Source organism: Vibrio lamellibrachiae (genome assembly GCF_050337265.1).
Taxonomy (GTDB): Bacteria; Pseudomonadota; Gammaproteobacteria; order Enterobacterales; family Vibrionaceae; genus Vibrio; species Vibrio kyushuensis.
Window position 1 is genome coordinate 288358 of sequence record NZ_JAKJSU010000006.1, and the last position, 57671, is coordinate 346028.

The window sequence follows — 57671 nt, forward strand, 5'->3', positions numbered from 1 at the left end:
CGCAGTTTTTCCAGAGAAAAAAGGTCACCAGTCTTGACCATTAGCGTGTGTTGTAGCAAAAAGTCGCGTGGTGATTGCTTCTGCAGTAATGTGCTAATCGGGACGATAGTTATCCCTGAGTGTTGTGAAGGCAACTGATAAAGACGTGCTATACGATCTGAAATAATCTCTTGGTGAGGCGAGAAGTTATCGTAAGGCAACGTTTCCCAATCAGGAAACAACGCAACATCTTGATCGGTAAACTGCTCTATTTCTTGATGTAATTTTAAGGCGGTTTGCGGATCGGCGACGGCCAATAAAGTATGGCTTGGGTGTAAATCTGCAAGCTCGGCAATCGCCAATGAAAGGCTTGAGCCCTTGAGGTTACCGATGAATTTTTTATCTCCAGCACCACGTGGTGTCGATAGAGAAAGAATGTTTGAAGTCGTCATGGTGTGTTACTTATTTATCTCTATTAAGGGAACGTTGGCGTAGGAGTTTCTGTTGCTGGTGGAGTGCTGCACGAATGAGTAGATCTTCATCTATATCTCTTAACAAACTGTATCTAACGGTGGTTTCCCAGCCTTGTTCATTCTCTTCAATACTGTCGACAGTGCCATAGCAATAAATAGCCGCAGGAGGGTGATCCAAGAATAATTTTACTCTTACTTTGGTTTCAGCGGGCAGTGGCGTTGCACTGCAGTAAGAGAACTGACTAGCACCGAAAGAGAGAGTCTTGTTTCGATATTGTTCATCATCTTGCTGAGAGAGCATGAATGTCAGTAGTAAATTGAGTTTAGAGTTCTGAGTATCCAACAGCTGAACAACGTGTTTAAAGTCACTGTTTTTTAATTCAACTCGAGCGGATTCACTGAGCTGATCAAGCTGACTAAATTCACTGGCTACGATAAAGGGTGTCGGGATTTCTGACTCAAAAACTTGAGTTGAAGGAAAGACAAAATCAGCCGCTAATGGTTCGATATTTACCGTCATTTGATGGTGGACGGAAAAAAACTCTTGTTTTGACATGATTGAGTTCCTTTTATTGTTGTTGATTCACCCTTTTATTATTGCCAATAGAAGGAAGTTTGTATCGTGACTTTTTGTCGCAAGTAATGAGATTATCGTCATAGCTACAAACATATCAAGGTATGTCTCTGTTATTAAGTGTATTTGACCGATATTTAGCAAAATAGGGCTATAACCTTAGTTCGTAAATCGTTACAGTAGACAGATCATTTTAGTTTGGTTTTCACTATGCATCTTCCCATTTCGTTCTATATCGGCTTACGTTACCTTCGGGGACGATCCGGTGATAGATTTAGTCGATTTGTCTCTTATATGTCGACAGCGGGTATTACCATTGGAGTGATGTCTCTTATTACAGTTCTTTCTGTTATGAATGGCTTTGAAGCTCAGCTTAAGAGTAGAATTCTAGGGGTTTTGCCACAGGCTGTTATTTCTCAAGAAAATAACAAGACTCAAATCACAGAAGAGATCCCACAATTCATTACTCAGATGTCGAGTCAAAAAACGCCTGAGCCGATTGTTCGTAGCGAAGCTGTCATTCAAAGTCCATCACAACTCACGGCAGGTATGATGCTCGGTATTTTACCTGAAGAGCATGATCCAATCGAACATCACTTAATCGCTGGCCAGTTGTCGGATTTAACCGCAGGCGAGTACAAAGTATTCCTAGGTCATAGCTTGGCGCGTTCGCTCAATGTGTCTACGGGCGATAAAGTAAGGTTGATGGTAACAAGTGCTAGCCAGTATACGCCATTTGGCCGTATGCCAAGCCAACGTAATTTTACGGTTGCTGGATTATTTAATACAGGTTCAGATGTTGATGCTCAGTTGATGGTTACGCACATGACTGACGCAACAAGGTTACTTCGTTACTCTTCTGAGACTATTTCGGGTTGGCGTCTGTTTTTTGATGACCCATTTGAGGTTGCGGAACTATCTAATCAAGAGCTTCCTGAAGGCTGGTTCTGGAGCGATTGGCGTGAACAACGCGGCGAGTTATTCCAAGCGGTTCGAATGGAAAAGAACATGATGGGCTTAATGCTTGGCTTGATAGTCGGTGTGGCCGCTTTTAATATTATCTCAGCGCTTATTATGGTGGTGATGGAGAAGCAGTCAGAAGTGGCGATTTTAAAAACTCAAGGCATGACAGATCATCAAATCCTTGCCATTTTTATGGTTCAGGGTGCAAGTAGCGGTGTTATTGGCGCAATAACAGGTGGCACGTTAGGCGTGTTGCTTGCTACCAATCTTAATTCAATTTTAGAGAGTATGGGCGTTGCTCTGTTCTCTGTTGGTGGGACCTTACCAGTGCTAATCAACCCATCTCAAATTGTTATTGTTGTAATTCTAGCGGTAGTGCTTAGCTTATTGGCAACGCTCTTTCCTTCTTACCGCGCATCTTCAGTAAAACCAGCCGAGGCTTTAAGGTATGAATAATCTTCTTCAGTGTCACAACGTGTGCAAAACTTATCATGATGGCTCTTTAGATACTCAAGTTCTTAAAGGCGTTAGCTTCGATCTGGAAAAGGGAGAATTGGTATCGATCATCGGTACGTCGGGTTCAGGTAAAAGTACGTTACTGCATGTCCTTGGCGCTTTGGATGATTGTACGGAAGGGCATGTTACTTTCCTTGGTCAAAACCTTGCCGAGCTTAGTTCAAATAAACAGGCAAAGATACGCAATCGACACTTGGGCTTTGTCTATCAATTTCATCATCTCTTAGCGGACTTTTCTGCTTTAGAGAACGTAGCCATGCCGCTTCTAATTGGTGGCACTAAACGCAGTGAAGCGAACGAAGCTGCTAGGGCGCTACTTGAGAAAGTAGGTCTTTCACATCGTATTGACCACCGGCCTTCAGAACTTTCTGGTGGCGAACGTCAACGAGTAGCGATTGCACGTGCGTTGGTTAATAAACCGGACCTTGTTTTAGCCGATGAACCAACTGGAAACCTCGATCATGCCACTGCGCTCGCCATTTATGATTTGATGCGACAGCTTAATCAAGAGTCTGGAACGGCATTTTTAGTGGTGACGCACGATGGAGAGTTAGCTGGAAAAATGGATCGTCAGTTGAAAATGCAAGATGGCTTACTTATACAAGATGACGCTTCTCTTAGTGAGGAATCGTAATGTTCTCATCACTTTCACTGTTTATCGGTGGGCGATTTAGTAGAGCCAAACAACGAAATAAAATGGTTTCATTTATATCTCTTTCATCCACCATCGGCATTGCTGTTGGTGTGGCGGTGATCATCATTGGTTTGTCAGCGATGAACGGCTTTGAACGAGAGTTACGAGACCGCGTCCTTTCAGTTGTTTCCCATGGGGAGTTTGAAGGGGTGAGAAAACCTATTCAAGATTGGCCTAAGATGGTCAAACAAGCGAACGCTGATGAACAGGTACTTGCAGCTGCACCATTTGTTAAATTGACAGCACTGGCGGAAAAAGGCTCACAGCTAAAAGCGATCGAAGTTCGAGGCATTGAGCCTGAGCTAGAAAGTGGTGTCTCAAGCTTAATGGAGTTTGTTGATAAGAGCGTCTGGAATGACTTTCATGCAGGCTCCGGACAAATCATTCTTGGTAAAGGGGTAGCTGAAGCGATTGGGGTTGATGTCGGTGAATCATTGACCTTGATGCTACCTGTTATTAATGGCTCAACTAAAGTGCAGGCACCTAAACGAGTTAGAGTAAAGGTAGCAGGCCTACTGACGCTTAACGGTCAGATCGATCACAACCTAGCCATTATTCCACTGCAGGATGCGCAAAAGTACGCGCAGTTAGGGGACAAAGTCACAGGCGTTTCAATCAAAGTTGATGACGTTCTCAATGCGACTTACATTGTTCGAAATGTAGGTAATCAATTTGAAGAGTATGTGTACCTGCGCAGTTGGCAACAGAAGTTTGGTTTCTTATACCGAGATATCCAACTGGTTAGAACGATTATGTATTTAGTCATGGTGCTTGTCATTGGGGTCGCTAGCTTCAATATTATTTCGACACTTATGATGGCCGTTAAAGATCGTGCAGGTGAGATAGCTATTTTACGCACCATGGGCGCGACAGATGGACTGATTAAACGCATCTTTGTATGGCAAGGTGTATTTTCTGGAGTACTTGGGAGTATTGTCGGCAGTATTGTTGGTGTGTTGGTGGCTTTTAATTTAACGACCCTCATTAAGGGGCTCGAAACGGTACTTGACCATCAATTCTTATCTGGTGATATCTATTTCGTTGATTTCCTGCCTTCTCAAGTCATGTTAGATGATGTTTTATTGGTCTCGATGACGGCAATTACTTTAAGTTTTCTTGCGACTTGGTATCCAGCTTCTAGGGCTAGCAAATTAAACCCAGCTGAAGTGTTGAGTGCTAAATAAATTATTCCCGGTTCAATAATTAGAAAGCCACCCTAGCCATACACAACGTTTGGCTAGGGTGGCAGTTGTTAGTCTCAACTTGTGTTTTGCATATTCTACTAAGAACTAATTGAGGACCGATTGAATATCGTCAATCATTTTTTGATTAGCTTGTATTCCACTTGCTGAGATATACCAAGCGTGAGAATCAAGGTAACTGATCTTATCGTTCCTATATACGGGTAACTTATTGACTAATGGATTATCAAACTGCTCTTTTGCCGTTGCTTTCGATTGACCAATAGCCGCATCTCTATCTAACACCAACATATATTGAGGATTAACCTTAGTTATATATTCGTAACTAATAGCATCACCGTGTTGGTACGTTTCACTGTTTCCGTATGATTCAGAAAACCCAAACAGAGAGTAGATAGCACCGTATCGAGACTTCGCTCCAAACGTTGTTAGATTACCGCCACTTACCATGACAACTAACGCATCGGCTTTGTCTGCTGTAACTTTAGCGTGTATCGCATCGATTTGCTCTTGCTGATCGCGGATAATAGACTCGACTTGTTCTTGCTTTTCGAATATGTCTCCAATCATTCTCCAAGCTTGCTGAGTTGTTTCCCAATAATGCTTAGAGTCAGCCATGAAAAGAACGGTAGGCGCTATTTTCTCGAGCTCGGATATAGACCCAGAGCTTCTATTGCTGACGATGATCAAATCTGGATTTAATGTAAAGATCGTTTCAAAGTCGGGCTCAAATAAAGAACCGACAGTTTTAAAGCGTTCGTCCTGAAATTTAGTTAGGTAAGGAGGCATCGGTGACTTTACGACTCCGATAGGTTCAATCCCTAATTTATCAAGTACATCAAGGCTATCCATCCCAAGCACAACAACGCGTTCAGGTTTAGTTTCAACTTGAGTTTCGCCCATAAGGTGTTTTACTGTGATGGTTTCAGCAGCAGTAAATTGGCTCAGAAGTAATGTTGCACTTGCGACAATTGAAACCGTATATCTATTCAACATTAGCTGCCTCCCTAGAAACCATAAGAAACGTTGAAACGCACATCTCGGCCTGCAGCATAAACACCTGCAACAGATTCCCATCCAGTACCAAACTTAGAGTAATCACCAATACTTGAGTGATCACGGTAGTATTCGTTGAATAAGTTAGTCACAGTAAGGTTAACATTCAGATCTTGGTTGTTTAATGGGTACCATTGAACATAAATGTCATGGACTTGATATCCAGGTTTGTCGATGTATGAACTGTCAGGCACCCAGTCGTTAGCGACTTCAACGCCATTTAGGTCAGCCACAAAGATGTAGTTCCAGCCTAGTTCAATATCCGTATTTACATTGTAGGTAAGGTTAAGACCAAAGGTATCGCCTCGAGAATTGCCTATACCAACATGGTCATAGCCATTGAGGTCTTGGCCATTTAGTTCTGCATCGACACTACTAAAGCTTGCTATTGCCGTTAGGTCATCAAACCAGTAGGTTGCTTTAAGCTCATAACCTTTAGTTTTTAGCTTGCCCACATTTTCATATTGACGGCTCTGTACGTCGATAACGTCATCGATGGTGCTTTGGAAAACAGTAGCAGATGCTAACCAGCTCGCTTGTCGGTATTCAAGGCCCACTTCAGTATTTTCAGCCGTTTCTTCTTTTAAATCAGGATTGATTGAATAAGAGTCTAGAGTGAATGTGTCACCAACTTGTTTACCACGCAGTGCTTGTGCATAGCCTGCGTTAAGCTTTAGGCCATCAATAATTTGGTAGTTAAAGCCAATGTTAGAGCTCACGCCATCGCTGTCTATTTTTGTACCCGTAGACAATTGTTCCATTTGGTAATTGTCATAACGAGCCCCAAAACTTAATAGGAGAGCTTGTGTTGCTTGCCAGTGGTCTTGAACGTATAAACCAAAGATATCTCCTTCTTCTTTTATTGCGGGGTCTGCGCCTGGTTCAAGTGATTTAGCGGCTGCCTCATCTGTACGGTATTCAAGGCCGTATGTAATAGCATGTTGTTGTATGTGGCTGGTGTTACGGATATCAAACCCAAGTGTGTTCACTTCGCCGTTGTATAGTCCCCAGCGGCCATCTTGAGTGATATCAGCTTGGGTGTAATATAGTGAGTTTTCCATATTGACAAAATCACTAAAATTCAGAGTATGATTTGCCGCGAAGGTGTGTCTCTGAGTTTCCACTGGATATAAAGGAGCATCGGCTATTACATGCCAGTTTGGGCGTTGACCGAATTCGCCGTCTTCATTACGATTCTCGTAACTTAACGTTAATGTTTGATTATCAGTTAAATTGCCATCAATTTTAATAAATCCGAGCGCTTTATCAGATGAAGTACCGGTGATCTCATCGCCGTTACCATCTTCCATGTTGTCATTACTAGTGGTAACAAATGAGCCAAGCAGTCCCCAGTTTTCATTGATTTCGCCGTATAAACTGGCGCTCGTTTTATGTCCATCATTGCTAAAGTAGCTAGCACTGACGGTACCACCGAAGCTTTCTCCTGGTGCTAGTAGATCATGAGCACTTTTTGTCTTGAACCGAATAGCACCGCCTAGTGCGCCGAAACCACTTGTAGCTTCACCTGCACCCGCTTGAACTTCAACAGTCTTTAAAAGATATGGGTCAATTGATAAGCGGCCCGTATGGTGAAATAGAGTACTTGTTTGTGGTGCTCCATCGACAGTCACGTTTAAGTAGGTATCTTCCAACCCTCTCACGTAGACTTTTTGCGCCATTCCTACAGAACCACCTACTGATACCGATGGGTCAGTACGGAATATGTCTTCAAGATCTTGAGCTTGATAGCTTTCAAGCTCGGTATCTGTCACCGAAAAGTTAGTCAGTTCACCAACAACAACGATCACTTCGGGTTTTTGGCTGTCCACTTCTGGCGTTTTTTCAGGGCTTTCTGCAAGGGCGATGGGGGAAGCAAGAGTACCTGCAATAGCCATTGCAAGTAACGAGACTTTGAATTCCATATATACTATTCCGTTATTTATTTTTATTTGGTTTTCTTAAGCTGGACGATATATTCGTCAGCTCACCACTGAATGATAATGAGATTTCTTATCATTTGCGCGTGATAATCGCTCTTTACGCCTTACAGGTAAATAAGTTTTACAATTGTTACAAATCAAAGAGATTGCATAGTTGATATTTTTGTTGATAGCTTCATTTATACGGGCAGAAGAATAGTGAATCTTAATCCCTTATCGAGATGATTTTTTGCCGATATAGCGCCTTTTACTGCCTCAATGTGGCGCTTAGCCAAAGCGAGCCCGACCCCAAAGCCTTTACGAGAACCTACTTGTTCTTCTGCCTTGAAAAATGGTTTAAATATCTCACTATAAAGTTTGGGGTCGATACCCGGACCGCTATCAGTAATGGTTAGGCAGACTTGATTTTTTTCGATCGTGGCGTGTACATTCAGGGATTGGGCTGGTGGTGTATAGCGGAGACCGTTTCGGATAATATTTTCAAGAGCATGACCAACGGCCCTTTGATTTGATTGAGACAGTGGAAGAGAGTTAGGGATGTTTAGCTCAAGCTGACGGTCGGGGTACTCGAATCTTGCATCTTCAATAATGGCATCCAAGAGTTCACTTAAGTCAAAAGACTCTATACGTAAATCGGGTCTTTCGTTTTCAATCCATGCGAGTGTTAATGTATCTTCGGCCAATTGCCGCATTTGCAAAACCTCAGCCCTTATTCGTTCCACCATCACATCTGGGCTAATATCTTGTTCTACGCAATCTACGGCCATTTCTATTCTAGCTATCGGTGTGCGTATCTCATGAGACATGTCCGCGATCAGGTTTCGATTATGCTCGATCACCGTAGATGTTCTTTCTGCCATTATGTCAAATGTTCGCGCAACTTGACCAAACTCATCTTCACCTAAAGAGACACTATCTGCTATTCGAGCTTGATAATTACCACGGCTGAACTCCACCGCCGCTGAGTGAAAATGTTTTAATGGCGTCATCACCTTACTATAGATATATAGGGTTAATGCGAATAGAGCGACAAAAGGAATCACCACTCGATATAGCCAGAATACGTGAGATTGATAAGCGCCAGGGCGCATTCGGTCGGGAAGAATGATTAGAAAATGATAATTAGAGGGGGTAAGAGCGACCTCCATGATTGGATTGTCGGGAAAATAGAGGTGTATTTTCCATGTTTCAGAACGCCCTATACCATAGCCTCGCCAAAAACGTTCGTTGAGGGGGTTGCCTGCGACATTATCAATTTGAGAGCGAATAACGGTTACCCAAGTATTTTCTTGAATAGCGAGTTCTTTTAACCATTTATCCAATTTCGACGGGTCTCCTTCATCGAGAAGAGATTGAGCTTTTGATCCCCAAGTGCGAATTTGTGCCTGATGTAACTCGTCGATATAACTCATTTTTTCGTCCGATAATATGGCGGCACTATGTAGTAGAGAAAAGAAAATAACCACACCGAGAGACAATATGACGAACAGCCGCCAAAACAGATATTTTTTCATTGGAATAAGTATCCTTTTCCGTGAACGGTCTGGATTCGATTTGCTAGCATGCCTGCTTCTACCAACCTTTTTCTAACTCTACTTAAGTGCATATCGAGACTTCGATCGTAGGGACTGAACTCTCTTTCCAGAACGGTTTGGTACAAGTAGGGCTTGGTTTGCAAGGAGCCTCGGTTATGAACAAGCGTCCACAGTAATTTGAATTGGATAGGCGTTAAGTCTATACGTCTGGATTGGTTTGATACGGTCACTAAAACAGAATGTTCAGTTCGATTGAGTACTAACTCCTGAGCAATGAGCTCAACGGATTGTGGGGGAGGGGATGACTGCTTTTGGGTTCGCCTTAATACGGCTTCAACTCGAAGGCTTAACTCGGTGAAGTTGCAAGGCTTAGATATATAGTCGTCGGCTCCTGATTGGAATCCACGAATTCTATGTTCTTCTGCGGCATATGCAGTAAGAAGGATTACTGGGGTCTCACTGTGTTCTCGGATGAAATGCAAGAGGCTTAAACCGTCAACACTAGGGAGCTCAATATCGAGAATCGCCAAGTCGAACTCGTGATTTTTTAATACAACCAATGCCTTTTCGCCACACTGTATGCCTGTTACCGAGTATCCTTTTGTCTTCAGCAGAGATGTGAGCTGCTGATTGAGAATTGCGTCATCTTCAACTAATAGAATGGAGGTAGTTACGGGATCACTATAAGTGATTGTGTCTTCTACGAAGCTTGCATTGGCGTGTTCGCTGAACATAATAAATCTCATTTTTAGTAATGAGATTTATTATCATTTACTTGGAGTGGGAAATCAAAGCATAAGTCGTCGAATTATAGCGGGATTAGAGCTTGTAAGAGTGGCAGATACAAAGTTTGTCTAACGAAGGGCAACTGGCATAGGTAGCTTTTAATCATATCGACATAACTTTGGGTTACATCGGTAATTTTAAGTGTGTGCTAATTCTATATCCGTTGTCTTTATCTTTAAGGTGTATTTGGCTAGCGTAGTCGACGTTGTTGCCAGCTTCGAACAACAGAATAGCGCCATAGTCCTTTAATACCAAAGTAGCCGATCATCGCCGCGATGATACCGCAGATTAAGCAACCGAGTAGGAATGGGGGACCAATGGTGTGCATTTGACTAAACAAGAATTCCCAGGTGAGTTCAAAGTGAAAACTCTGAGCAGGAACATTCATAACAAGTGCACCAACTTTATAAGCGCAGTAGAACAAAACAGGCATAGTAACAGGGTTGCTTATCCAGACTAAAGCGACCGAAAGAGGAAGGTTTACACCACAAGAAATTGCCAAACCAGCAGCCATGATCATTTGGCTTGGAAGAGGAACAAAAGCCATGAATAGACCAACCGCAAATGCTCCAGCAGCGGATCGACGATTCAAACACCAAAGGTTAGGGTTATATAAAACATTGCCAAAAATTTTTAATGCCTTCTGACGCTTAATCACGCTGTGGTCAGGCATAAAACGTTTGATGAATTTTCTTGGCATAGGGAAATATGACTCTCTTATTTAATTACTGGACGTTGTTTTCGTTCTCTATAACTGTATTAAGCGCTCCATTCTGGCCATTCTTGCCGGACTGGAAGTGGTCTATTCTCTCCATTACGTGCACATTACTTTCAATCAAGTATAGAAGGCTACGTAGATTATTTGGCATTTCCCTTGCGATATTCATCGTGTTAATAAATGGCAATCAGTTACAACATCAGCAGAATATGATTTTTAGAACCGCTGCGGATATTACCATAAATGCTCGAATTGACAGCTTTTTTAAGCAAATCAGTCATGGTTATGAGGGCACTGTTTTACTTAGATCAATCAATGGTCAAAGTTTGCCCTATTTACTCCAGCCGAAGATCCGACTTGTCAGTGACAGACCTTTTAGACTTGGTGATATTATCAATGCGACAGTCTCGGTTAAACCTATTTATGGTCGGTTAAATGAAGTTGGGTTTGATATCGAATCCTATTATATATCGCAAAGGTGGGTTGCACGAGCCTCAGTGAATAGAGCAAAGTCTTATGTAGTGAAAAGTAGTCTTTCATATCGACAGGTTCTTTATCAGCGAATACTAGGATATCTAGAACAAAGCACAGTGAAAGGCCCAATCATTGCGCTAGTCTTTGGCGAGCGTAGTTTCATTACAAAACAGCAGTGGAAAAACTATCGAAATAGCGGATTAATTCATCTTATTGCTATCTCGGGCTTACATATCGGGGCAATGTTTTTTGTTGGTTTCTGGTTGGGTAAGTTAATCAGTCGATGTTCAATGTGGCTACTTTGGGCTCCTTGGTTATGGGGAGTAACATTCGCTTTAGGTTACGCTTGGCTTGCCGGTTTTAGTTTGCCGACTCAACGAGCTTTGGCTATGTGTGTTTTAGGCTCACTATTTATTCTCTCTAGCACCCAACAGCCTCTTCCTAAAAAGCTACTAGCGACACTCGCATTAGTATTATTGATCTCTCCGTTTTCATCTTTCTCTAGTAGCTTTTGGCTCTCTTTTTATGCTGTATCCATGGTGTTTTATATTTTAGGCCAAACTGAGACGAATAAGGGAAAGTTATTGGTTGCATTAAAAGTGCAGGTATTAATTGTCTTTTGGATGGTACCAATAACGGTTTTAATATTCAGTGGTACGAGTATTAGCAGCCTGATATATAACGCAATATTTGTCCCTTGGTTTAGCTTTGTCATTATTCCCACTATATTAATCTCATTACTGATGACAGCTATTAACGTTGATTTTTCCTCCCTGTGTTGGGGAATCGTCGGGTATTTAATGCAGCCAATACAGTGGAGTACAAATTACGCCTCGAATAGCTGGGTGACATTAACGCAAAGTCAAATAACATTTATCGCTTCCATGTCGGTTCTGCTTTTTATCGGTTATTACTTAAATAAACGAGCACGGGTAATGTTGGTGGTTCTGTTTACTACGTTCTGGTGGCATAAATGGAGCATGCCAACAGATTCAAGTAAATGGCGAGTAGACGTATTGGATGTAGGGCATGGTCTTGCAATATTAATTGAGAAAAATGGTAAGGCGATAGTGTATGACACCGGAAACAAGTGGGATACGGGGTCTATTGCTGAGTCAACAATCATCCCAATAATGGCTAAACGAGGTATTAACACGCTCGACGGTCTTATATTGAGCCATTTAGATTCAGACCATGCTGCGGGTAGAACTACATTGGAGGAACGTTTTGCTCCACGTATAAAGCTTACTCCGCAGAGACTTCCGAACTATATGCCTTGCACTGTCGGTGAGACTTTAGATTGGGAAGGGCTAAAATTTGAAGTGCTATGGCCTCCTAAGTCTGTTGATAGAGCGTATAACCCTCACTCTTGTGTCATTCGAGTAGTTGATAAGCAATCAAGCTTTAGCCTCTTATTAACAGGGGATATTGAGGTATTAGTTGAATGGATGCTCGTGCGTAACCCAACACAATTAGTAAGTGATGTATTAATCGTGCCTCATCATGGTAGTGCTACGTCTTCAACATCTAGATTTATTCAAGCAGTGAACCCCACAGTGGTTATCGCATCTCTAGCAAAAGGTGGCAGGTGGCAATTGCCAGACCCGCGAGTGGTTGACCGATATACTCGGCAAGGGGCTGACTGGTTAGATACTGGTCAGCATGGGCAAATTACCATACATGTTAGCCAAGATATGTGGCAGGTTTCTAGTATTCGTCAAAGAGAAGGTGCTCGTTGGTATAGGCAGATGCTACGGAACGGAGTAGAATAACCGCAATATTGCATTCAAAATAAAGCACTTTTATGTCTACCACTACAGATGAAACAACGCTGCAAACGTTTAAACGATTATGGACTTATATTCGACGTTATAAGGCAGGTTTAGCGGTTGCAGTGGTTGCACTGATTATCAATGCCGTTGCCGATACTTATATGCTTTCTCTGTTAAAGCCTCTTTTAGATGAAGGCTTTGGCGAGACTGAATCAAGTTTTCTTCGTATTTTGCCATTGATCATTTTTGGTATGATGTTTTTACGGGGCTTGAGTGGCTTTGTTTCTACTTACTGCTTAAGTTGGGTCTCAGGAAATGTCGTGATGCTCATGCGTCGTAAGATATTTCACCAATTTATGCACATGCCGGTCACCTTTTTTGATAAAGAATCAACAGGTGGTTTACTGTCGCGTATTACCTATGATTCAGAGCAAGTAGCCGGTTCAACAAGTGGTGCGTTGGTTAGTATTGTACGAGAAGGCGCGAGTATCATTGGGTTACTGACGTTGATGTTTTGGAACAGTTGGAAGCTTTCGTTGGTTTTAATTCTTGTGGCTCCAATTGTTGCTTGGGGTATTACTATTATTTCGAAGCGATTTCGAAAAATTTCGAAGAATATGCAAACCAGTATGGGAAATGTGAGCTCTTCTGCTGAGCAGATGCTGAAAGGTCATAAAGTCGTTTTAAGCTATGGCGGACAAGAAGTAGAACGCGAACGTTTTGATAAAGTAAGTAATCAAATGCGTCAGCAAACGATGAAGCTAGTGGCAGCACAAGCAGTCGCAAACCCGGTAATACAGTTAATTGCTTCAATTGCTTTGGTAACGGTTCTGTTTCTAGCCAGTGTTGATTCAATTAAAGCGGAGTTAACCCCAGGTACTTTTACCGTAATTTTCTCGGCGATGTTTGCTCTGCTTCGTCCATTAAAAGCTTTGACCAATGTTACATCTCAATTCCAACGTGGTATGGCTGCGTGTCAAACTCTGTTCTCTCTTATGGATTTAGAAACTGAAAGTGATAATGGCAAACTTAAAGTAGAAAAAGCAACCGGCTCTGTTACCGTTGATAATGTGACGTTCTCGTACGAGGGTAAAGATACCCCTGCTTTATCTAACGTCAGCTTTACTATTCCTCAAGGCAAGACAGTTGCTCTAGTTGGTCGTTCAGGCTCTGGTAAAAGTACCATCGCTAATTTATTCACACGTTTTTATGACGTTGATTCAGGCACGATTAAACTCGATGGCCACGATGTGCGTGATTATGAGCTAACCAATTTACGAACTCATTTTGCATTAGTTTCTCAGAACGTTCACTTATTTAACGATACGATTGCCAATAACATATCTTACGCAGCAAACGAGCAATATAGCCGTGAAGAGATAGAACATGCAGCTAAACTTGCACATGCAATGGATTTTATTGATAACCTTGAAGACGGGTTAGACACGATTATCGGTGAAAATGGCTCAAGCCTATCTGGTGGACAACGTCAACGTATCGCAATAGCTCGAGCACTGCTACGAGATGCGCCTGTTCTTATTCTTGATGAAGCAACATCCGCACTTGATACTGAATCAGAAAGAGCAATACAAGCTGCCCTTGAAGAATTGCAGAAAGATAAAACAGTACTGGTAATTGCACACCGCCTATCTACGATTGAAGATGCTGATGAGATCTTGGTTGTAGATGAAGGTAAAGTGATTGAACGTGGCCCGCATGAAGAGCTGTTAGGTCAAAATGGCGCTTATGCTCAGTTACATCGTATTCAATTTGGTGATTAACTGGTGATTGAAAAAATCTGGTTTCAGAATCATCCATTAAAATATCTGCTTTGGCCATTTTTGTGGCCATTAAGCCAGTTATTCTTATATATAAGTACAAAGCGCCGAAGTGCTTATAAGTTAGGCAATAAAACGAGTTACCGAGCGCCGATTCCAATTGTCGTGGTAGGAAACATAACCGCTGGTGGTAATGGTAAGACGCCAGTCGTAATTTGGCTTGTTGAGCAGTTAAAAAAACAAGGCTATAAGCCTGGTGTGGTCTCTAGAGGATATGGTGCTAAAGCGCCAAGTTATCCACTTGTTGTTGAATACTCGACTTCTGCGGACCATTGCGGAGATGAACCCAAGCTCATTAAGCAGAGAACGGGTGTTCCAGTTGCCGTTTCACCAACCCGTTCAGAAGCGGTTCAAGCGTTACTGGTAGAAGATGTAGATATCATCATCACTGACGATGGACTTCAACACTATGCGCTACAGCGTGATATTGAGTTTGCTATAGTTGATGGTGCAAGACGCTTTGGTAATGAGTGTTTACTACCCCTAGGGCCACTGAGAGAGGGACTCTCGCGCCTTGAAGAAGTGGATTTTGTTATTACTAACGGCGGAAAGCCTGAAAGTGGTGAGATGGCAATGACGTTATCGCCAGATGAAGCGGTTAATTTAGTTACTGGCGAGCGAGTCTCGGTCAAAACATTACAACGAGTAGTCGCATTTGCCGGAATAGGGCATCCTCCTAGATTTTTTAACACATTGAGTCAGCTTGATGCACAGCTAGTTGAAACCAAAGGCTTTGCAGATCATCAAGCGTATCAAGAGCAAGAGTTAGATGCGTTAAGCCAGTTGGGTTCAAACATCATCATGACAGAAAAAGACGCGGTGAAATGCCGAGAATTTGCGAAGGAGACATGGTGGTATTTACCTGTTTCTGCTGAATTTGAGTCGGTCAATGAACAGCGCATTTTAGATAAAATAAAAGAGGTTATGGAACAATATGGATCATCGTCTATTTGAAATCGTCGCTTGCCCTGTATGTAAGGGTAAACTGACATTTGATAAAGAAAACCAAGAACTTATTTGTAAAATTGACAGGCTTGCATACCCAGTTAAAGAGGGTATCCCTGTTCTAATTGAACCTGAAGCTCGTACGATTACGGCAGAAGAGGGACGTTAATGTCATTTACTGTTGTTATTCCTGCACGCTTTCAGTCGACGCGTCTTCCGGGTAAACCTTTAGCTGATATTGCAGGGAAACCTATGATTCAGTGGGTTTACGAGCAAGCCATTCAAGCTGGAGCTGAACAGGTTATCATAGCGACAGATGATAAACGGGTAGCACAAGCTGTAACATCATTTGGTGGGCAAGTATGCATGACCTCGGCAGACCATGAGTCTGGCACTGAGCGTTTAGCGGAAGTTGCTAAAGTGATGAACATACCTGATGATCATATTATCGTTAATGTTCAAGGAGATGAGCCGCTCGTGCCACCTTCTATCATTAAACAGGTTGCAGAAAACTTGGCTGGCAGCGTTGCTCCTATGGCAACATTGGGTGTTGAAATTTCTGATGAGAGTGAAGTCTTTAACCCTAACTCGGTTAAGGTAGTGACCGATAAAGAGGGTTACGCTCTGTACTTTAGTCGTGCCACTATACCGTGGGATAGAGATGCTTTTAATAAAGAGAACCCTAGTGTTTCTCAACCTCTACTGCGTCACATTGGAATATACGCTTATCGTGCCGGCTTTATTAATACCTACATTAATTGGCAACCGACAGCGTTAGAAAAGATTGAGTGCTTAGAGCAATTGCGTGTCCTTTGGCATGGTGAAAAAATCCATGTTGATATCGCAAAAGAAGCGCCCGCTGCTGGCGTTGATACTCCAGAAGACTTAGAGATAGTGAGAGCTATTTTATCTCATTGATTACTGATTTTTAACAACAAATAGATAATGCTTTCCTACTGCTAACGGTAAGTTAAGTAACAAGTTTAGCTTGAGTATCTAAGTTGTATTTCACAGCCATAAAAAAGGAGCGAATATCGCTCCTTTTTATATTTGAGATTTTTAACTTCAATTTGATCTGCTAGCTTCAAGTCTTAGAATCATATTCCTTTCGCGGTGGGCATGTGGCAAGAATCTCCCGTCTCCCTGTCTCTTTACGCTCTTCTAAAATGACGTCAAAACCCCAGATTCGATGAAGGTGTTTGAGAACTTCTTCATAGTTGTCGTCCAAGGGGACTCTATCTTGTGGGACATATTGCAAGGTCAGAGAACGATCGCCACGAACATCAACATTAAAGACTTGGATATTAGGCTCTAAGTTACTCAAGTTATATTGAGCCGCAAGCTTTTCACGAATTTCGCGATACCCAGAGTCATTATGAATGGCACTTACTTCAATGTAGTTCTTTCTGTCATCATCATTGATAGCAAATAGCTTAAAATCGCGCATCAATTTTGGTGACAAGTACTGACTAATAAAACTCTCATCTTTAAAGTTATGCATGGCAAAATGAAGAGAATCAAGCCAATCAGAACCTGCTAAATCGGGAAACCACTCCTTGTCTTCATCTGTGGGATCTTCACAGATCCGTTTTATGTCTTGGAACATCGCAAATCCAAGTGCGTATGGGTTTATCCCACTAAACTGAGGGCTGTTGTAAGCAGGCTGAGCGACGACACTTGTGTGACTGTGTAGGAACTCCAAGATGAACTTATCTGACACTAGCTCTTCGTCATAAAGGTGATTTAATATGGTGTAGTGCCAGAACGTTGCCCAACCTTCGTTCATGACCTGAGTCTGTTTTTGTGGATAGAAATATTGGCTGATTTTTCGAACAATCCGGACAATTTCTCGTTGCCAAGGCTCTAGTAGAGGAGCATGTTTTTCTATGAAATATAAGATGTTCTCTTGGGGTTCGGTCGGAAACCTAACCTTCATATCTTCTTCTTCCGTTTTTGCCTTTGGCACGGTACGCCAAAGTTCATTTACTTGTGATTGAAGATAGGATTCTCTTTCTTGCTGACGAGCAGTCTCTTCCGCAATGGATATTTTTTCCGGACGTTTATAACGGTCCACACCGTAATTCATTAGGGCATGGCAGGAGTCGACTAACTCCTCAACTTCAGCTACGCCATATTTCTCCTCACATTCCGTTATATAGTTTTTAGCAAACAACAGGTAGTCGATGATTGAACTGGCATCTGTCCAAGTTTGAAATAGATAATTGCCTTTGAAGAAAGAATTGTGTCCATAGCAGGCATGCGCCATCACAAGTGCTTGCATCGTGACTGTGTTTTCTTCCATTAAATAGGCGATACAAGGGTCAGAGTTAATTACTATTTCGTAAGCTAACCCCATTTGACCATGCTTATAGCCTTGCTCTGTTTGAATGAATTTTTTGCCAAAAGACCAGTGATTATAATTGATCGGCATTCCAATACTGGAATACGCATCCATCATCTGTTCAGACGTAATAACTTCAATTTGATTAGGGTAGGTATCGAGTCGATAATGTTGAGCAACCCGCTTTATTTCAACGTGATACTGTTCAAGTAAACTGAATGTCCAGTCAGGTCCATCTGGAAGCATCTTATTCTTTGCTTTATCTGCCTTAGATTTCGTTGTTTTTGATTTTGTAGTCATGGGCACATTTCCCTAAGCTGTTTCTTTTTGAAAAAGTTCGCTGTTTGCAATAAAGGAAGATATCTTCATGATGTCTGCCCCTCCTTGGCAAAAAGTTCCCTAAAGACTGGGAATATGTCATCAACAGTACGGATGTTTTTCATGGCGAAATTATCAAACTGTTGCTCCAATTTTTCATACTCATGCCACAGTGTTTGATGGGAGCGACGGGTAATTTCTATGTAAGAATAATACTGACAGGTCGGCAGCAGTTTATTAACCAGTAACTCTTTGCATCGTGGTGAATCATCTGCCCAGTTGTCTCCGTCAGACGCTTGCGCTGCGTAGATGTTCCATTCAGCGGCAGGGTAACGTTCAGCGACGATTTCATTCATTAGCTTTAATGCGCTAGATACTATGGTTCCACCTGTTTCTTGTGAGTAGAAGAACTCGTGTTCATCCACCTCTTTTGCTTGAGTATGGTGGCGAATAAATACCACGTCGACATTCTCGTAAGTTCGATTTAAGAATAGATACAGCAAGACATAGAAGCGTTTAGCGATATCTTTAGTCGCTTGATCCATAGAGCCAGAGACATCCATTAGACAAAACATGACGGCTTGGCTAGAGGGCACAGGGCGCCTTTCATAGTTTTTAAAACGCAGATCAAAGGTATCGATAAATGGTACGGCTTTGAGTTTATTTCTTAATTCTTCGATTTCCTCCTTGATGCGTTTCTCTTCAAGCATTTGGGCAGGCTCAGTGTTTCTGATTTGTTCCAGCTCTTGTTCTAATTCAGCTAGCAAACGTTTTTTCCCGGCGGTCATTGCCGTCCGACGTGCCAGTGATTGTTGCAATGAACGAACAATAGCGATATTGGATGGAATACCGGCTGTTTGAAATCCGGCTCGGTGAATTTTCCATTCGGTTACTTTGTTAACTTGATTTTTTTCGAGGTTGGGGAGTTCAAGATCTTCGAAAAGAAGGTCTAAGTATTCATCTTTTGAGATCTGGAATACAAACTCATCTTCGCCTTCACCATCAGGACTTGCATCACCTTCTCCAGCCCCTTTCCCTTGACCACCTCCTTTAGGGCGCTCAATTTTGTCGCCTTTAATGAACTGGTCATTGCCAGGATGTACACGTTCGCGCTTGCCACCTTTGCCTTGATGGAAGCTAGGCTCTTTGATGTCACGATGGGGAATAGAAACATCTTCACCGGAATCTGTGTTTGTGATTGAGCGGCGGTTTACAGCATCTGCAACCGATTCTTTAATCTGTTCTTTATGGCGACGCAAAAATCGTTGGCGATTGACCGCACTTTTGTTTTTTCCGTTTAGCCTTCTGTCGATAAATTGTGCCATAAGCAATTCCTCTATAAACATCACACCACTGAGCCTTTAGCCATCAATACAGTTTGTAGTGATGGCTAAGACCTACGGGTTTAGCGTTGCCTGCAGTTAAGAAGATTTACGTACGCGTAAATACCACTCAGATAGCAATCTTACTTGTTTCTCGGTATAGCCTTTTTCCATCATACGAGCGACAAAATCATCATGTTTTTTCTGATCTTCCGACGATGTTTTTGCGTTGAATGAGATAACGGGTAATAGCTCTTCCGTGTTAGAGAACATTTTCTTCTCGATAACAGTGCGCAGTTTTTCATAGCTCGTCCAAACTGGGTTTTTACCATTGTTATGAGCTTTTGCACGAAGAACGAAGTTAACAATCTCGTTTCGGAAGTCTTTAGGGTTACTGATCCCGGCGGTTTTCTCAATTTTCTCAAGTTCGCTGTTTAGTGAGCCTCGATCGAACAGCTGCCCTGTTTCTGGATCGCGATATTCTTGATCTTGAATCCAAAAATCAGCGTAGGTTACGTATCGATCAAAAATATTCTGACCGTATTCTGAGTAAGATTCCAGATAGGCGGTTTGGATCTCTTTTCCGATAAATTCGACGTATCTTGGTACTAGGTAACCTTTAAGATATTCGAGATATTTCTCAGCTTGCTCTTGTGGGAACTGCTCTCTTTCAACTTGTTGTTCGATGACATAGAACAGATGAACCGGGTTAGCCGCCACCTCTGTTTGGTCAAAGTTAAACACTCTAGATAAAATCTTGAACGCAAAACGGGTTGATAGACCTGACATGCCCTCATCAACGCCTGCATAGTCTCGATACTCTTGATAACTCTTCGCTTTAGGATCTGTATCTTTTAGGGTTTCTCCGTCATAGACTCGCATTTTAGAGAATAGAGATGAATTCTCTGGCTCTTTTAGGCGAGATAGAATACTAAATTGAGCTAACAATCCTAACGTACTAGGGGAGCATGGCGCTTTTGAAAGCTCAGAATGTTCAAGTAACTTCTGATAAATCTTAACTTCTTCAGAAACACGTAGGCAGTAAGGTACTTTCACAATGTACACACGGTCTAAGAAAGCCTCGTTGTTTTTATTGTTTCTAAACGTCTGCCACTCTGATTCATTCGAGTGAGCGAGGATCATGCCGTCAAATGGCAGGGCAGATAGCCCTTCTGTACCATTGAAATTCCCTTCTTGTGTTGCGGTTAATAGTGGATGTAGCACCTTAATTGGCGCTTTAAACATTTCGACAAACTCCATCAACCCTTGGTTTGCCTTACAAAGAGAACCTGAATAGCTGTATGCGTCAGGATCATCTTGAGAGAAGTGCTCTAATTGGCGAATATCAACTTTACCAACCAAAGAGGATATATCTTGGTTGTTTTCATCTCCGGGCTCTGTTTTAGCAATGGCGACCTGTTCAAGAATAGAGGGACGTATTTTGACGACTTTGAATTTAGATAGATCACCACCAAACTCGTTTAAACGTTTGGCTGCCCAAGGAGACATGATGGAGCGTACGTATCGCTTCTCTATGCCATAATCTTGTTTCAGTACTTCCCCGTCTTCATTAACATCGAATAGACAGAATGGGTGATCGTTAACTGGGCTTCGCTCACCATTAGCTGAAAGCACATAAATCGGCATTTGTTGCATCAAGGCCTTTAGTTTTTCAGCTAAAGACGATTTACCACCACCAACCGGACCTAACAAATAGAGTATCTGTTTACGTTCTTCTAGCCCTTGAGCTGCATGTTTTAAATAAGAAACGATCTGCTCTATGGCATCTTCCATCCCATAGAAATCTTTAAATGTCTTATACCTTGAGATCACACGATTGGAGAAAATACGGCTCAATGTGGGGTCTAGTGCCGTGTCAATGACTTCTGGCTCACCAATAGCGAGCAGAAGTCGCTCGGCTGCGTTAGCGTAGGCACTTTTGTCATCCTTACAAAGAGTCAGAAACTCTTGAAGTGACAACTCTTCATCCTTGGCTGCCTCGTAGCGTGCTTGGAAGTGGTCGAAAATACTCATACTGAAATCCCCTCTGAACCGATCAAACTGTCAAACAACCCGCATAGAAAATACAAATCCTTTCATATTTAAGATTAGTTTAGTTTCAGAATTATGCTTAACAATTATGCGTTTAATTACAAAAGAGTGATGTAGAGAAAGTTTTAACCAATGAATAGCTTAGGTGGGAATTTTGAATAAAAAAAGGGCTAGTAATGACTACTAACCCTTTTGATATTATTGTTACTAGACAGAGAGCCTAAGCATTGAAAATTTGATTCAATTCAGTTGCACATAAATGGTACTGACGTGGGCAAGCGCGCCATGTCACTAGCATGCGGCGGTACTTGTCTAGCATTGGCATCTGACTGTTGAAGTGATGATCGGCTTTATCAAATTGCGGATATAGACCTTCAGAATCAACAAGGAAACGAACGTAGTTAACCAATTGAGATTCACGAGCGATATCGAAACCTAAAAACTGAAGGCGTCTTTGATCAACATCTTTCCGCTCATCTTCTTTAAGCATCTTATTTGACTCTTGCATCGCATGATACATCTCCAAAATATCGATAATTTGACGACATTCCGCTTCGACAATACAGCCAAAATCTTTGTTGAGCTCTTGCATCTGTAGTTCATAGCCGCGCTCTACAATAGTTTGAAAACGCTTATATTTTTCAGCATTCTCAGGAGCCATTTGTGACATTAGGTAATACTGGTTTGATAGGATCAAACGTTGAGCATTTGTCATTTCCATCGTGATTCTCTGTTAGTTTTAATTTGTTAGAATTAGTTTTTACGGCAATAGCCGTCGAGTTTAAATCAGTATTTTACGTTTGAATTATACTGACTCAAGATAGACTGAATATTGTCCATTGTTTCTGTTGATGGCGGATCGATATCTTCAAGTGCGTAATCAAACCCTAGTGCTTCCCATTTGTGTGCACCAAGTCTGTGATAAGGCAAAAGCTCTACTTTTTCGATGTTATCCATATCTTTGATAAACTCGCCAAGCATATGCGCAGCTTCTTCATCATCAGTATAACCAGGAACAACAACGTAACGAATCCAAGTCTTCTGGCCGATTTTTTGTAAATATCGGGCAAAGTCCAATGTACGGTTGTTAGATACACCAATGAAATCTTGATGGATCTCATCTTTCATGTGCTTGAGATCGAGCATAACAAGATCAGTAGACTCTAATACATCATCGACAACTTCAGTATGCTTACGAACATGTCCATTGGTGTCTAGGCAGGTATGAATGCCTTCGGCTTTAGCAGCACGAAAGAAGTCTCGAACGAATTCAGGTTGAAGCATCGCTTCTCCACCGGAACAGGTGATGCCACCGCCGGAAGCTTTCATAAAGTGGCGATATGATTTCGCTTCATTAATAATTTCTTCAACGGTGATTTCTTTGCCACCATGGGTATCCCAAGTATCGCGATTATGGCAATACTTACAACGCATTAGGCAGCCTTGCATAAAGACGATAAAACGAATGCCGGGGCCATCGACAGTACCACAAGACTCAAAGGAATGAATGCGACCAGTTGTTGACATGAACTCATCTCATAAAAGGAATAATTGCAGACTATTTTATTATAAATAGCCCCGTATAAACAGGACTTGTGACAGTAACTATATCTTTATAAAACAGTGAGGAAAAAACATCGCATATCACGGGCGATATGTTATAGAGTTGTTATAATTAATAAAACTATAAATAAGAACTCAGTTGCTCATTTTTTGCTTAATCTATTTATCTGAATGATAAATAAGGGTATGTCATGGAAGTATTTGCTCTATCTCAACGACAAAAGATTACTCTTTTTTTAGTCGTTTTATCCATAGGCTTCATTTGCCTTGGAATTTTCACATCAAACCGCCTGTCTATCATGGGGACACAATATCAAAGCAGTGGCGATGTTGCTGCTGGTTCAATTTCAATCCATAAAACACAAAGTGAGCTATTAGCTTTAGCCGCTGATCTTGATTCATTAACGGCGACTCAAGTTGGAGAAGTAAAAAGCAAAATTGAAGAGATCAAGCAAATGGTGGCTCAAGATAGCGTCTTTCTTAAAGAGCTAGAATTATCACTGGAAGCCGATAATTTATCCGGCAGTGTTGAGCAGTTCTCCCAAACGCTTCTACCATGGTTAGATGTTAAGTCTGAGCTTGGTTTTAATGTAGACGAAGGTAAGTTAGGTCAGTTAAAGCAGCTGGCAGTCACGATAGAAATGAAGATTGAAGAAACCGGAATGGTCACCCTGAATTCTGATTTTCAAGCAATGATAAAAGCGCAACAAAACTATCTTCTACAGCCGAACGAACAGAATCTAAAATTGTTTAATCGAGCGATGGCTGGATTCGTCAATATGTCGAACACCTATGCGATGCTCGATTTGTACGAAGAAGAGATTGAGGTAATGAAGACGACCTTTATGAGGGTCGCAGAGCTGTCTCAACAAATGGGTACAATTGAACAAAGCCTGTTCCAAAGTGAATCTCGCTTGACGACCGTCATTAAAGATGTCACCAGCATACTCGCTGGAATCACCACACAATATGAAGATAATGCAGAGCATAGTGCGATGCAAACTCAGTGGTCAGTGTTGATTGCTTGCGCGGTATTAGCCGTGTTTACCATTGCCATATTTATTAAGGTAAGCATGACGTTAACGCGTTCGATTAATCAGACCAGTGCCGTGTTGTCAGGTGTTGCGAAAGGGGATTTGTCACAAAGAATGGAAATTGGAGATAACTCTAATGACGAGTTTAATCAGCTTGCGATGACGATAAATGAGAGTTGTGAAAATTTAGGAGAGCTTGTTCATGGCGTACAGCAGAGTAGTAATGCTCTGTCGGAAAATGCAGCAGAGCTTAATAATGGAATCGATACCTTGGTTCATAACCAATCTAAAGTACTTGGTCAGACAGAGCTATTAGCTTCTGCGACAGAAGAGGTGAGTGTCACCACACAAGAGGTTTCAAATTCGTTAGAGTTTGTTGCTGATATAAGTAAGTCATCGACGAAGGCCGCAGAAGAGGGCGCGACAGTCATTAAAGCAGCGATTGATTCCTTGGAAGATGTGAACGGCATTTTACAATCTGCGGCAGGACATATTCAGCAGCTAGAAACTGCATCATCAAAAGTCGACTCTGTCATGGAGATCATCAATGGCATAGCCGAGCAAACGAATTTACTTGCACTAAATGCGGCGATTGAAGCGGCAAGGGCGGGTGAACAAGGCCGTGGATTTGCCGTAGTGGCTGATGAAGTTCGAAATCTGGCAGTGAGAACAGTTGACGCTGTGGGAGAAATTTCTGGAACGATTGAAACCATGAAAAAAGAGAGTGCCGAGGTTATTCAGTACATTGGCCAATCTGAATCTTCTATTCATGCAGGGCAGGATAAAGGTCATGAAGCAATGACTGCACTAAGCCAAATCACTGAAAAAGCAGACGATGCTGCGCACCAAACCGAAGTCATCTTCGCGTCGATTCGAGAGCTTGCGACGACCAGTCAGTCAATGGCCAATAATATGATAGAAATCTCTTCTGCTATGAAAGAGCTAGAAGATAACAATGAGCAACTGCGTCAAACCAGCCAGCTAGTAGATCAACGATCAAGCAGCCTGAATTCAGACTGCGATCGCTTTAATATATAATTGTAAAATTGTTAGTTTGAGTTAGCAGAAAAAAGAGAAAACTGGTTAGAAGAATGCGAATAGAGATAGGGCACCCGTTCCATATATGGATTCTGGTGCCTCTTTATAATCGGGAGTTTTCGCTGTTAGCGTAAAGCTCGCCCCTACATATTGGTTATACCAAACCGCCCCCCAAACAGCACTAGATTGCCAGTTTTCTAAGGTGGATGGGTACTCTTCAGGGTTTGAAAGATTTGGTCGCTCGCCTTCGATAGTAATGTCATTAAATCGATAACGTCCTTCAATACCAGTGAACAAAAACCACGCCGCTTTTGAAGCGCCAATCATTCCGGGCCTAAATGGGTTTTCTGTTGAAATGTTGGCTGCCCCCATATTTCCACTAAGATCTGTGCCCCAGCGAAACATCATCCCTGTAGATAGGTCACTTCGAAATCCACCGATATTGCCTTCGCTAATATTTGAGAATTCCAGCTCTGTAGAACCAAATGAGTTGTGTCGACCTAGATTGAAGTGAGACAAGTAACCTGCATTGGCAACAAATCCCTCATCCACTTGATATTCCCAACCATTAGGGTCATCGGATCCTGTGATGCTATGAACCAGTTTTTGAGCTTGACTAGCAAATGAATTCTCGCCAACAGTACCTAGAGTGAGGTTAAAACGTTGCGCCTGTTGAGGATGAAGACTTATAAAGTTGAACTCACCGTGAAAGTAGCCAGCATAGGGGCGGTCATAGGCTACGGGATCAAAAGATTCGATATCATTTGGCGTCCACATTTTATGTCCAAGCGTAAACTCAAATTTGTCGAGTGATGTTGCACCCCATGCGGACAAACTAAGGGGGGTGAGTATCCATGGTGTATTTATTGCACCGGAAGTATATGAGAGAAAAAGACCATTGGTGTAGTCTTGGTCAACACCAAAAATACCATCATTATCTAATGCAAAAGTGACGGTCGAGCGCTCAGAAGCGGCAACACTTGAAGAGGCGATGATTAAAGCTAGGAGAAAACGTGACTTCATTCTAGTACTACGAGTAATGATTGACTCTTGATAGTACAGCAAAAAATAGGCCAAAGTGAGCGGCAATAATACTGAAAACTAAAACTGTGCGCATCCTCAAATTACTATGATTATGAGTCGGTTGTCTTTTATTCAGATAACAAAAAGCCCCGCAGAAGCGAGGCTTTATCAATCATTGACGGTCTATAAACTATAGAGAGTCAGTGAAAGTACGTGCGATTACGTCAGCTTGTTGCTCTGAAGTTAGAGAGTTAAAGCGTACAGCGTAACCAGAAACACGGATTGTTAACTGAGGGTATTTCTCAGGGTGCTTAACTGCGTCTTCTAGAGTTCCGCGGTTAAGAACGTTCACGTTAAGGTGTTGACCACCTTCAATGCCAGTTTCGTGGTGGAAGTAACCATCCATTAGACCAGCAAGGTTAGAACGTTGGCTATCTTCTTCTTTACCTAGTGCGTTTGGCACGATAGAGAAAGTGTAAGAGATACCATCTTGAGCGTCAGCAAACGGTAGTTTACCTACAGATGTTAGAGATGCTACAGCACCTTTCTCATCACGACCGTGCATTGGGTTCGCACCAGGAGCAAAAGGAGCACCTGCACGACGACCATCTGGTGTGTTACCAGTCTTCTTACCGTAAACAACGTTAGACGTGATAGTAAGGATAGACTGAGTAGGGATAGCGTTACGGTACATTGTAAGCTTACGGATTTTGCCCATAAATGTAGAAACAAGTTCACAAGCGATGTCATCAACGCGTGCGTCATTGTTACCAAATTTAGGATAATCGCCTTCGATTGCAAAATCAGTTGCGATGCCGTCTTCGTCACGGATAGGTTTAACTGTCGCGTGCTTGATTGCAGACAGTGAGTCAGCTGCAACAGACAGGCCAGCGATACCACAAGCCATTGTACGACGAACGTCACGGTCATGAAGAGCCATTAGAGACGCTTCGTAGCTGTACTTGTCGTGCATGAAGTGAATGCTGTTTAGAGCAGTCACGTATTGCTTAGCTAACCAATCCATGAATGTGTCTAGGCGACCCATTACGTCATCGTAGTTAAGTACTTCGTCAGTGATCTTATCGCCTACTGGGCCAACTTGCATTTTCAGCTTCTCATCAACGCCGCCGTTGATTGCGTAAAGCATCGTTTTAGCAAGGTTTGCACGAGCGCCGAAGAACTGCATTTGCTTACCAACAATCATTGGAGATACACAACAAGCGATTGCGTAATCATCAGATTCTAGGTCAGGACGCATTAGGTCATCGTTTTCGTACTGGATAGAAGAAGTATCGATAGATACCTTCGCACAGAAACGTTTGAAGCCGTCAGGCAGTTGCTCAGACCAAAGAACAGTGATGTTTGGCTCTGGAGAAGGACCCATAGTGTATAGGCTGTTTAGGAAACGGAAGTTCGTACGTGAAACTAGAGTACGACCATCAACACCCATACCACCCATAGATTCTGTTGCCCAGATTGGGTCACCAGAGAATAGCTCATCGTATTCAGGTGTACGTAGGAAACGAACCATACGTAGCTTCATTACGAAGTGGTCAATCATTTCTTGAGCTTGAATTTCAGTGATGTTGCCAGCAGCGATATCACGTTCGATGTACACGTCTAGGAAAGTCGAAGTACGACCTAGAGACATTGCAGCACCGTTTTGAGATTTAACAGCAGCTAGGTAAGCGAAGTAAGTCCACTGAATAGCTTCTTGAGCAGTTTGAGCTGGCTCAGAAATGTCGTAGCCGTATTTCTCAGCCATAACTTTCATTTGGCCTAGAGCGCGGTGTTGCTCAGAGATTTCTTCACGAAGTTGCATTGTTGCCGCAAGATCTTCACCGTTTTCGAAACGCTCTTGAAGAGAAGCAAACTGTGCTTGCTTATCTTTCATTAGGTAGTTTACACCGTATAGTGCTACACGACGGTAATCACCAATGATACGACCACGGCCGTAAGCATCAGGAAGACCAGTTAGAACACCAGACTTACGACATTTTAGGATATCAGGAGTGTAGATATCGAAAACGCCAGCATTGTGTGTTTTACGGTATTCTGAATAGATTTTTGAAACCATTGGGTCAAGAGTTTCACCGTATGCTTTACAAGAACCTTCAACCATACGTACACCACCGTTAGGGATGATTGCACGTTTTAGTGGCTTCTCTGTTTGTAGACCAACGATAGTTTCTAAATCTTTGTTGATATAGCCAGCATCATGAGAAGTGATGGTAGAGATAACAGACGTATCAAAATCAACAGGTGCTTTAGTAGCATTTTCCTGTTTGATACCTTCCATTACTTTGTCCCAAAGCGAATTAGTTGCTTCAGTACCTTCAGAAACTAGGAAAGATTCGTCGCCTTCATACGGCGTGTAGTTCTTTTGAATAAAATCACGAACGTTTACTTCGCTTTGCCACTCACCTGCAGCAAAACCTTCCCAAGCTTTAGCAAATTGCTCTGCCATGACATACCTACCTTTTTAGTAGAAAAAATACATACTGTTTTCACTGTTTTATCAGCTATCTTCACAAGAAGACCAGTACTCACATTAATAACAATATCTATAATAATAGAAACTTCTATCTCGAAAACTATACATATTGTCATTTACATTAAAACGATATGGAAACACTGTCTAAAACGGCAACAGTAATATAACCATTTAGGGTTACTATACACTAAAATTTTTTTGCAAACCTTAAACTAAATCAATAAAAGTAAAAAAAAGTTGAAAAAAAGGGTGATGATAAAACCATCACCCAAACTATTTTTTAATCTATAACCAAGCTTTCAGGCCGTATTGAGTCTCTAGCATGCCTACCGCTAACATCGCGATTAGACAGATAACCAATACACCGCCAGGAATTACGATCTTATCAACGAAAGATAGCTTAGAAGCACGCTCTTTATCACCAATAAGGCCGTTGTTATCCAGAAGCATTGTTAGAGCCCATGCAAGCACTGGGTTCACAACAGCAGAGCCGAAGATACAGATACCAGCCGCTTGTGAGTCTTTAGTATCCTTAACCATCTGCATACCAGCTTCAAGAAGTGGTAAGAATACACCAACAAGAAGAGCAACACGCATTACTGGTGGCCATACTGCAACATCCATCGGGAAACCAAGGATTGCAACAATGATACACATAGAACCAAGCAAGATTGCGCCAGCAGGGATAGGACGCTTAGCAATCGCCGCAGGGATCATGTAAGTACCCCAAGATGAAGTGATGTTACCACCACCAACTGCAGTACCAACCATTTGACGGAATGAACACATAGTCATAGTGTCATCAACGTCCATAAGAACTTTATTTGTTTTGCGTGGGTAGTTCAGCTCTTGGAAAATACGGTGACCAAGGAAGTCGGGAGACCACATAGCAACCGCAAGAATAGCAAACGGTAGTGATGCAATGAAGTGCTCAAGATTCGGAAGACCTAACTGCCAACCTTGTTCAGTGCTTCCCCACCAGTAAACAGGGTTTAGGTTTGGAATGCCCATTTCAGTTTCAAATGTAAGGTCAAAACCTGCACCAAGGCCCAGTGCGATAATAAGGCCAGTAAAGGCACACACAGGAATCGCTAACCAACGTTTGTTGATTTTTGCCAAAATGGCGTAAACAACAATGTTTAAACCAAGAACAACAAGACCGATATAGCCAAGGCTACCTGCTTCAACCGTCGCAGACTGCAAACCTGTTGCCCAAGCTTGAATTGAACCTATTTGACTCATGACCCCAGTAAAACCGAGGAATATTAATAAGCCCCCGGCTGTACCTTGAGAGGTGAGGTTAACGAGCTTTGAACCACCTTTAAAGTAGCTGAGTAGAAGTCCGAAAATACCTAGCAAGATTGCAAGTGCAAGAGGGTGCGCCCCCGCTAATGCAATACTACCGATCAATGGAATCATTGGTCCGTGGTTACCGGCTAAGTTTGCTCTAGGGTTAAAAATACCAGACGCTAGGATACAGAATAGTAAAGCAGGGATAAGCATCTCAACACGAGCAACCTCGATGGCGAAATCTTTACCTAACTCAACGTGATCCCATGCTGCGGTTAGACCGTCAGCCCAAGACATCATTACCGCAGAATACATCGCGATAATGCCAATTGTACCAGCAAGTGCAGGCACTAAGTCTTCTAATTCAAATCGGAAGTCACGACCTGGTAAGTTAAGGCCAAAGCGGCGTGGCTTCATAATTTGCAGTTCATGATCTAGATAATCTGAACGGTTAGCAAACTCAGATGCTGGACGGTGGAGCTCTTGGTAGCTCTTGTTCTCAATATCCGAATCAGAGTGAGGGTTATTCACTGCGTCTGACATAGATTCCCCATATTAAAAGTAGTTATTTATTCAATCCGAATCCAGCGCTATGAATAGACCGCTAGAGTGGCACGAGATATGTGCTAAATCTTAACAAAAGAGAGAGCATGTATCGTTTTTTTAAATATTCAAAAATTTTTGCAAGTTTAGCCTGCTTGCTATTAGGCGTGATTGATCTTGATCAGGTTACAAAACAATGTGAAATAAAGCTACGTAATCGAAGTTATTGTTTATTAAAGAAAAATTGATGGTCAGCTCTGTTGTCATCAATTTTATTGATACATGAGTTAATTACATGTTGTCTTTATTTTAGATGTTTAATCAATAAGGGAAAGTGACGTCAATAAATATTGAACTATATCTAGTTTTTATAAATTCATTAACATCTGCAAAGTTGGCTTAATGATTTCATTTGTTTGTTTTATGCGAGTCTACTAGTTTTATTGGCTAATGTTTGAATTAATACTCATATAAAGTGGCTATATATCCTAAAAACACAGGTTAATAATTTGTTGCATCTATTTCTTAGTGGTGCTAATTTGAATCGCAATGTGGGGGGGAGCCCAGCAGTCATAGTTAACAGGGAGTACGAGCGCATGAAAGATGTACCAGCGCTAGATATAAAAGAACTGCACAAAACATTTGGTCAAAATGAAGTGCTGAAAGGCATTTCATTAGAAGCTCATAAAGGTGATGTAATTTCTATCATAGGCTCTTCTGGGTCAGGTAAAAGTACCTTTTTACGCTGTATCAACTTATTAGAAACACCAACAGCTGGTGATATATGGGTCAATGGTGAATTGATCGAGATGAAAAACAACCGTCAAGGTGAAGCTGTACCCGTCAATGAGAAACAAGTTCAACGTATCCGTTCACGTCTTGCAATGGTATTTCAAGGTTTCAATCTATGGTCACACATGACCGTCTTAGAAAATGTAGTTGAAGCCCCAATCCATGTACTTGGTGTACCGAAAGCACAAGCTATTGAAAATGCAGAGCTACTGCTTAAAAAAGTAGGGCTGTACGAGCGCAAAGACTATTACCCAGGTCACCTATCCGGTGGACAACAACAACGTGCTGCTATTGCACGTGCATTAGCGGTTGATCCTGAGGTTATGTTATTTGACGAGCCGACATCAGCACTTGATCCCGAGTTAGTTGGTGAAGTTCTTGGGGTTATGCGTGATCTTGCCGAAGAAGGCCGCACAATGTTAGTAGTTACCCACGAGATGGCGTTTGCTCGTGATGTTTCAAATCATGTGATGTTTTTGCATCAAGGTAAGGTGGAAGAGCAGGGTGATCCAAAGCTACTGTTCAAAAACCCTGAGTCGGAGCGACTGCAACAATTTATATCTTCTATCTACTAGAGCAATTTAATCGGTCTAATAGATCTGTAAGCACAACACCGCTGTTCAATAACTAACGTTCAAGTAACGAACAGCTTAATAATAATGTTTAATAAAAACCGTTAAATAAAAAATAGAAGTTTAATAATAAATTTCAATCACAGGAGTATGGAAATGAAAAAGTGGTTACTAGTAGCAGCACTTGCTGCAACAGCAGCATCAGGTATTGCCCAAGCGAAAGAATGGAAAACTGTCCGCTTTGGTATTGAAGGTGCTTATCCTCCATTTAGCTGGACTGAAGCAGACGGTTCACTGAAGGGCTTTGACGTTGATATGGCGAACGCACTTTGTGAAGAGATGAAAGTGAAGTGTCAAATCGTACCTCAAGATTGGGATGGTATTATTCCATCACTACTAGCGCGTAAATACGATGCAATCATTGCGGCTATGTCTATTACAGAAGAGCGTAAAAAACGTATCGACTTCACAGGAAAATACGCTCTGATTCCAAACAAATTCATCGCTAAAAAAGGCGCAGATTTAAACTTCGATAAACTTGAAGGCGTTAAAATTGGTGTTCAACGCGCAACAACGCACGACAAATACCTAACTGATAACTACGGTAGCTCAGTAGAAGTTGTACGTTACGGTTCATTTGATGAAGCTTACCTTGATCTAGCAAACGGTCGTATCGTTTCAGTGTTGGGTGATGCATCAGCACTTGAAGAAGGCGTTCTAAATAAAGCAGGTGGTGAAGCATACGAATTCGTTGGTCCTTCATTAACTGATCCAAAATGGTTTGGTGAAGGCTTTGGTATTGCGGTTCGTAAGCAAGATAAAGGTCTAACTAAAACTCTAGATGCTGCAATTCTTTCTCTAAGAGAGAAGGGTGTGTATCAAGAGATTGCAGCTAAATACTTCAACTACGATGTATATGGTCAGTAATATCTAAATAACAGTGTCTTAATCGATATCTGGTTGTTGGTTCCTAGTAATTGATGTACCCAATGACCAGATATTCTTTTTTATAACCTAGGGACTAGGAACTAACACATGTTAGATTTACAGGGATATGAAGCCTCAATATTAAAAGGGGCAGTTTTGACCATCGAGGTCGCGATACTGTCGCTTATACTGGCCATGATACTTGGCATGCTCGGTGCATTAGCTAAGCTCGCTCCATACCGCTGGGCTAGAGCGATTGCTACACTCTACACAACCGTTATTCGTGGAATTCCCGATTTAGTGCTGATGATGCTTATCTTTTTTGGCGGACAGATCTTACTAAATAATAGTCTTTACTCGATGAACGAGTGGCTTAATGAATGGTTTGCTTCCTCTGATCCTAGTCATGAATGGACAGCTTACCTACCTGACTATATCGATGTTAGCCCGTTTATTGCTGGCGTACTTACAATAGGTTTTATCTTTGGTGCTTACATGGCGGAAACATTCCGTGGTGCGATCATGGCCGTAGATAAAGGTGAATTGGAAGCAGCGAAAGCGTATGGCATGAGTGCGACGTTAGCATTCAGACGAATATTACTTCCTCAAATGATCCGACATGCATTACCTGGATTTGGCAACAATTGGTTAGTGCTATTGAAAACGACTGCGCTCGTGTCAATCATTGGTCTTGAAGACATGGTACGTGTTAGCTCGCTAGCGGCGGGTTCGACCAAAATGCCATTCACTTTTTATATGACAGTCGCAATTATTTTCTTATTTTTTACCAGCGTATCAACCGGGTTATTGAAATTGGTTGAACGTAAATTTAGTATTCATGCGAGGTAGATGATGGATTTCTCTTTGTTAATTGATAGCTTTCCTATCTACCTTGATGGCCTGTGGACGACCACTTGGCTAGTGAGCTGTGCCCTTGTACTTGGCCTAACTATCGCTATTCCCTTAGCCATCGCAAGAAACAGCCCCAATTACTTATGGAATGCGCCGTCATGGGCATTTATCTATTTTTTCCGTGGTACACCTCTTCTTGTTCAGTTGTATCTCATTTACTACGGCATGGACCAATTCTTCCCGGTTAAGGACACACTCTGGGAAAATGCATGGTTCTGCGCGTTGGTCGCTTTTGTATTGAATACATCCGCGTATACGGCAGAAATCATTCGAGGTGCTATTAACGGGCTACCTAAGGGTGAAGTAGAAGCAGCCAAAGCTTATGGGATGAGTGTTTCTAAAACATATCGCCGAATCATATTACCAAGTGCGTTACGTAGAGCACTTCCAGCGTACAGTAACGAAGTGATATTTATGCTTCATGGCAGTGCTGTTGCCGGCATTGTGACGATTATGGACCTAACAGGCGCGGCACGTTTGGTGAATGCTCGTTACTACGCTCCGTTTGAATCCTTTTTGGCTGCAGGCTTATTCTATATGGGTTTGACGTTTATCATTCTGTGGTGCTTTAAACATGCAGAGAAGCGTTTCCTCGCTTATTTAAGACCGTTAAGTTAATTGATCTGCGATAAAATCAAGTGATGAAAAAGGCTTCTGAAAAGAAGCCTTTTTTGATGGCCTGAACCGTCCTAAATAAGGTAGGCACTGCGAACTAAGAGAGTGTTTTCATTAAGAGAAGGTTGACCAAATGGGCGCGTGATCGGAAGGTTTCTCTATTCCTCTTAGTTCATAGTCAATCCCAGCTTCTATACAGGTTGAAGCAAGTGATGGTGTTGCTAAGACAACGTCTATACGCAATCCACGATTATCCGGGAAGCCTTTAGAGCGGTAATCAAACCATGAAAACTTATCATCAACGGTTGGATGCAAGTTTCTAAAGGTATCTTCTAGTCCCCAATCCTGAAGTGTCTTTAACCATTCACGCTCAATAGGTTGGAATGAACATTTTCCTGTTTTCAACCAGCGTTTTTTGTTTGGTTCACCGATACCAATATCCAAATCAATAGGGCTGATGTTGATGTCGCCCATAACGACCAATTTTTCGTCATTGCTGTGGTTTTGGTTTAGGTAACTCATCAAATCTTTGTAGAACTGCTCTTTGTATGGGAATTTCGTTTCGTGCGTAATGTTGTCGCCTTGTGGAAAGTAGCCGTTAAGAACTGTGACAGGTTCGCCTTGTTCGTTTTCGACGGTCACCATGATCATGCGTTTTTGGTGCTCATCGTTATCGGTTGGAAAACCGTAGGTCACTGAAAGAGGCTTGTTCTTACACAGCATGGCAACACCATAATGAGCTTTCTGCCCATGGTAGAAGACGTGATAGCCCATAGCTTCAACCGCTTCGAGTGGAAATGCATCGTTATGTACTTTGATTTCTTGTAATCCAATTACATCAGGTTGATGCTTTTCAATCAAAGCTTCCAGTTGATGTAGGCGAGCTCGTAGGCCATTGATATTAAAACTGACGATTTTCATAAGTCATCCGTGTTTAAGTTGAAGGTTAAAAGGCTAGAGTTAAATTCTACCACCTCATTTTATGAGGGCAAAGGTGTGATTGATAAAACAATTTACTGTAATTGACCACTTTATTAACAATTAACTAAACTTATGATTGACCCACTGAAACAATGTGCTTAAATTCAATAGGTCAAAAAATACCTACACCAAAAATTAAACTGTTTGCTTATAAGGATGTAATATGCGAACTCTTTCCGTGCAGTGGAAAATCACACTTCTTGCAGGATGCTGCCTACTTATCACCTCACTCTCTTTAGTTGGGTTCTCTGTTTATAATGCGATCGAAAATCAAAAGACCATAACAGCCCAAAGCTCAAAATCCGTGATTGAAAAATCCCAGCAGCTTCTTGAAACTCGCGCACGCTTAAATGCAATTGAAGTCGGGCAGTTTTTAAATGAAGCGATCTATCGCGCTGAAATGCTTGCGTCGAATGCTCTGTTTTTTAAAACCAATACGGAAGAGAATTTCGGTTCGAGTGAAGAGCTTCGCACGGCACTTGACGAAATGGTCCGTAAGTCAGTTGCAGAGTTTGATTCTATAGAGGGTGCATACCTAGTCTTTAAACCCAACTTACTTGACGGAGAAGACAGCAATTACATCGATGCTGATTATGTAGGCTCTAACGATATAGGGCGGTTCGCTTCGTATTGGAAGACAGCTGAGAATGGTGAAAACATCATTGCAAACGTCTTAACTGAGCAGGCACTCGCTGAATCAAGTGAAAGTGAACGTTTCTACTGTCCTATTGGCAGCGGTGAAGTTTGTGTGTCGACACCGAGACTTGTTATCCAAGATGAAGGCCAATTCTTAGCGGCCTCGATTTCCGTCCCTATTCTAATAGATGAAGTACCTATTGGTTTTTACGGTATTGATCTCAAGCTTGATCAACTCAGCAATATTGTTATGGAGTCAGATCAGAGCTTATTCGATGGAAGTGGACGTATCTATATTTTGAGCTTGAGTGGATCTTTAATCGCTAGTGATGACCCAAGCTTAACCATTGGAAGTCAATTTCAGAGCAGTACTATTTCGAATGATAAAGTGACAGACCTATTATTTGGAGGCGAACTCGATACCAGCTGGAGTAGTGATGATCAGTGGCTTACTGTATTTGCACCAATGAAAGTCGCCAACCAAACTTGGGGTGTCATATTTGAGATGCCTCGCTCAGTAGTGGTAGCGGATGCAATTGAACTAGATACTGTTCTTTCGAACAATCTTGCTTCGAGTGTTAAAAGTGAACTATTTACCGGTGGTGTGTTTGTTCTAATCGGTCTGGGGCTGATTGCTTTACTAGCTCAACGTATCGTCAAACCTATTAGAGAAGTCGTTGCCCGCCTAGATGATATTGCCTCAGGTGAAGGCGATTTGACTCAGCGATTGGATGTTAAATCACAAGATGAAATAGGTCAGTTAGCCCAAGGCTTCAACCTGTTCCTAGAGAAGCTTCAACTTACCATTAAAGAAGTCGTTCAAACCACGAATGAAGTCGCTGAAACAACCATTCAAGCTAAAGAAGCAGCAATGGCAACACGTAGTAGTAGTGAATCTCAATTTAAAGAGGTGGACTTAGTGGCGACAGCTTCAGAAGAGATGACACAAACAGCCAGTCTAGTGGTTCAAAATGCCGAAACAGCGGTACAAGCAGCCACTGATGCGAATAAAGCAGCGGAGTCAGGTCAGCAAGTGATTGAAAGCTCTCAACACGAAATGAGTGCCTTGGTGGATAAAATGACTCAAGCAGTCCCAATCGTTGAAGAACTTGCGAAAAATAACGCGAATATCACGGCGATTTTGACGGTCATTGAAGGGATCTCTGAACAAACAAACCTGTTAGCATTGAACGCTGCAATCGAAGCAGCAAGAGCTGGTGAGCAAGGTCGTGGTTTTGCTGTTGTTGCAGATGAAGTTCGCAACTTAGCAAGCCGAACGCAAGCTTCTGTAGGAGAAATAAGAGAAGTCATTGATAAGGTTCAACGTGGAACACAAGATGTGGTTGAAGCTATTCAGGAGGGTAACCAACTTGCGCATGATTCATCAAATCAAGTTAATACCGCTGTGGCTGAACTGAGCCATATTTTTGAAGCGATTGCCGCTATTAACGATATGAACAGTCAAATAGTCCGAGCTGCAGAAGAGCAACAAACGGTTTCAGCAGAAGTGAATTTAAGCGTTTCAAATATTCGAGATCTGAGTGCGCAGATTGTGAGCCAAGCGGGTGAGTCTGAGTCTGTTGGAAGCCAGATTAATACGTTATCTGAGCGTCAACAGCAGTTAGTGAGTCAGTTTAAAGTGTAAATACACTCATCAGTATTAATCCAAAAAAACCAGCCTAGAGCTGGTTTTTTATTACTGAAAATCTATTTGGATCCTAAGTCTTTACTCGCAATCCTCACAATACCAGTAGCCTTTATTGACTAGTTCGGTAATTAAAGACACGTCTGCACTTTCAAAGTCTCTGTCTAAATCGCTCATACAGATTGTATCGTGGTTACAAAGGCGCTGTAATAGGTCTTGTTGCTCTGTAGCCACTTTATACATGTTGCCATCGATGTAGGCGACGCAAGGCTCTGACTCGTTATACAGAGCTCTTAAACCAGCGACTTTAGTAAACGTAGTGTCACCATTTAGTTGAATTGAAATCTCTTCGCTTGTCCAATCTTCTTCTGGTGGGTAAAGCGCAAGCTGGTGGCGGGATTGGCTAAGCATAGTGCCCATAAAATCTTTAATCGTTTCAGGATTTTCAAATGCTTTGGTCATCATTTCCGTCAAGATAGTAAGATCTGATGATTGAAGTTCACCATGCTTGTCTTGACTCTGCATTGAAGGGTTATGCAAATGAATATCGCCCATATCATGCGATAGAACATAATCAGCAAAGTTACTAATAAGCTCTTGCTCTTTTGGAGAACGATAACCCATTGAGTAGCTCATAGAAGGTTCAAGTGATACGCCTTCGTGTGGAAAGCCTGGGGGAATATAAAGAATATCGCCTGGTTCCAAAACGTCATCAATGATGGCATCAAACCCTTCAATTTGTCTTAACGCTTCCGTTCGCTGTGTCTCTTTATATTGACCTACGTCTTTCTCACCGACACGCCAGTGACGTTTACCGCTACCTTGAATGATAAATACATCGTACTGATCGATATGTGGACCTACGCCACCACCTACCGCTGAATAGCAGATCATAAGATCGTCGAATAGCCACTGAGGCAATGGTTCAAAAGGTTTCGTTAGTTGAGCAACGCCTGCATGCCAATGGTTTGCTGCTTGTACAATCAACTGATAATGAGATTCTGGAAGTTGGCTGAATTTGCTGTCGTCGAATGGGCCGTGCTCTGCCACCCAGTTATCGTTTAGGTTTGAAACAAAACGAGAATCGACCTCTTCTTCCATTGTTAATCCTGCTAATTCCTCAGGGCTAATTGGGTCGATAAAGTTTTTGAATCCACCTTTTAGGATTGTTGGCTTTTTGTGCCAATAGTCAGTCAAAAATGAATCTAAGGAGAAAGAGAGCTGATACATGCGATTACCAATTAAAAGAGTTATAAAATATTAAATTTATGAAGTTAAACGTTTTGATTCAAGATCAGACTTTACGATCTCGATAGCCTTAAGAGCAGTTTCAATATCGACTTCATTAGATTCAAGTAAATAGATAAGATCGACAGCGAGTTTGATCTCATCTGGTGCGTTATCTAATGGTGACGGAGTTTCTTTGGACATGATTTCGATAGACCTAATTACTGATTCTTTTCTTTGAATGTTATCTGCTTTTCAAGCTTAAGCTTTGCTTCTTGGCAACGTTGCAATCTTTGCTCTGTAGCAAGTAGTGCTTTTTGAGCTTGTTGCTGATGAAACGAGGGTGCTTGCTTCAAAGCGAGTTCTTTTTCTCTGACCATATCACGCAGGCGGATCTCCCACTCTTGGTGTTTGGCTAGCTCTTGATAGAGTGCATTAATTGGCTTGCGATAATAGCTAGAGTGCTTAGGCTCGTTTTTGCGTATGCCTTGAGTCGAAAGTTCACGTTGAATTGCACTGATTTGAGCAAGCAACCTTTCTGTTAAAAACTCAGCTCTCTCTTTAGTCAGTTTATTTGCTTGTTCTTCTCGAGTGATGGTTTTAAACGTAGATTGTGTTTCGTTTACGCACGGAACAAGCAATCGACCATGACAATGGAAAAGGCGCTCATCAAACAAAGGTTGATGATGCTCCCCTCGACTACGATCTAGTTGAGCCGCTTGGTGTGCTAGCTGCTCTAAGATCGGTTTTAAATTAGCAAATTGGCTCATAAATCAACTCGTATAAAAATAGGTAAACTTGTTTAAACTGGTGACATGTTAGAAGCCACGAGTAAACCAGAAGCTAAGCAGTGACAAACCAAGCTTGATAAGCCAACTTAACCGCTAATACGCTTACAACAGTAACAAAAACGGGCCGAATAAACTTTGCGCCAAAACGAATCGCTGAATGTGCGCCAACATAGGCTCCAGCCATTAAGCAAACCCCCATGGTGAGTCCAAGTACCCAATCAATATGTCCTAGTACGGCGAAGGTCACAAGTGAAGTGAAGTTACTTGTAAAGTTCATGGCTTTAGCAAGCCCAGATGCCAATAGAATATTAAGTCGATACAGTGCCATTGAACTTACTGTCCAAAATGCACCGGTTCCGGGGCCAGCAACACCATCATAAAACCCTAGAGTTAAACCTTGAATAATTTGTTTTCTTTTAATCGAAGGGCAAGCTTTTGGGAGAATATTACTATTCGACGGCGGCGTTTTATGAAAAATCGTATAAATAGCGGCAGCAAGAATAACCAGCGGTAACCCTTTCTCAAGCCACTCTGTACTAATAGCGTCGACGATTAAGGTACCAAATACCGCTCCAATGAAAGTTGCGATAAATGCTTTAATCCAAAAACGTGGTTTAAACAGCTTCTTCTTATAGTAGGTAAAAGCCGCTGTTGATGATGCAAAGGTTGCCGCAAGCTTATTTGTTCCTAGCGCAATATGCGGAGGCAAGCCTAATGATAGAAGAGCAGGAACGGTCAGCATTCCACCACCACCGGCTACAGCATCAATAAATCCAGCGGTAAAAGCGACAAGTGCCAGCACAACCAACATGGTTGGCTCAAGTAGTTCCATAAAATATTCTTCTATTTCTAATCGTCGTGTCTGTTATTGCTGTTCGTTATCACGAACTAGCTATACACGACTATTTTATTGTTCTTTTAAAAGGGGGTAATGAGTCAAGCAGTGACTTCCCATAGCGCTTGGTCACGATGCGGCGATCAAGGATGTACACTTTACCAGAGTCTCGCTCTTTTCGCAGTAAGCGGCCAACCGATTGAATCAGTTTTTTACTCGCTTCGGGAACGCTAATTTGCATAAACGCGTTTCCACCACGCTGCTCAATATATTCAGCGTGCGCTTGCTCAACGGGCGAGGTTGGAACACCAAAAGGTATCTTAGTGATAATAAGGTTCTCTAACAGTTCCCCGGGTAAATCTAACCCTTCAGAGAAACTTCCTGTACCAAATAACACACTCGTCTTGCCACACTGTATTAATGTTTTGTGTTTATTCAGTATTTCGATGCGAGAGCTGTCCCCTTGAACCTGTATTGCCCAACCTTTTTTCGTGAAGCTAGTTGCAAGTGCTTCGGCTACTTGGTTCATCTGCCAATAGGATGAGAATAAAACAAGGTTAGCTTGCTTGTCTTCAATTAACTTAGGCAAAATTTCAATAAGATATTCAGTATATTGAGGTGCTTGTGGCTCGTACTTCATGGCAGGCACAATTAGCTCAGCCTGATTTTGATAATCGAATGGTGAAGCTAGAGCCAAAAACTGTGTTCCTGAATCGGGTTTTTCGCTCACTCCTGTCTGATGACAGAAAAAGCTAAAAGAGTTTAATGCGCGCATTGTTGCTGACACGAGAATCGCACCAATACAACGGTTCCATAATTGCTGATCTAGTTGCCAACCAACCTCAAGCGGAGAGACATTAACGGTAAAGTCATTGTCGCTATCCTTAGATACCTCAATCCATCTAGCAAGAGGCGCGCCTTTTTCCCGTTTAGGTTCGGCCATTAAGTTCCAAACTTGGGCTAGATTTTCAAGTCTTTGTAAATAAAAACCCAACTCAGCCAGTGCTGGCTCCGCTAACTTACTGGATATTTCTCCATCCTTTAAGCGCTCTGCTATTAAATCGGCTATTTTTGCAGCCGCCTGAGCGCCTTTACTTGATAGTTGCTTTAACTCAGAAGATTCTTTCTCAAGCCATGATGGAAGTTCACCGTTCTCGAAACGATATCGACCTTCTTCAAACTCTGAAGGTTCGAATCTTTGACTTAACTGTGTCAAAGAGGGGATCAGTTGCTGAATGGCATCTTGCAGCTGATTTTGAAAGCGACCGACTCGTTTCTCGTCGGCAAGGTTTGAAAACTTGGTAATAAGCTTATTCAACCGCTCTAACCAACTCACCGCCCCTTTTAAGCTGGCAGAAGCAGAAGAGTGGTCACGTGCCACTCTCGGTAAATGGTGCGCTTCATCAAAAACGTAAATAGTGTTTTCTGGCTCAGGGAGGATAACGCCCCCACCAAGATCAGCGTCAGCCATGACTAAGCTGTGATTGGCAATAATAACGTCGGCTTTATCTAATTCTGAACGTGCTTTCTGAAAAGGGCATGCGCGATGCGCGGGTAGGCTGTTATTACAGCTATGCTTGTCACTGACAATAGAGTACCAAAGTTCATCACGGATTGGTTTTGGCCAAGAGTCTCTGTCGCCATCCCATTTTCCGCCAACCAGTGATTTATACATGGTTTGCAGCAACTCAACTTCATTCTTTTGTGGTTTTGACTCGAACATAGCTAACTGACCACCATCGACACCACTAGCGGAGGCGAGTTTTTCTGCGCAGCAATAACGTTGACGACCTTTTGCCAATATAAAAGAGAACTCTCTATCGGTAATGCGGCGAAACAGTGGCAGATCTTTGTTAATCAATTGCTCTTGAAGTGCGACTGTGGCGGTTGAGATAACCACCTTACGATTATTGAAGACAGCAATAGGGATTGTAGCCATTAAATAGGCGAGTGATTTCCCAATTCCTGTTCCAGCTTCACCCACCAAAATGCGATTTTTTTTGTGATAGTCACCACAAAGCGTCTTGGTGATTTCTGCAACAAGATAGTTTTGCGCTCGACGAGGTACAAAGTTATCCAACTGAAACTGCAGGTTTTGATAACTTTTACGAATAGATTGTTGGATTTTACTGGCTGACATACAGGGACCTAAATAGTGACGAAGCGATGTTAGCACAAATAGCTAGTGTGTACTTAGTTCACGAAATTGAATGCTATTAGAGAAAATCTGGATCTTGTTCACAAAAAAAAGTTGAACCTTCACAAACTTAGATTAATTTTATAAGTAAAAATATATAAACCTCTAAATGACCATGTATCGAAGATTTTAATCCTGAAATTATGGCATTTCTGTGTGCTATGTAGTGTTTTGTTTTTAATAATGCCTTTGTTAATTTTTTGATGTTTCATGGGTAAAACCTAAGAAGTGGCTCGAAAAAAACGCACAAAAACATGTAACTTATTGATTTTGTTCGTTTAGATGTTTTTTTAGGTTGTATTTTAGAAGATTTGACACGCAGGATTATCTTTTGCAATCTAGACCACGAAATTTAGTGAAGGTGACATCGGGCCATAAGAGCTTGAGTCTCCATCAAATTAAAGGGAACCGGACAAGGATTTCCCATCTAATGAAAAGGCAGTGGATTATCATGAAAAAGACTCTATTAGCTCTTGCTATCGCAGCATCAGCAACTTCAGTACAAGCGATCGAAATTTACAACAACGAAGGTGTGACTGTTGGTCTACACGGCGATATCGAAGTTGTATACAAAAAAGATACAGCAAAAGACTCTGAATTTAGACAAGAAATCCAAGATGCAGATTTTGGATTTGATGTACGTTACGCAGTGAACGATGAAGTGTCTTTCGGTGGTTACTGGGAGTTTGACGGTGCAAGCTTTAATAAAGACGACGGTAAAAACCACGAAGAAGCGCTTGTTGGTGATACTTACGTAGCGTTCTACACGCAATCTTACGGTTCTGTTAAGATTGGTCGTACTTGTGGTGCTCTAGATGACGCTGGTGTAGGTTCTGACTACCAGTTCGGTGTTAGCTCGTTTTTCAGTAATGACAGCTCTTTCTGTGCTGACGAAATGGTTCGTTACGACCTAGATAAAGGTATGTTCTACGGTACAGTATCTCTAGCTCAAGACAAACATGATGTCGACGCAATGGGTAAAGATGGCGGCTACTTCGATGTTAAAGCTGGTGTACGTGTAGCTGATTTTGACTTCACTGTTTACTACGGTGATGCAGAATTAACAACTACTGGCTCTGATGCGAAAACAGATGAGTCAATCCTTGGCCTTGAAGGTCGTTTCGGCGGTGTTGAAAACCTAAACTTAGAGCTTGGTTACTACCAAGTTGATGTTAAAGAAACTGGTTCTGACAAATTAAAAGCTGATACAATCGCATTCGCAGCAGATTACACAATCGAAGCTGTTACTCTAGCGGCTGGTTACAGCATCTCTGGTGTTAACACTGCAAACGTTGACGATATCGGTAACTGGTTTGTTAATGCTGGCTACGGTTTTGCACCAAACACAACAGCTTATGTTGAAGTTGGTGGCAACGATGAAAACGACAGCGAAACTGGCGTAGCAGTTGGTGTTAAAGCTAGCTTCTAATAGCTAACTATTTAGCTTTAATTGAAAAGCCACCGAAAGGTGGCTTTTTTAGTTTCATAGATCCATTGATATAACTTTAGTTTTTGCATCGACGTGATACAGTTATATCGTCATTTAATTTAAGTATTACTTCAGGGAGTTAACTTATTGTGAATAAGTTTAGATTGGCTATATCGATAGCTTGTATAGCCACATTTTCCGTCAATGCAGCAACATTAATTCCGTCAAAGGGCGTTTCTATTCTCTATATTAATGGTCAAGAAGCTGAGGCGAAAATTGGTAAAAATGAATTATTAGACGGTGAGACTCAACTTGTCATCAGAATGGACAAGCAGATAGGCAAAGGTAGTAGCCAAAAAGTATTCACTTCAGACCCTTATGTGGTGAGTCTCAACGTTACCGGGAATGAAATTAAACTAAACCACCCTGTGGCGAGAAGTACCAGTGAAGCTGAAAACGCGTTTAGATCTGGTGAGCCGCAATGGCGAATTTCTCAAGATGGCAGTGACATTAGCTACACACAAGAGCCATTACCTAAGAAAAAAGGCATGCTGCCATTCATGGGCTTAGATACCGTTGTGAGTGATTACAATACAGACAAAGGTATTTACTTTGTTGATGGTAAAAAGAGCTCAGCGACTGTTGCACCTGTTGTTGCGGCTACGACTGTTGCAGTAGCTAGCACGTCGACAACAGACGCAGTTAAATCAGATAAGCAAATGGCGAAAGAGACAACGCCAGCCGCACAGCCACAGCTCGCTATTGAAGACACACAAAACCTAGATCAGCTTAAAGCATGGTACTTGAAAGCGTCTAAGTCAGAACGTAAAGAGTTCCGCCGCTGGATGATCGATCAAGAATAAGCCTTTAAAGGTTGTTAAAAAGGAGCCTAGTGCTCCTTTTTTCGTTTTCTCCTCCGTCTCCCTACCACACACGCAAACACAAGCTCACTTCCTTCCGAGCTGTGAGTTAACTTTAACGCTTTATTCTCGTTTTATTAGCCATTTAATTGTTAATAGAGGTGAATATTGACGTATGCCGACTAAATGAAAAACTTAAATATAGAAGCCGCATTTTTTTCTGAATAGCTAGATATTAGATGTTGTGCACAAAAGCATCCATGAATTTAGAATGTATTTTATGATATCTCTATCCTTGGTGTTATTCACTGCTTGTGTTGTTATTTGGTTTATTTGGTGAATTTAAACTTTGTTAAATTCCGTTTATTGGTGTTTTGTGTTTTGTGTTTTTTCTTATTTTATAAATAATCAGTTAAATGTCACTTTTTTATATCCCATCTGTCGTGCTGGGTTTTAATTTAATCCATTGTATTTTAAGGGTTTTATGCTTTCGATTTGTGGTTTGCTTGTGGTTTTTTTGTGATTGGATGGTTGTTTGACTCTCTTCATCAACTTTTGCAAGCTTGCCTCGAATTTGGAGCGGGGAATAAGGCGCTTAGACCTTTTACCTTGACCAATAAATATAGGGTGCCAGCAAAGGCATTCACAATTAATAAAATAGGCAGTGGTTTATAATGAAAAAAACTCTATTAGCTCTTGCTGTTGCAGCAACAGCAACGTCAGCTCACGCAATTGAAATCTTCAATCAAGACAACGTTACAGTTAACATGGCTGGTGATGTTGAAGTATTCTACATGCTAGACCGCGCAGAAAAAGTTGACGGCGTTGACAATGAAAATGATTTCAAACAAGGCTTTGGCGATGCAAACCTTGCTTTTGATACTCGTTACCAATTTAACGAGCAATTCCAGATTGGTGCTTTCTACGAGATTTCTGCTCTAAATGAAAACGACCTACCAGGTAACGTAAGTGCTGGTGATGTTTTCGTTGGTCTTTACACTGCTGATTACGGTTCTATCAAAGTAGGTAGCCTAGCGACTCAACTTGATGATGCTGGTATTGGTGCAGATTACCAGTTTGGTATTGATGCTTGGGTAAGTGACAACGTAGATGGCGGTAATGAAGCAATTCGTTACGACTATGACAACGGTAGCTTCTACGGTGGTTTCGGTCTAATTCAAGACAAGCACAACGACAATGATATTTCTCGTGATGGTCACGCATACGATGTAAAACTAGGTTACCGTGTAGCTGGTTTTGATTTCACTGGTTTCTACGCTGATGCAGAACTAAAGGGTTCAGGTCTTAACAACGAATCAACTGTTATTGCTCTAGAAGCTCGTTATGCAGGTATTGAGAACCTTAACCTAGAAATTGGTTACTACATGGGTGAATCAAAAGACATCGATACAGGTACTAAAGACATCGATACAGATGTAATTGCAGTAGCTGCTGATTACACTATGGGTAACACAACATTTGCAGCTGGTTACAGCAACCACAGCAGCAGCATCGCAGGTGAAAACGATGTTGACTCTTGGTTCCTAAACGCAGGCTATGCACTTCTTCCAAACACGTCAGTTTACGCTGAAGTTGGTGGTCTAGATGAGAAAGGCGCTAAATACGATACTGGTTTTGCAGTAGGTATCGCAGCAAGCTTCTAATCTAAGCCGTCCACTTAGTATTATATGCGTTTGTAAGCCACCGAAAGGTGGCTTTTTTATTCGTTGATTTACATATTTATATCAAACTAATTCAGTCTAACTTTAACGCTATATAAATTTTTAAGTTTATGGAGTTACAGGAAAATGCTTAAGTTTAACTGGGTGCTGTTCGTCGCCTGTATCATCTCTTTTTCAGCAAGTTCAGCAACATTAACACCAGCCCAAGGCGTATCTATTCTTTACATTAATGGCCACGAAGCTAAGTCAAAGATTGGTAAGAACGAAATACCTAAAGGGGAAAATCAACTTATTGTTCGAATGGATAAACAACTGGGTAGGGGAGGCAGCAGAAAGGTGTTCACTTCGGACCCTTATGTACTTAGTGTCTTAGTTTCTGGTGATAAAATAAAAATTGGTCATCCGGTAGCAAGAAGTGTCTCAGAAGCCAATCGTGCTTTTAGACAATCAGTTCCAGGTTGGCAATTGACACAAGACGGTGAGAAGGTCGACTTTACCCAAGAACCGCTACCTAAAAAGCAGGGTGCGATGCCATTTCTTGATTTAGGATCCATTGTGAGTGATTACAATGAAAGTAGAGGCATTGAGTTTTCGAATGACATTATGATTTCGAGTCAGGCCGGCGGTGAGGAAAGTCAGGTTACCAAATCAAATGAGCAACCAAAGCAGTTGCCTGTAAAAAGTAATGATAGTGGGCTTAGCTTAGAGCAAGTAAAGGTATGGTACAAAGCGGCCTCAAAAATGGAAAGAAGAGCATTTCACCATTGGGTGCTCGATGAAGAGATAAAGTAAACTATTATTGACTATATCCGAGAGTGTTAGGGAGGAGTGGAGACCCCTCCAAATGTCGGTATTTTTATAAAAAGCACTCAGTCTTTTGAAGCGCACTTTTAACGGCATCGATTAACTTTTGTACTTCATCTTTAGTGCAAATAAACGGTGGCATCATATAAATTAGCTTACCAAACGGGCGAATCCATACCCCTTGTTTAACAAAGTGGGCCTGTATTTCTTCCATATTTACGCTTTTGTGTGTCTCTACCACACCAATTGCCCCTAACCAACGAACATCGTTAACCAATTCATGCTCGAGTAACTTGGGCAATGCCTGAGAAAAGTGTGTTTCTATGGTCTCTGTCTGTTGTTGCCAGTCACCTTGCTCAATGAGTTCAAGGCTAGCTGTACCAACGGCACACGCTAACGGATTGCCCATAAATGTCGGGCCGTGCATAAAGCAACCTGCTTCACCGCCACACACGGTATCGGCAACATGTTTGGTAGTAATCGTGGCTGAAAGTGTCATGTAGCCGCCAGTAAGTGCTTTACCAACACAGAGGATATCCGGTTGGATGTCTGCATGTTCACAGGCAAACAGCTTTCCTGTTCGACCAAACCCAGTAGCGATTTCATCTAGGATGAGAAGAACACCATACTGATCACATAAGCGACGCACACCTTTTAGATAGTCAGGGTGGTATATTCTCATTCCTCCAGCGCCTTGAACTATCGGCTCCATAATCACGGCGGCCACTTCTTGATGGTGTGTTTCTAGTTTCAGCTTAAAGTCATCAAGATCCGCTTCATTCCATTCATCCCAGAATCCAACTTGCGGTGAGTTGGCAAAGATATGCTCAGGAAGAAAACCTTTATATAAGCTATGCATTGAATTATTAGGATCGGTTACCGACATGGCGGCAAACGTATCGCCATGATACCCGTCTCTTAACGTTAAGAACTTAGGTCGCTGCTCACCTTTGGCATGCCAATATTGAAGTGCCATTTTTAAACTCACTTCGACAGCGACCGAACCTGAGTCGGCCAAGAAGACTTTGTCTAGGTTACTTGGCGTCAATTCAACGAGCTTTTTACAAAGGTTGATGGCCGGATCGTGAGTTATACCGCCAAACATGACGTGAGACATTTTATCGATTTGATCATGCGCAGCTTGGTTCAAATGAGGATGATTATAGCCGTGAATGGTTGACCACCAAGAAGACATACCATCGATAAGCTTGGTGCCATTCTCTAGTTCCAAATGTACACCTTGAGCGCCAACTACGGGGTAACAGGTTAGTGGTTTAATCGTTGAGGTATAAGGGTGCCAAATATGATTTTTGTCGAAGTCTAAATCCATTTTCAAGCTCATAGAGTTAATTGTTCGTTTCTTAATCAACTGTAAACTCGTTGATTCATCTATTGTTGACAGTCTATCGCTTATCCGTACACTAGCCAAGTATCCATAACAATAATGATGAATTACTTAATAAGGAAAGCTCTGTGCAATTACGTCACAATTGGACTCATGCAGAAGTTCAGGAATTAATGCAAAAGCCATTCATGGATCTATTGTTTGAAGCGCAATTGGTCCATAGAGAGTTTCAACAGCATAACCATGTTCAAGTTAGTACCTTACTTTCTATTAAGACAGGCGCTTGCCCTGAAGATTGTAAGTACTGCCCACAGAGTGCTCGTTATACAACAGATATCGAAAAAGAAAGATTAATGGAAGTGGATCGCGTTCTTGATGCGGCTCAAAAAGCAAAAACTGCAGGTTCTACTCGCTTTTGCATGGGCGCGGCTTGGAAAAATCCGAAAGAGCGTGACATGCCACATCTAACTGACATGATTAAAGGTGTTAAGGATCTTGGCCTAGAAACGTGTATGACACTTGGCATGCTAGAGCCAGAACAAGCGAAGAAATTGGCTGATGCTGGTTTGGATTACTATAACCACAACCTTGACACCTCGCCTGAGTTTTACGGCAATATTATTACTACCCGTACTTACCAAGATCGCTTGGATACACTGTCGCATGTGCGTGATGCAGGAATGAAGATTTGTTCAGGCGGCATTATCGGCCTTGGTGAGAGTGCAAATGATCGCGCCGGACTATTTGTGGAACTTGCAAACCTACCTGTTCAACCTGAAAGTGTTCCAATAAATATGTTAGTGAAAGTGAAAGGGACACCTCTTGAAAAGGTAGATGACGTCGACCCATTTGACTTCATTCGCTTAATTGCCGTTGCTCGAATTATGATGCCGAAATCGGCAGTTCGATTATCTGCTGGTCGCGAAGGAATGAATGAACAAATGCAGGCGCTCTGCTTCATGGCCGGCGCAAACTCGATCTTTTATGGTTGTAAGCTATTAACGACGCCAAACCCAGGTGAAGATAAAGATATGCAGCTGTTTGCTAAGTTGGGTATCAATAGTCAGCAAGTGGTACAAAAACCTGATGAGATACAGGAAAATGATCTATTGGAACAAGTCACTGAACGAGTAGCAGCACGCCCGACAAAAGATGACTTGTTCTACGAAGCCTCAATTTAAGTAAGCCTAGGCTTTTGAAGAATAGACTTATGAATGATGGTTTTAAAAATCGTATTGAACAAGCTCTGGGTGAACGACGCTCAAAAGGGCTTACTCGTTCATTAGTGGCAAGCCGTAATGGCAATACAACGGAACTAATCCGAAATAACCAGCGATTGGTTAACTTCTCAAGTAATGATTACTTGGGGTTAGCGAATGATCAAGAGCTGCTTCAAGCATGGCAAAAGGGGTTGGATCTCTATGGCTGTGGTAGTGGCGCATCGCCTTTAGTTACAGGGTTTAGTCCTGCCCATCAAAACCTAGAGAGTTCGCTGTGCGAATGGTTGGGCTTTGATCGTGCCATACTCTTTTCATCTGGATTTAGTGCTAATCAAGCTTTGATCTTTTCGCTGCTCGAGAAGGGTGACGAACTCTATCAAGACAAACTGAATCACGCTTCGCTTATGGAGGCAGGTATTTTGTCTCCTGCCAACATGCGCCGCTTTAAACATAATGATACTGAACATTTAATAAAATTATTGTCATCGAACGAAGCTAATACTTCGAACCGTTTTGTTGTGACGGAAGGTGTATTCAGTATGGACGGTGATGTTGCTCCACTGAGCTCTATTGCTGAAGCCACGAAGAACCGAGCTTGGTTAGCAGTGGATGATGCTCATGGTATTGGTGTTCTTGGTGATGAAGGGCAGGGGAGTTGCTACGCCCAGGGTGTTAAACCCAATATTTTGGTGGTGACCTTTGGCAAAGCGTTCGGCTTATCTGGCGCAGCGATTTTGTGTGACAGTGATACCGGCGATTATCTCACTCAATTTGCTCGTCATCATGTTTATTCTACCGCTATTCCTCCATCTCAGGCGTATGCACTGTCTCATGCCATCACTATGATCCAGACGCAGCATTGGCGACGCGAAAAGTTGACAGAATTAAGGTCTGTTTTTAATTCAAGACTGCACAGCTTTGAACAAGTGATAGAAACTGAAACACCGATTAATCCGATCATTGTCGGCAGTACCGAGAACGCGATTAAAGCGGCTAATCACCTCAACCAATCAGGCTTTGGTGTTACAGCGATTCGTACCCCCACTGTCCCAGTCAATATGGCTCGCTTGCGCGTAACGTTAACGGCTGCTCATTCGGTTAGTCAGGTCAAACAATTGTCAACTTGCCTTCAGGAAGTATTGGGAGAACTAAATAGATGACGAATATTACTAATGTAGAGTGTCATGTACTCCCATTGAGTGAGCATATTGAAGATAAAAGCGACATTGCCGCTGCGTTTAGTAAGGCGGCATCAAGCTATGATAAGCACGCAGCATTTCAGCGCGATGTAGGTCATCAATTATTAGAGCGCATGCCGTTAGACTTAAGTGGTAGTGTCGTTGTTGATCTTGGCTGCGGAACGGGATATTTTTCAAAAATACTTTTGGATCGCGGTGCGTCAGTTATCTGCGTAGATTTGTCCTCGTCAATGTTGCAACAAGCGAGATCCCGTTGTGGTGAAGATAATATAAAATATTACGTGGCAGATGCCGAAAGCCTTCCATTGTGCGCAGAGAGTGTCGACTATGTATTTTCAAGTTTAGCTCTTCAATGGTGCCAAGATTTATCTGTTCCAATGAAAGAGATTCATCGAATACTAACTGGAAAGGGTGTGGCATATTTTTCAACTTTGTTAGACGGTTCGTTACACGAGTTAAAACATACGTGGAAAAAGGTTGATAAATATCAACATATCAACACGTTTATTTCATCTAATCAGGTAAAAATTGCGTTAGCGCAATCTCATTTTAACAACGTTCAACTAGACTTTGACAAAATTACCGTTTGGTACGACTCTGCGTTTTCAGTGATGCGTGATCTTAAAGGCATTGGTGCCAATCACGTAAGCGGGCGCTCACAAGGTCTCACAAGTCGTAAGGCTTTGATTCAAGTTGAACAAGAGTACCAAGTCTTTAAAAACCATCAAAATCAACTGCCTGTCACTTATCAGGTATGTTTAGGGGCGATTCATCGATGATTGATGCAATTTTTATCGCTGGTACGGATACCGACGTAGGCAAGACCGTAGCATCTAAAGCTGTTTTACACGCTTTGGCTACCAAAGGATTAAACACTATCGGCTACAAACCAGTTGCAGCGGGTAGTGACAAAACAGATGAAGGCATGCGTAATTCTGATGCTCTTCATCTACAAAAAGCAGCAACGCTTGAAGCAAGCTATGATGACGTGAATCCATACGCATTGGAGCTAGCATCGTCTCCGCACATTGCTGCAAGACGTGAGAATATCGAAATTGACTATGCCGTGTTAAGTGACAAGCTAGCGCAGCATAAGAAAAACGCAGATGTTGTTTTGGTTGAAGGTGCTGGTGGCTGGCGAGTACCTGTTTCAGATACTGACTATCTCTCTACATGGGTTAAACAGGAACAGCTTCCAGTGGTTCTTGTTGTTGGTATCAAACTTGGTTGTTTAAGTCATGCGGTATTAACTGCAGAAACGATCAGAGCGGATGGGCTTAACCTTGTTGGTTGGATAGCAAATCGCATAAACCCGGGTACTGAGTATTACCCTGAGTTGATTGAAACACTGGAGAATCAGTTAGGCGCGCCTAAGCTTGGTGAAATACCATACATCCCTGCTGCGAAACGTACTGATTTAGGTAAATTTATTGATTTAGATTTACTGTCTGAATAAACAACGATTCTGTACAGAAATTTAGATAGCAAAAGGGCTGCATTGAGCAGCCCTTTTTAATATTTAATGAATTTACTTCTCTTGAACCAAACCCATTAATGCTTGCTGAGTATCAATTACCTTTTTGCAGACTTCCTGTTCAGAATTGATACCAAGTTGTTGTTTTGCTTCATCTTCAGAGATGCCTAGATGACAGCAAAGTAAATCAATAGCCATTTGATAGTTGTTAGCTTCCACCATAATTTATCCTTATCTTTCGTGGGCGCACTTTGTTCTATACGAAATCTAATATTTTTACCACTTAAGTACAATAAGACCAAAGTCTAATCTAGTTGTAACTCTCTGCTTGATGATAGAAAACAAATGTTTCAATTTAACGCTGAACCTTGTTTTATTTACGTTTAAACTATATGTATAAAATGTGATGGATAAAATTTATTATCATCATATTAAATAGCTTCCCATCGGAGAAAAGTAATGAAGCGTATAATGTTGTTCTTAGCCACTAACTTAGCTGTGGTTCTTGTATTAAGTGTTGTACTTAATATCGTTTATGCCGTTACGGGAATGCAGCCGGGTAGCTTATCTGGTCTATTGGTGATGGCCGCAGTATTCGGTTTTGGTGGTTCTTTCATCTCGCTTCTAATGTCTAAGAAAATCGCTCTTAAGTCAGTTGGTGGTGTTGTAATCGAAAGTCCACGAAATGAAACTGAACATTGGTTGCTTGAAACGGTTGGTCGCCAAGCTCAGCAAATGGGTATTGGTATGCCGACGGTAGCGATTTATGATGCGCCAGATATCAATGCATTTGCAACGGGTGCGAAAAAAGATGACTCTCTAGTGGCTGTTTCTTCTGGGTTGCTTCACAGCATGACTCGAGATGAAGCTGAAGCGGTACTTGCACATGAAGTTAGCCATATTGCTAATGGTGACATGGTAACGATGACACTAATGCAAGGTGTGGTGAATACCTTTGTTATCTTCTTATCTCGCTTTATTGCAAACATTGTTGCGTCTAATAACAGTGACGAAGAAGGCCAGGGTAGTAATATGATGGTTTACTTTGGTGTTTCTATGGCGCTGGAACTTGTGTTTGGCTTCCTAGCAAGTTTCATTACCATGTGGTACAGCCGTCACCGTGAGTACCATGCAGATTATGGTGCTGCGAAACTGGTCGGTAGCCACAAAATGATCGCTGCTTTAGAGCGCTTAAAAGTGAGCCATGAGCCACAGTTAGAGGGTTCAATGATGGCGTTTGGTATTAACGGTAAACGTTCAATGACTGAACTTCTAATGAGCCACCCGCCGTTAGATAAGCGTATTGATGCGCTGCGTAGTTACGACTACAGCTAGGTTTTCTATTACCAATATCTGGATATTAAAAAAGGGCTCTTAATGAGCCCTTTTTCGTATTAGCAGTTTGCTATTTACAGCTTATCAGTAAGCTCGATAGCTTGGCCGATGTAGTTAGCTGGTGTCATCTCTTTAAGACGCATTTTTTCAGCTTCAGGAAGCTCAAGGCCGTCAATAAAGTTACGCATAGCTTCACCATCAATACGCTTACCACGAGTTAGCTCTTTTAGCTTCTCGTATGGCTTCTCGATGCCGTAACGACGCATTACAGTTTGTACTGGTTCAGCAAGAACTTCCCAGTTCTTATCAAGATCAGCAAGTAGTGCTTCGCGGTTTACTTCAAGCTTGCTAATACCTTTAAGTGTTGAAGTGTATGCAATGATTGCATAACCAACACCAACACCTAAGTTACGTAGCACTGTTGAATCCGTTAGGTCACGTTGCCAGCGAGAGATAGGAAGTTTTTGTGATAGGTGATTGAACATTGCGTTCGCAAGACCAAGGTTACCTTCCGAGTTTTCAAAATCGATTGGGTTTACTTTATGTGGCATGGTTGAAGAACCAATTTCACCAGCAATCGTCTTCTGCTTGAAGTGACCAAGTGCGATGTAGCCCCATACGTCACGATCAAAATCGATAAGAATAGTATTGAAGCGAGCAACTGCGTCAAATAGCTCAGCGATGTAATCGTGAGGTTCAATTTGAGTAGTGTAAGGGTTCCATGTTACGCCAAGAGATTCTGTGATGAACTCTTCGCTAAACTGGTGCCAATCAAGATCAGGGTAAGCTGAAAGGTGAGCGTTGTAGTTACCAACAGCACCGTTTACTTTACCTAGAATTTCAACTTCAGCGATCTGCTTGTATTGACGTTCCATACGGTAAGCAACGTTTGCCATCTCTTTACCCATTGTGCTTGGAGATGCAGGTTGACCGTGTGTGCGAGAAAGCAATGGGATATCACGATATTCAACAGCAAGTGCTTTAATTGCATCAATGATATTTTTGATTTCAGGAAGAATAACAGTCTCACGTGCTTCTTTAAGCATTAGAGCATGTGAAGTGTTGTTGATATCTTCTGAGGTACATGCAAAGTGGATGAACTCGTTTACTGCATGAAGCTCAGCGTTTACCGCTACTTTCTCTTTTAAGAAATACTCTACCGCTTTAACATCGTGGTTAGTCGTGCGTTCGATCTCTTTGATGCGCGCTGCGTCTTCTTCGCTGAAGTTTGCTGCAATGCCATCTAGAACTTGGTTCGCTTCTGCACTAAATGCTGGTACTTCAGCAATACCTGCTGTTGCTGCAAGTTTTTGTAACCAACGAACTTCAACGATCGTACGGTACTTTAGTAGGCCAAATTCACTAAAAATGCTGCGTAGTGCAATCGTCTTACTTCCGTAACGGCCATCTACTGGTGAAACAGCTGTCAACGCTGACAAATCCATGGTGTTCTCCTGAATTGGGTTTTCAAATTTAGGTTTTAAAATATGGTGAGCTTTATACCAATAACAATCACAATTGTCACGAACATTGCGCAAACGTTTGCGCGAAACTTACGTGGGTCTAAATGAAAGTTACTTCTCTATAAAATAAATAGCTATAAAACTGACTTGCTATAAAGAACGAACTCGCGACTAGGCGCGAGTTCGTATTATTTTCAAGCGACTATAATCTCGCCAATAAAATTTCAGCTTGTTCGATCATTTTCTTACGACCAAAAATCAAGTGGCGACGTTTACCACCTACTTGACGCCAAAGCACGGCGCTACGAATACCTGATAGAAGCAGAGCGCGAACTTTATGCTGATTAGTCGTGTGCTGTAATACCGCCGGCGTACCTGAAACTTGAATGCGTGGTCCTATTGGGCTCACTACGTCAAGGTAAACGCTTGCGAGATTGCTTAGCATTTGTTCATCGAGTAGTTCAAAGTGATCAAGCTGGCGTTCCAGCATTTGAACACGATCGCCGAGTTGTGACATTGCATCATTGCGAGCACTGAGTTTCTTCTCTAATGCCATCAGGCTTATGATGTAACGAGTCACTTCACTACCCGCTGGTGTGCTATCAATACCTTTAACTAAACACTCTAGGCCAAGTTTCAGATCTTGCTCTTGGCCAAAGACGTCTAAGGTACTATTTGGGCTTGTATTTAAGACTGCATGTAGTGATGTTTTAAATGCGTCATGGTCACATTCACCATCTTTTGCTACTTGTTGAACTAACGCCACTGCTTGGCAGATACCAGCAAAAGCGATCGTACGGTCATAAAGGGGATTCGCCACGTAGTAGTACTCCTAAATACGGGTTAGTTAAATGCGTTGCTCGATGATGCCGCCACCTAGGCAAACATTATCAAGATAAAATACGGCGGATTGACCCGGTGTTACTGCCACTTGAGGTTGGTCAAAAATCACCTTAATGTTTTCATCATCAATAGGGATGATGGTGCACGGAATATCAGTTTGGCGATAACGTGTTTTAACGGTACAGCTCAGTGGTTCAGTAATTGGTGTTCTATCAACCCAGTGTAATTGAGACGCCATCAAACCTTGTGATTTGAGAAGCGGATGATCACCACCTTGTACTGCAATCAGTACATTACGTTTTAGATCTTTCTCTGCCACGTACCATGGTTCTTCATTACCACCGCCACCTTTTTGGCCACCAATGTGCAAGCCTTTACGTTGACCTAAGGTGTGATACATCAAACCTTGGTGTTCGCCGATGACAACGCCTTCAGGTGTTTCAATTTTACCCGGTTGAGCGGGCAGGTAACGCGATAAGAAATCAGTAAATTTGCGTTCACCGATAAAGCAAATACCAGTTGAATCTTTCTTCTTCGCAGTAATAAGACCTTGCTCTTCTGCAATTCTTCTTACTTCAGGTTTTTCCAGGTTACCCACTGGGAATAAGCTACGCGCGACCTGTTCATGACTTAGTGTATATAAGAAGTAGCTTTGATCTTTATTGCTATCAAGCCCACGAAGCATTTTCGGTTTAGCGTCACCATCTGGGAAGGTGCGGTCAACGTAGTGGCCCATTGCAATAAAATCAGCATCAAGAACATCATCAGCAAAGTCTAAGAATGCTTTAAATTTAATCTCTTTATTACATAGAATATCTGGGTTTGGGGTTCTTCCAGCTTTATATTCAGCAAGAAAATATTCAAATACGTTATCCCAGTATTCTGCTGCGAAATTAATGGTGTGAAGGTGGATACCTAATTTGTCACAAACGGCTTGAGCATCGGCGAGATCTTCTGCCGCTGTACAATACTCTTCATTGTCGTCTTCTTCCCAGTTCTTCATGAACAAGCCTTCAACTTGGTAGCCTTGCTGCTGAAGAAGATACGCTGAAACAGATGAATCTACACCACCAGACATACCGACAATTACTTTCTTTTCGCTGTTGTTTGACATTACTTAATACCACTCACTATAACTGGTCGAGGATTCTATCAGAAACATGCTGATGGATACAGATCCGAGACAGAAATCACATATCGATATTTAGAAAAAACATGCTTTATTATGGAAGTTATTTGGTTACCTGTGGCATAGTGCAGCCAAAGTGAATATAGGAAACAAATGATGTCTGAAAAAAATGAATTTATGCAAGAACAAGAGTTGATTGAAGTTATTGAAAATCAGCTTGAAGATGGGAACCCAATCAAAGTGAAAGAAACTTTGATGCGCTTAATGATGATGGG

The 57671-nt window shown here is 41.9% G+C and carries 50 protein-coding genes (2 of these 50 only partly in view); 24 read left to right on the forward strand and 26 right to left on the reverse strand.

The features are described from left to right. Together mfd and L4C54_RS10485 are read right to left on the reverse strand one after the other, a co-directional pair. Positions 1-431 carry the beginning of a transcription-repair coupling factor gene (gene mfd, locus L4C54_RS10480; protein WP_428808134.1) on the reverse strand. 3031 nt of this gene lie to the left of the window's left edge, so only the first 431 of its 3462 coding nucleotides appear in the window; its start codon is at positions 429-431; its stop codon lies beyond the left edge, outside the window. A gap of 10 nt (positions 432-441) precedes the next feature. Next, positions 442-1008 carry a PilZ domain-containing protein gene (locus tag L4C54_RS10485; protein WP_428802380.1) on the reverse strand — a complete coding sequence of 189 codons (567 nt, stop codon included), beginning with the start codon at positions 1006-1008 and terminating at the stop codon, positions 442-444. A gap of 228 nt (positions 1009-1236) precedes the next feature. Between L4C54_RS10485 and lolC the strand changes: the two genes are divergently transcribed. From lolC to lolE, 3 genes are read left to right on the forward strand one after another with little or no spacing between them, the layout of a single operon-like run. Next, the gene (gene lolC / locus L4C54_RS10490) at positions 1237-2445 is read left to right on the forward strand and encodes a lipoprotein-releasing ABC transporter permease subunit LolC (RefSeq protein ID WP_428808135.1); all 1209 of its coding nucleotides are present in this window, start codon (positions 1237-1239) and stop codon (positions 2443-2445) included. Next, entirely contained in the window at positions 2438-3139 is a 702-nt protein-coding gene (gene lolD, locus L4C54_RS10495) for a lipoprotein-releasing ABC transporter ATP-binding protein LolD (protein ID WP_428808136.1), read from the forward strand. Before lolC ends, lolD begins: the two co-directional genes overlap by 8 nt. After that, positions 3139-4383, forward strand: a complete 1245-nt coding sequence (gene lolE, locus L4C54_RS10500; protein ID WP_428808137.1) for a lipoprotein-releasing ABC transporter permease subunit LolE — start codon at positions 3139-3141, stop codon at positions 4381-4383. The genes lolD and lolE overlap by 1 nt, the downstream gene beginning before the upstream one ends. Before the next feature lie 105 nt (positions 4384-4488). Here lolE and L4C54_RS10505 read toward each other — a convergent pair whose 3' ends face one another. The 5 genes from L4C54_RS10505 to L4C54_RS10525 form a co-directional block, all read right to left on the reverse strand. Further along, positions 4489-5397: a siderophore ABC transporter substrate-binding protein gene (locus tag L4C54_RS10505; RefSeq protein ID WP_428808138.1), complete on the reverse strand. Its 909-nt coding sequence runs from the start codon at positions 5395-5397 to the stop codon at positions 4489-4491. An 11-nt stretch (positions 5398-5408) separates the two neighbouring features. Continuing rightward, positions 5409-7379, reverse strand: a complete 1971-nt coding sequence (locus L4C54_RS10510; protein ID WP_428808139.1) for a TonB-dependent receptor plug domain-containing protein — start codon at positions 7377-7379, stop codon at positions 5409-5411. A gap of 197 nt (positions 7380-7576) precedes the next feature. After that, on the reverse strand, positions 7577-8911 hold the full coding sequence (locus L4C54_RS10515; protein WP_428808140.1) for a sensor histidine kinase: 1335 nt from the start codon (positions 8909-8911) through the stop codon (positions 7577-7579). Beyond that, positions 8908-9666 carry a response regulator transcription factor gene (locus L4C54_RS10520; RefSeq protein ID WP_428808141.1) on the reverse strand — a complete coding sequence of 253 codons (759 nt, stop codon included), beginning with the start codon at positions 9664-9666 and terminating at the stop codon, positions 8908-8910. The genes L4C54_RS10515 and L4C54_RS10520 overlap by 4 nt, the downstream gene beginning before the upstream one ends. Before the next feature lie 242 nt (positions 9667-9908). Next, positions 9909-10418 carry a DUF2062 domain-containing protein gene (locus L4C54_RS10525; RefSeq protein ID WP_428802372.1) on the reverse strand — a complete coding sequence of 170 codons (510 nt, stop codon included), beginning with the start codon at positions 10416-10418 and terminating at the stop codon, positions 9909-9911. Between the two features lie 227 nt (positions 10419-10645). On the opposite strand from L4C54_RS10525, the gene L4C54_RS10530 reads away from it, so the two are divergent. Genes L4C54_RS10530 through kdsB form a run of 5 tightly spaced genes read left to right on the forward strand, consistent with a single transcriptional unit; the run spans position 10646 to position 16383 of the window. Then, on the forward strand, positions 10646-12682 hold the full coding sequence (locus tag L4C54_RS10530) for a DNA internalization-related competence protein ComEC/Rec2 (RefSeq protein ID WP_428808142.1): 2037 nt from the start codon (positions 10646-10648) through the stop codon (positions 12680-12682). A gap of 32 nt (positions 12683-12714) precedes the next feature. Next, positions 12715-14463, forward strand: a complete 1749-nt coding sequence (gene msbA / locus L4C54_RS10535; RefSeq protein ID WP_428808143.1) for a lipid A ABC transporter ATP-binding protein/permease MsbA — start codon at positions 12715-12717, stop codon at positions 14461-14463. A gap of 3 nt (positions 14464-14466) precedes the next feature. Beyond that, a complete protein-coding gene (gene lpxK, locus L4C54_RS10540; protein ID WP_428808144.1) occupies positions 14467-15474 on the forward strand; it encodes a tetraacyldisaccharide 4'-kinase in 1008 nt (335 codons plus the stop codon). Next, the gene (locus L4C54_RS10545; RefSeq protein ID WP_428802368.1) at positions 15455-15634 is read left to right on the forward strand and encodes a Trm112 family protein; all 180 of its coding nucleotides are present in this window, start codon (positions 15455-15457) and stop codon (positions 15632-15634) included. The genes lpxK and L4C54_RS10545 overlap by 20 nt, the downstream gene beginning before the upstream one ends. After that, the gene (gene kdsB / locus L4C54_RS10550; protein WP_428808145.1) at positions 15634-16383 is read left to right on the forward strand and encodes a 3-deoxy-manno-octulosonate cytidylyltransferase; all 750 of its coding nucleotides are present in this window, start codon (positions 15634-15636) and stop codon (positions 16381-16383) included. The genes L4C54_RS10545 and kdsB overlap by 1 nt, the downstream gene beginning before the upstream one ends. 166 nt (positions 16384-16549) lie before the next feature. On the opposite strand, the gene L4C54_RS10555 is transcribed toward kdsB, so the two are convergent. The 5 genes from L4C54_RS10555 to pflA form a co-directional block, all read right to left on the reverse strand. Next, on the reverse strand, positions 16550-18106 hold the full coding sequence (locus tag L4C54_RS10555; RefSeq protein ID WP_428808146.1) for a SpoVR family protein: 1557 nt from the start codon (positions 18104-18106) through the stop codon (positions 16550-16552). A 65-nt stretch (positions 18107-18171) separates the two neighbouring features. Then, complete coding sequence (locus L4C54_RS10560; RefSeq protein WP_428808147.1) at positions 18172-19449, reverse strand: YeaH/YhbH family protein; 1278 nt, start codon at positions 19447-19449, stop codon at positions 18172-18174. 96 nt (positions 19450-19545) lie between these two features. After that, positions 19546-21480 carry a PrkA family serine protein kinase gene (locus L4C54_RS10565; protein WP_428802364.1) on the reverse strand — a complete coding sequence of 645 codons (1935 nt, stop codon included), beginning with the start codon at positions 21478-21480 and terminating at the stop codon, positions 19546-19548. Between the two features lie 238 nt (positions 21481-21718). Further along, complete coding sequence (locus tag L4C54_RS10570; protein ID WP_428802363.1) at positions 21719-22219, reverse strand: YfbU family protein; 501 nt, start codon at positions 22217-22219, stop codon at positions 21719-21721. A 65-nt stretch (positions 22220-22284) separates the two neighbouring features. Further along, the gene (gene pflA / locus L4C54_RS10575; RefSeq protein WP_428808148.1) at positions 22285-23025 is read right to left on the reverse strand and encodes a pyruvate formate lyase 1-activating protein; all 741 of its coding nucleotides are present in this window, start codon (positions 23023-23025) and stop codon (positions 22285-22287) included. Between the two features lie 227 nt (positions 23026-23252). On the opposite strand from pflA, the gene L4C54_RS10580 reads away from it, so the two are divergent. Beyond that, positions 23253-25133 (forward strand): methyl-accepting chemotaxis protein, encoded by a 1881-nt coding sequence (locus tag L4C54_RS10580; protein ID WP_428802361.1) that lies wholly within the window; start codon positions 23253-23255, stop codon positions 25131-25133. Positions 25134-25178: 45 nt separating this feature from the next. On the opposite strand, the gene L4C54_RS10585 is transcribed toward L4C54_RS10580, so the two are convergent. From L4C54_RS10585 to L4C54_RS10595, 3 genes are all read right to left on the reverse strand, one after another. Continuing rightward, positions 25179-26156: a lipid A deacylase LpxR family protein gene (locus L4C54_RS10585; protein ID WP_428808149.1), complete on the reverse strand. Its 978-nt coding sequence runs from the start codon at positions 26154-26156 to the stop codon at positions 25179-25181. A 190-nt stretch (positions 26157-26346) separates the two neighbouring features. Continuing rightward, a complete protein-coding gene (gene pflB / locus L4C54_RS10590) occupies positions 26347-28623 on the reverse strand; it encodes a formate C-acetyltransferase (protein WP_428808150.1) in 2277 nt (758 codons plus the stop codon). A gap of 312 nt (positions 28624-28935) precedes the next feature. Continuing rightward, positions 28936-30483, reverse strand: a complete 1548-nt coding sequence (locus tag L4C54_RS10595) for a DUF3360 family protein (protein ID WP_428802359.1) — start codon at positions 30481-30483, stop codon at positions 28936-28938. A gap of 596 nt (positions 30484-31079) precedes the next feature. Here L4C54_RS10595 and L4C54_RS10600 point away from each other — a divergent pair. The 4 genes from L4C54_RS10600 (at position 31080) to L4C54_RS10615 (ending at position 34304) form a co-directional block, all read left to right on the forward strand. Further along, positions 31080-31850 (forward strand): ABC transporter ATP-binding protein, encoded by a 771-nt coding sequence (locus L4C54_RS10600; protein WP_428802358.1) that lies wholly within the window; start codon positions 31080-31082, stop codon positions 31848-31850. A 153-nt stretch (positions 31851-32003) separates the two neighbouring features. After that, positions 32004-32774 carry an ABC transporter substrate-binding protein gene (locus L4C54_RS10605; protein WP_428802357.1) on the forward strand — a complete coding sequence of 257 codons (771 nt, stop codon included), beginning with the start codon at positions 32004-32006 and terminating at the stop codon, positions 32772-32774. Between the two features lie 108 nt (positions 32775-32882). After that, on the forward strand, positions 32883-33623 hold the full coding sequence (locus L4C54_RS10610) for an ABC transporter permease (protein WP_428802356.1): 741 nt from the start codon (positions 32883-32885) through the stop codon (positions 33621-33623). 3 nt (positions 33624-33626) lie between these two features. Beyond that, a complete protein-coding gene (locus tag L4C54_RS10615) occupies positions 33627-34304 on the forward strand; it encodes an ABC transporter permease (protein WP_428802536.1) in 678 nt (225 codons plus the stop codon). A gap of 111 nt (positions 34305-34415) precedes the next feature. Here L4C54_RS10615 and xthA read toward each other — a convergent pair whose 3' ends face one another. After that, on the reverse strand, positions 34416-35222 hold the full coding sequence (xthA, locus tag L4C54_RS10620) for an exodeoxyribonuclease III (RefSeq protein ID WP_428808151.1): 807 nt from the start codon (positions 35220-35222) through the stop codon (positions 34416-34418). 223 nt (positions 35223-35445) lie between these two features. Between xthA and L4C54_RS10625 the strand changes: the two genes are divergently transcribed. Further along, a complete protein-coding gene (locus L4C54_RS10625) occupies positions 35446-37563 on the forward strand; it encodes a methyl-accepting chemotaxis protein (protein WP_428808152.1) in 2118 nt (705 codons plus the stop codon). Between the two features lie 81 nt (positions 37564-37644). Here L4C54_RS10625 and L4C54_RS10630 read toward each other — a convergent pair whose 3' ends face one another. The 5 genes from L4C54_RS10630 to dinG all read right to left on the reverse strand — a co-directional run bounded on the left by L4C54_RS10630 (position 37645) and on the right by dinG (position 42556). Continuing rightward, entirely contained in the window at positions 37645-38793 is a 1149-nt protein-coding gene (locus L4C54_RS10630) for a ribosomal protein uL16 3-hydroxylase (protein WP_428808153.1), read from the reverse strand. A 36-nt stretch (positions 38794-38829) separates the two neighbouring features. Next, positions 38830-38994 (reverse strand): pleiotropic regulatory protein RsmS, encoded by a 165-nt coding sequence (gene rsmS, locus L4C54_RS10635; protein ID WP_428808154.1) that lies wholly within the window; start codon positions 38992-38994, stop codon positions 38830-38832. Positions 38995-39011: 17 nt separating this feature from the next. Then, positions 39012-39560: a primosomal replication protein gene (locus L4C54_RS10640; protein ID WP_428802351.1), complete on the reverse strand. Its 549-nt coding sequence runs from the start codon at positions 39558-39560 to the stop codon at positions 39012-39014. Between the two features lie 73 nt (positions 39561-39633). Next, positions 39634-40413 (reverse strand): sulfite exporter TauE/SafE family protein, encoded by a 780-nt coding sequence (locus tag L4C54_RS10645; RefSeq protein WP_428802350.1) that lies wholly within the window; start codon positions 40411-40413, stop codon positions 39634-39636. Positions 40414-40483: 70 nt separating this feature from the next. Continuing rightward, on the reverse strand, positions 40484-42556 hold the full coding sequence (gene dinG / locus L4C54_RS10650) for an ATP-dependent DNA helicase DinG (protein WP_428808155.1): 2073 nt from the start codon (positions 42554-42556) through the stop codon (positions 40484-40486). Positions 42557-43064: 508 nt separating this feature from the next. Between dinG and L4C54_RS10655 the strand changes: the two genes are divergently transcribed. From L4C54_RS10655 to L4C54_RS10670, 4 genes are all read left to right on the forward strand, one after another. Beyond that, positions 43065-44042 (forward strand): porin, encoded by a 978-nt coding sequence (locus L4C54_RS10655; RefSeq protein WP_428808156.1) that lies wholly within the window; start codon positions 43065-43067, stop codon positions 44040-44042. A 149-nt stretch (positions 44043-44191) separates the two neighbouring features. After that, positions 44192-44905 (forward strand): YccT family protein, encoded by a 714-nt coding sequence (locus L4C54_RS10660; protein WP_428808157.1) that lies wholly within the window; start codon positions 44192-44194, stop codon positions 44903-44905. A 671-nt stretch (positions 44906-45576) separates the two neighbouring features. Then, complete coding sequence (locus L4C54_RS10665) at positions 45577-46566, forward strand: porin (RefSeq protein ID WP_428808158.1); 990 nt, start codon at positions 45577-45579, stop codon at positions 46564-46566. A gap of 144 nt (positions 46567-46710) precedes the next feature. Beyond that, the gene (locus tag L4C54_RS10670) at positions 46711-47376 is read left to right on the forward strand and encodes a DUF2057 family protein (protein ID WP_428808159.1); all 666 of its coding nucleotides are present in this window, start codon (positions 46711-46713) and stop codon (positions 47374-47376) included. A 64-nt stretch (positions 47377-47440) separates the two neighbouring features. On the opposite strand, the gene bioA is transcribed toward L4C54_RS10670, so the two are convergent. Next, positions 47441-48718, reverse strand: a complete 1278-nt coding sequence (gene bioA / locus L4C54_RS10675; protein ID WP_428808160.1) for an adenosylmethionine--8-amino-7-oxononanoate transaminase — start codon at positions 48716-48718, stop codon at positions 47441-47443. A gap of 143 nt (positions 48719-48861) precedes the next feature. Between bioA and bioB the strand changes: the two genes are divergently transcribed. The 4 genes from bioB to bioD are packed head-to-tail and all read left to right on the forward strand — an operon-like array spanning position 48862 to position 52608. After that, complete coding sequence (bioB, locus tag L4C54_RS10680; protein WP_428802345.1) at positions 48862-49914, forward strand: biotin synthase BioB; 1053 nt, start codon at positions 48862-48864, stop codon at positions 49912-49914. 29 nt (positions 49915-49943) lie between these two features. Then, entirely contained in the window at positions 49944-51113 is a 1170-nt protein-coding gene (bioF, locus tag L4C54_RS10685; RefSeq protein ID WP_428808161.1) for an 8-amino-7-oxononanoate synthase, read from the forward strand. Then, complete coding sequence (bioC, locus tag L4C54_RS10690) at positions 51110-51931, forward strand: malonyl-ACP O-methyltransferase BioC (RefSeq protein WP_428808162.1); 822 nt, start codon at positions 51110-51112, stop codon at positions 51929-51931. The genes bioF and bioC overlap by 4 nt, the downstream gene beginning before the upstream one ends. Next, positions 51928-52608, forward strand: coding sequence for a dethiobiotin synthase (bioD, locus tag L4C54_RS10695; protein ID WP_428802342.1), 681 nt, complete (start codon positions 51928-51930; stop codon positions 52606-52608). Before bioC ends, bioD begins: the two co-directional genes overlap by 4 nt. Before the next feature lie 72 nt (positions 52609-52680). Here bioD and L4C54_RS10700 read toward each other — a convergent pair whose 3' ends face one another. Next, positions 52681-52848, reverse strand: a complete 168-nt coding sequence (locus L4C54_RS10700) for a hypothetical protein (protein WP_428802341.1) — start codon at positions 52846-52848, stop codon at positions 52681-52683. Positions 52849-53085: 237 nt separating this feature from the next. Between L4C54_RS10700 and htpX the strand changes: the two genes are divergently transcribed. After that, complete coding sequence (gene htpX / locus L4C54_RS10705; RefSeq protein WP_428802340.1) at positions 53086-53961, forward strand: protease HtpX; 876 nt, start codon at positions 53086-53088, stop codon at positions 53959-53961. A gap of 74 nt (positions 53962-54035) precedes the next feature. Here htpX and purB read toward each other — a convergent pair whose 3' ends face one another. From purB to mnmA, 3 genes are all read right to left on the reverse strand, one after another. After that, positions 54036-55406, reverse strand: coding sequence for an adenylosuccinate lyase (purB, locus tag L4C54_RS10710; RefSeq protein ID WP_428808163.1), 1371 nt, complete (start codon positions 55404-55406; stop codon positions 54036-54038). 220 nt (positions 55407-55626) lie between these two features. Then, a complete protein-coding gene (gene hflD / locus L4C54_RS10715) occupies positions 55627-56244 on the reverse strand; it encodes a high frequency lysogenization protein HflD (RefSeq protein WP_428808164.1) in 618 nt (205 codons plus the stop codon). 27 nt (positions 56245-56271) lie between these two features. Next, positions 56272-57381, reverse strand: coding sequence for a tRNA 2-thiouridine(34) synthase MnmA (gene mnmA / locus L4C54_RS10720; protein WP_428802337.1), 1110 nt, complete (start codon positions 57379-57381; stop codon positions 56272-56274). A gap of 171 nt (positions 57382-57552) precedes the next feature. On the opposite strand from mnmA, the gene L4C54_RS10725 reads away from it, so the two are divergent. Continuing rightward, positions 57553-57671, forward strand: partial view of a hypothetical protein gene (locus tag L4C54_RS10725; protein WP_428802535.1) — the 5' end (the start) only. It continues 151 nt past the right edge of the window; the window shows 119 of its 270 coding nt (coding positions 1-119); the start codon lies at positions 57553-57555; its stop codon lies off the right edge, out of view.

Coding starts and splice junctions, on each gene's coding strand:
- L4C54_RS10485 (WP_428802380.1), bottom strand. CDS start 1,008: ATGTCAAAACAAGAGTTTTTTTCCGTCCACCATCAAATGACGGTAAAT.
- lolC (WP_428808135.1), top strand. CDS start 1,237: ATGCATCTTCCCATTTCGTTCTATATCGGCTTACGTTACCTTCGGGGA.
- lolD (WP_428808136.1), top strand. CDS start 2,438: ATGAATAATCTTCTTCAGTGTCACAACGTGTGCAAAACTTATCATGAT.
- lolE (WP_428808137.1), top strand. CDS start 3,139: ATGTTCTCATCACTTTCACTGTTTATCGGTGGGCGATTTAGTAGAGCC.
- L4C54_RS10505 (WP_428808138.1), bottom strand. CDS start 5,397: ATGTTGAATAGATATACGGTTTCAATTGTCGCAAGTGCAACATTACTT.
- L4C54_RS10510 (WP_428808139.1), bottom strand. CDS start 7,379: ATGGAATTCAAAGTCTCGTTACTTGCAATGGCTATTGCAGGTACTCTT.
- L4C54_RS10515 (WP_428808140.1), bottom strand. CDS start 8,911: ATGAAAAAATATCTGTTTTGGCGGCTGTTCGTCATATTGTCTCTCGGT.
- L4C54_RS10520 (WP_428808141.1), bottom strand. CDS start 9,666: ATGTTCAGCGAACACGCCAATGCAAGCTTCGTAGAAGACACAATCACT.
- L4C54_RS10525 (WP_428802372.1), bottom strand. CDS start 10,418: ATGCCAAGAAAATTCATCAAACGTTTTATGCCTGACCACAGCGTGATT.
- L4C54_RS10530 (WP_428808142.1), top strand. CDS start 10,646: ATGATTTTTAGAACCGCTGCGGATATTACCATAAATGCTCGAATTGAC.
- msbA (WP_428808143.1), top strand. CDS start 12,715: ATGTCTACCACTACAGATGAAACAACGCTGCAAACGTTTAAACGATTA.
- L4C54_RS10545 (WP_428802368.1), top strand. CDS start 15,455: ATGGATCATCGTCTATTTGAAATCGTCGCTTGCCCTGTATGTAAGGGT.
- kdsB (WP_428808145.1), top strand. CDS start 15,634: ATGTCATTTACTGTTGTTATTCCTGCACGCTTTCAGTCGACGCGTCTT.
- L4C54_RS10555 (WP_428808146.1), bottom strand. CDS start 18,106: ATGACTACAAAATCAAAAACAACGAAATCTAAGGCAGATAAAGCAAAG.
- L4C54_RS10560 (WP_428808147.1), bottom strand. CDS start 19,449: ATGGCACAATTTATCGACAGAAGGCTAAACGGAAAAAACAAAAGTGCG.
- L4C54_RS10565 (WP_428802364.1), bottom strand. CDS start 21,480: ATGAGTATTTTCGACCACTTCCAAGCACGCTACGAGGCAGCCAAGGAT.
- L4C54_RS10570 (WP_428802363.1), bottom strand. CDS start 22,219: ATGGAAATGACAAATGCTCAACGTTTGATCCTATCAAACCAGTATTAC.
- pflA (WP_428808148.1), bottom strand. CDS start 23,025: ATGTCAACAACTGGTCGCATTCATTCCTTTGAGTCTTGTGGTACTGTC.
- L4C54_RS10580 (WP_428802361.1), top strand. CDS start 23,253: ATGGAAGTATTTGCTCTATCTCAACGACAAAAGATTACTCTTTTTTTA.
- L4C54_RS10585 (WP_428808149.1), bottom strand. CDS start 26,156: ATGAAGTCACGTTTTCTCCTAGCTTTAATCATCGCCTCTTCAAGTGTT.
- pflB (WP_428808150.1), bottom strand. CDS start 28,623: ATGGCAGAGCAATTTGCTAAAGCTTGGGAAGGTTTTGCTGCAGGTGAG.
- L4C54_RS10595 (WP_428802359.1), bottom strand. CDS start 30,483: ATGTCAGACGCAGTGAATAACCCTCACTCTGATTCGGATATTGAGAAC.
- L4C54_RS10600 (WP_428802358.1), top strand. CDS start 31,080: ATGAAAGATGTACCAGCGCTAGATATAAAAGAACTGCACAAAACATTT.
- L4C54_RS10605 (WP_428802357.1), top strand. CDS start 32,004: ATGAAAAAGTGGTTACTAGTAGCAGCACTTGCTGCAACAGCAGCATCA.
- L4C54_RS10610 (WP_428802356.1), top strand. CDS start 32,883: ATGTTAGATTTACAGGGATATGAAGCCTCAATATTAAAAGGGGCAGTT.
- L4C54_RS10615 (WP_428802536.1), top strand. CDS start 33,627: ATGGATTTCTCTTTGTTAATTGATAGCTTTCCTATCTACCTTGATGGC.
- xthA (WP_428808151.1), bottom strand. CDS start 35,222: ATGAAAATCGTCAGTTTTAATATCAATGGCCTACGAGCTCGCCTACAT.
- L4C54_RS10625 (WP_428808152.1), top strand. CDS start 35,446: ATGCGAACTCTTTCCGTGCAGTGGAAAATCACACTTCTTGCAGGATGC.
- L4C54_RS10630 (WP_428808153.1), bottom strand. CDS start 38,793: ATGTATCAGCTCTCTTTCTCCTTAGATTCATTTTTGACTGACTATTGG.
- rsmS (WP_428808154.1), bottom strand. CDS start 38,994: ATGTCCAAAGAAACTCCGTCACCATTAGATAACGCACCAGATGAGATC.
- L4C54_RS10640 (WP_428802351.1), bottom strand. CDS start 39,560: ATGAGCCAATTTGCTAATTTAAAACCGATCTTAGAGCAGCTAGCACAC.
- L4C54_RS10645 (WP_428802350.1), bottom strand. CDS start 40,413: ATGGAACTACTTGAGCCAACCATGTTGGTTGTGCTGGCACTTGTCGCT.
- dinG (WP_428808155.1), bottom strand. CDS start 42,556: ATGTCAGCCAGTAAAATCCAACAATCTATTCGTAAAAGTTATCAAAAC.
- L4C54_RS10655 (WP_428808156.1), top strand. CDS start 43,065: ATGAAAAAGACTCTATTAGCTCTTGCTATCGCAGCATCAGCAACTTCA.
- L4C54_RS10665 (WP_428808158.1), top strand. CDS start 45,577: ATGAAAAAAACTCTATTAGCTCTTGCTGTTGCAGCAACAGCAACGTCA.
- L4C54_RS10670 (WP_428808159.1), top strand. CDS start 46,711: ATGCTTAAGTTTAACTGGGTGCTGTTCGTCGCCTGTATCATCTCTTTT.
- bioA (WP_428808160.1), bottom strand. CDS start 48,718: ATGGATTTAGACTTCGACAAAAATCATATTTGGCACCCTTATACCTCA.
- bioF (WP_428808161.1), top strand. CDS start 49,944: ATGAATGATGGTTTTAAAAATCGTATTGAACAAGCTCTGGGTGAACGA.
- bioC (WP_428808162.1), top strand. CDS start 51,110: ATGACGAATATTACTAATGTAGAGTGTCATGTACTCCCATTGAGTGAG.
- bioD (WP_428802342.1), top strand. CDS start 51,928: ATGATTGATGCAATTTTTATCGCTGGTACGGATACCGACGTAGGCAAG.
- L4C54_RS10700 (WP_428802341.1), bottom strand. CDS start 52,848: ATGGTGGAAGCTAACAACTATCAAATGGCTATTGATTTACTTTGCTGT.
- htpX (WP_428802340.1), top strand. CDS start 53,086: ATGAAGCGTATAATGTTGTTCTTAGCCACTAACTTAGCTGTGGTTCTT.
- purB (WP_428808163.1), bottom strand. CDS start 55,406: ATGGATTTGTCAGCGTTGACAGCTGTTTCACCAGTAGATGGCCGTTAC.
- mnmA (WP_428802337.1), bottom strand. CDS start 57,381: ATGTCAAACAACAGCGAAAAGAAAGTAATTGTCGGTATGTCTGGTGGT.